The 57,671-nt window shown below is 59.8% G+C and carries 43 protein-coding genes, 2 tRNA genes, 1 other RNA gene and 1 riboswitch (1 of these 47 cut by a window edge); of the genes, 27 read left to right on the top strand and 19 right to left on the bottom strand.

Features of this window, described 5'->3' with window-relative positions; genetic code table 11:
• The 8 genes from HMPREF2527_RS03960 to HMPREF2527_RS03925 form a co-directional block, all read right to left on the bottom strand.
• Positions 1–664, bottom strand: the 5' portion of a protein-coding gene (locus HMPREF2527_RS03960) for an S-layer homology domain-containing protein (protein WP_070506521.1). 218 nt of this gene lie to the left of the window's left edge; the window shows 664 of its 882 coding nt (coding positions 1–664); it begins with the start codon at positions 662–664; its stop codon lies beyond the left edge, outside the window.
• Between the two features lie 455 nt (positions 665–1,119).
• A complete protein-coding gene (locus HMPREF2527_RS03955) occupies positions 1,120–2,952 on the bottom strand; it encodes an S-layer homology domain-containing protein (RefSeq protein ID WP_070506519.1) in 1,833 nt (610 codons plus the stop codon).
• Positions 2,953–3,371: 419 nt separating this feature from the next.
• Entirely contained in the window at positions 3,372–5,495 is a 2,124-nt protein-coding gene (locus tag HMPREF2527_RS03950) for a peptidase (protein WP_070506516.1), read from the bottom strand.
• A 333-nt stretch (positions 5,496–5,828) separates the two neighbouring features.
• A complete protein-coding gene (locus HMPREF2527_RS03945) occupies positions 5,829–7,910 on the bottom strand; it encodes an S-layer homology domain-containing protein (protein ID WP_070506513.1) in 2,082 nt (693 codons plus the stop codon).
• Positions 7,911–8,151: 241 nt separating this feature from the next.
• Positions 8,152–11,394 (bottom strand): siroheme synthase, encoded by a 3,243-nt coding sequence (locus HMPREF2527_RS03940; RefSeq protein WP_070506511.1) that lies wholly within the window; start codon positions 11,392–11,394, stop codon positions 8,152–8,154.
• A 231-nt stretch (positions 11,395–11,625) separates the two neighbouring features.
• On the bottom strand, positions 11,626–13,635 hold the full coding sequence (locus HMPREF2527_RS03935) for an S-layer homology domain-containing protein (protein WP_070506508.1): 2,010 nt from the start codon (positions 13,633–13,635) through the stop codon (positions 11,626–11,628).
• 510 nt (positions 13,636–14,145) lie between these two features.
• On the bottom strand, positions 14,146–15,213 hold the full coding sequence (locus tag HMPREF2527_RS03930; RefSeq protein WP_012903668.1) for an S-layer homology domain-containing protein: 1,068 nt from the start codon (positions 15,211–15,213) through the stop codon (positions 14,146–14,148).
• 375 nt (positions 15,214–15,588) lie between these two features.
• On the bottom strand, positions 15,589–16,380 hold the full coding sequence (locus tag HMPREF2527_RS03925) for a YaaA family protein (protein ID WP_070506506.1): 792 nt from the start codon (positions 16,378–16,380) through the stop codon (positions 15,589–15,591).
• Between the two features lie 171 nt (positions 16,381–16,551).
• Between HMPREF2527_RS03925 and rnpB the strand changes: the two genes are divergently transcribed.
• Positions 16,552–16,957, top strand: an RNA gene (rnpB, locus tag HMPREF2527_RS03920) — RNase P RNA component class A.
• 152 nt (positions 16,958–17,109) lie between these two features.
• On the opposite strand, the gene def is transcribed toward rnpB, so the two are convergent.
• From def to orn, 3 genes are all read right to left on the bottom strand, one after another.
• A complete protein-coding gene (def, locus tag HMPREF2527_RS03915; protein ID WP_044141710.1) occupies positions 17,110–17,682 on the bottom strand; it encodes a peptide deformylase in 573 nt (190 codons plus the stop codon).
• A 230-nt stretch (positions 17,683–17,912) separates the two neighbouring features.
• Positions 17,913–17,985, bottom strand: a tRNA-His gene (locus tag HMPREF2527_RS03910).
• Between the two features lie 106 nt (positions 17,986–18,091).
• Positions 18,092–18,778 (bottom strand): oligoribonuclease, encoded by a 687-nt coding sequence (gene orn / locus HMPREF2527_RS03905; RefSeq protein ID WP_049341386.1) that lies wholly within the window; start codon positions 18,776–18,778, stop codon positions 18,092–18,094.
• A 229-nt stretch (positions 18,779–19,007) separates the two neighbouring features.
• Between orn and mptB the strand changes: the two genes are divergently transcribed.
• Together mptB and HMPREF2527_RS03895 are read left to right on the top strand one after the other, a co-directional pair.
• A complete protein-coding gene (gene mptB, locus HMPREF2527_RS03900) occupies positions 19,008–20,681 on the top strand; it encodes a polyprenol phosphomannose-dependent alpha 1,6 mannosyltransferase MptB (RefSeq protein ID WP_044150507.1) in 1,674 nt (557 codons plus the stop codon).
• Between the two features lie 102 nt (positions 20,682–20,783).
• Positions 20,784–20,859 (top strand) — tRNA-Arg (locus HMPREF2527_RS03895).
• A 95-nt stretch (positions 20,860–20,954) separates the two neighbouring features.
• Here the strand turns inward: HMPREF2527_RS03895 and HMPREF2527_RS03890 are convergent.
• Positions 20,955–21,851 (bottom strand): HNH endonuclease family protein, encoded by an 897-nt coding sequence (locus HMPREF2527_RS03890; protein ID WP_070506503.1) that lies wholly within the window; start codon positions 21,849–21,851, stop codon positions 20,955–20,957.
• A 361-nt stretch (positions 21,852–22,212) separates the two neighbouring features.
• Between HMPREF2527_RS03890 and HMPREF2527_RS03880 the strand changes: the two genes are divergently transcribed.
• From HMPREF2527_RS03880 to HMPREF2527_RS03780, 21 genes are all read left to right on the top strand, one after another.
• Positions 22,213–22,785, top strand: a complete 573-nt coding sequence (locus HMPREF2527_RS03880; RefSeq protein ID WP_070506498.1) for a single-stranded DNA-binding protein — start codon at positions 22,213–22,215, stop codon at positions 22,783–22,785.
• Positions 22,786–23,002: 217 nt separating this feature from the next.
• Positions 23,003–23,350: a 50S ribosomal protein L19 gene (gene rplS / locus HMPREF2527_RS03875; RefSeq protein ID WP_005507488.1), complete on the top strand. Its 348-nt coding sequence runs from the start codon at positions 23,003–23,005 to the stop codon at positions 23,348–23,350.
• 209 nt (positions 23,351–23,559) lie between these two features.
• Entirely contained in the window at positions 23,560–24,546 is a 987-nt protein-coding gene (gene lepB / locus HMPREF2527_RS03870; protein ID WP_070506496.1) for a signal peptidase I, read from the top strand.
• Between the two features lie 15 nt (positions 24,547–24,561).
• Positions 24,562–25,374, top strand: a complete 813-nt coding sequence (locus HMPREF2527_RS03865; RefSeq protein ID WP_070506829.1) for a ribonuclease HII — start codon at positions 24,562–24,564, stop codon at positions 25,372–25,374.
• A gap of 92 nt (positions 25,375–25,466) precedes the next feature.
• On the top strand, positions 25,467–25,793 hold the full coding sequence (locus HMPREF2527_RS03860; RefSeq protein ID WP_049337707.1) for a DUF2469 domain-containing protein: 327 nt from the start codon (positions 25,467–25,469) through the stop codon (positions 25,791–25,793).
• A 304-nt stretch (positions 25,794–26,097) separates the two neighbouring features.
• A complete protein-coding gene (locus HMPREF2527_RS03855) occupies positions 26,098–26,553 on the top strand; it encodes a YraN family protein (RefSeq protein ID WP_012903656.1) in 456 nt (151 codons plus the stop codon).
• Entirely contained in the window at positions 26,553–28,091 is a 1,539-nt protein-coding gene (locus HMPREF2527_RS03850; RefSeq protein ID WP_049337706.1) for a YifB family Mg chelatase-like AAA ATPase, read from the top strand. Before HMPREF2527_RS03855 ends, HMPREF2527_RS03850 begins: the two co-directional genes overlap by 1 nt.
• A 162-nt stretch (positions 28,092–28,253) precedes the next feature.
• The gene (gene dprA / locus HMPREF2527_RS03845; RefSeq protein WP_246824766.1) at positions 28,254–29,963 is read left to right on the top strand and encodes a DNA-processing protein DprA; all 1,710 of its coding nucleotides are present in this window, start codon (positions 28,254–28,256) and stop codon (positions 29,961–29,963) included.
• A 276-nt stretch (positions 29,964–30,239) separates the two neighbouring features.
• Positions 30,240–31,340 (top strand): tyrosine recombinase XerC, encoded by a 1,101-nt coding sequence (locus HMPREF2527_RS03840; RefSeq protein WP_070506490.1) that lies wholly within the window; start codon positions 30,240–30,242, stop codon positions 31,338–31,340.
• 339 nt (positions 31,341–31,679) lie between these two features.
• Positions 31,680–32,579: an ACP S-malonyltransferase gene (locus HMPREF2527_RS03835; RefSeq protein ID WP_005507477.1), complete on the top strand. Its 900-nt coding sequence runs from the start codon at positions 31,680–31,682 to the stop codon at positions 32,577–32,579.
• Positions 32,580–32,694: 115 nt separating this feature from the next.
• Positions 32,695–33,720, top strand: a complete 1,026-nt coding sequence (locus HMPREF2527_RS03830) for a beta-ketoacyl-ACP synthase III (RefSeq protein ID WP_070506488.1) — start codon at positions 32,695–32,697, stop codon at positions 33,718–33,720.
• A gap of 204 nt (positions 33,721–33,924) precedes the next feature.
• Positions 33,925–34,167, top strand: coding sequence for an acyl carrier protein (locus HMPREF2527_RS03825; RefSeq protein WP_005507475.1), 243 nt, complete (start codon positions 33,925–33,927; stop codon positions 34,165–34,167).
• A gap of 241 nt (positions 34,168–34,408) precedes the next feature.
• Complete coding sequence (fabF, locus tag HMPREF2527_RS03820; protein WP_070506485.1) at positions 34,409–35,680, top strand: beta-ketoacyl-ACP synthase II; 1,272 nt, start codon at positions 34,409–34,411, stop codon at positions 35,678–35,680.
• 1,338 nt (positions 35,681–37,018) lie between these two features.
• A riboswitch (FMN riboswitch) is annotated at positions 37,019–37,216 on the top strand.
• 376 nt (positions 37,217–37,592) lie between these two features.
• Positions 37,593–38,324 carry a nicotinamide riboside transporter PnuC gene (pnuC, locus tag HMPREF2527_RS03815; protein WP_070506482.1) on the top strand — a complete coding sequence of 244 codons (732 nt, stop codon included), beginning with the start codon at positions 37,593–37,595 and terminating at the stop codon, positions 38,322–38,324.
• Positions 38,325–39,635, top strand: coding sequence for a bifunctional diaminohydroxyphosphoribosylaminopyrimidine deaminase/5-amino-6-(5-phosphoribosylamino)uracil reductase RibD (ribD, locus tag HMPREF2527_RS03810; protein ID WP_070506479.1), 1,311 nt, complete (start codon positions 38,325–38,327; stop codon positions 39,633–39,635).
• A 250-nt stretch (positions 39,636–39,885) separates the two neighbouring features.
• The gene (gene ribB / locus HMPREF2527_RS03805) at positions 39,886–41,178 is read left to right on the top strand and encodes a 3,4-dihydroxy-2-butanone-4-phosphate synthase (RefSeq protein WP_070506477.1); all 1,293 of its coding nucleotides are present in this window, start codon (positions 39,886–39,888) and stop codon (positions 41,176–41,178) included.
• A gap of 8 nt (positions 41,179–41,186) precedes the next feature.
• Positions 41,187–42,023: a GTP cyclohydrolase II gene (locus HMPREF2527_RS03800; RefSeq protein WP_141744444.1), complete on the top strand. Its 837-nt coding sequence runs from the start codon at positions 41,187–41,189 to the stop codon at positions 42,021–42,023.
• A 55-nt stretch (positions 42,024–42,078) separates the two neighbouring features.
• Entirely contained in the window at positions 42,079–42,555 is a 477-nt protein-coding gene (ribH, locus tag HMPREF2527_RS03795; protein WP_005506244.1) for a 6,7-dimethyl-8-ribityllumazine synthase, read from the top strand.
• A 298-nt stretch (positions 42,556–42,853) separates the two neighbouring features.
• Positions 42,854–44,464, top strand: coding sequence for an anthranilate synthase component I (locus tag HMPREF2527_RS03790; protein WP_070506474.1), 1,611 nt, complete (start codon positions 42,854–42,856; stop codon positions 44,462–44,464).
• Between the two features lie 14 nt (positions 44,465–44,478).
• Positions 44,479–45,294, top strand: a complete 816-nt coding sequence (gene trpC, locus HMPREF2527_RS03785; RefSeq protein ID WP_005507463.1) for an indole-3-glycerol phosphate synthase TrpC — start codon at positions 44,479–44,481, stop codon at positions 45,292–45,294.
• 523 nt (positions 45,295–45,817) lie between these two features.
• A complete protein-coding gene (locus tag HMPREF2527_RS03780) occupies positions 45,818–47,041 on the top strand; it encodes a hypothetical protein (RefSeq protein WP_141744443.1) in 1,224 nt (407 codons plus the stop codon).
• Between the two features lie 82 nt (positions 47,042–47,123).
• Here HMPREF2527_RS03780 and HMPREF2527_RS03775 read toward each other — a convergent pair whose 3' ends face one another.
• Positions 47,124–48,542, bottom strand: a complete 1,419-nt coding sequence (locus HMPREF2527_RS03775) for an MFS transporter (RefSeq protein WP_070506470.1) — start codon at positions 48,540–48,542, stop codon at positions 47,124–47,126.
• A 180-nt stretch (positions 48,543–48,722) separates the two neighbouring features.
• On the opposite strand from HMPREF2527_RS03775, the gene ftsY reads away from it, so the two are divergent.
• Entirely contained in the window at positions 48,723–49,832 is a 1,110-nt protein-coding gene (ftsY, locus tag HMPREF2527_RS03770; RefSeq protein WP_070506468.1) for a signal recognition particle-docking protein FtsY, read from the top strand.
• Between the two features lie 89 nt (positions 49,833–49,921).
• Here ftsY and HMPREF2527_RS03765 read toward each other — a convergent pair whose 3' ends face one another.
• Positions 49,922–50,818, bottom strand: a complete 897-nt coding sequence (locus HMPREF2527_RS03765) for a hypothetical protein (protein WP_070506465.1) — start codon at positions 50,816–50,818, stop codon at positions 49,922–49,924.
• Between the two features lie 209 nt (positions 50,819–51,027).
• A complete protein-coding gene (locus tag HMPREF2527_RS03760; protein ID WP_070506463.1) occupies positions 51,028–51,939 on the bottom strand; it encodes a hypothetical protein in 912 nt (303 codons plus the stop codon).
• Between the two features lie 460 nt (positions 51,940–52,399).
• Between HMPREF2527_RS03760 and HMPREF2527_RS03755 the strand changes: the two genes are divergently transcribed.
• On the top strand, positions 52,400–53,449 hold the full coding sequence (locus HMPREF2527_RS03755) for a glycosyltransferase (RefSeq protein ID WP_070506461.1): 1,050 nt from the start codon (positions 52,400–52,402) through the stop codon (positions 53,447–53,449).
• A gap of 138 nt (positions 53,450–53,587) precedes the next feature.
• Here HMPREF2527_RS03755 and HMPREF2527_RS03750 read toward each other — a convergent pair whose 3' ends face one another.
• Positions 53,588–54,490, bottom strand: a complete 903-nt coding sequence (locus HMPREF2527_RS03750; RefSeq protein WP_070506459.1) for a PIN-like domain-containing protein — start codon at positions 54,488–54,490, stop codon at positions 53,588–53,590.
• Positions 54,491–54,929: 439 nt separating this feature from the next.
• Here HMPREF2527_RS03750 and HMPREF2527_RS03745 point away from each other — a divergent pair, with 439 nt between their 5' ends.
• Positions 54,930–55,541: an ANTAR domain-containing response regulator gene (locus HMPREF2527_RS03745; RefSeq protein ID WP_005509159.1), complete on the top strand. Its 612-nt coding sequence runs from the start codon at positions 54,930–54,932 to the stop codon at positions 55,539–55,541.
• 256 nt (positions 55,542–55,797) lie between these two features.
• On the opposite strand, the gene HMPREF2527_RS03740 is transcribed toward HMPREF2527_RS03745, so the two are convergent.
• From HMPREF2527_RS03740 to HMPREF2527_RS03730, 3 genes are all read right to left on the bottom strand, one after another.
• A complete protein-coding gene (locus HMPREF2527_RS03740; RefSeq protein WP_005506231.1) occupies positions 55,798–56,046 on the bottom strand; it encodes a hypothetical protein in 249 nt (82 codons plus the stop codon).
• Between the two features lie 114 nt (positions 56,047–56,160).
• Entirely contained in the window at positions 56,161–56,667 is a 507-nt protein-coding gene (locus HMPREF2527_RS03735) for a PaaI family thioesterase (protein ID WP_070506457.1), read from the bottom strand.
• Positions 56,668–56,799: 132 nt separating this feature from the next.
• A partial coding sequence (locus tag HMPREF2527_RS03730; protein ID WP_210390363.1) for an IS3 family transposase occupies positions 56,800–57,671 on the bottom strand: 872 nt, incomplete at its 5' end.

Raw genomic sequence — 57,671 nt, 5'->3', positions numbered from 1 at the left:
CCGCAGCAGAAGCATTCGACAGGCGCGCCTCCGCATGGAACTTACCATCAACCCAACCGGACGTAATACGCTCCTGACGCGCCCACAGGTACGCATCATAGTTCGGGTCAGACTCATCAACATCCGCATACGGCGAATGCTCCGGGCGGGTCACCGCCGGCGAACCCGCCAACTTATAGAACATGGTGATCAGTTCGCCACGAGTCACCGGATCCTCAGCACCAAAATGGTCCTCAGAAAGCGGCTCCATCGTCTGAGTGCGAACAGCCCAACGGATACCCGCATAGTACGCAGAATCTTCAGTGGCATCAGCAAAAATAGTGTTCGCATCCGGCGCGGTCACGGACGGACGCAGAATCTTCGGGCCCTGCGTCGAAGAACTCGACACCAGGACAGAAGCAGAAGTCGCCGAAGCGGGCGCCGGCGCAGCAGTATCCGCCGAAGAAAGACGCGCCTCCGACGAATCATAAAAAGAGAAAAGAGGTGAGAACGGCAGATACAAAACACCCGCCAGCGCCACAGCGCCAACAGCCAGCTCAATACGGCGGCGCTTACGCTTCTTCGACTCAGCCTGAGAAGAAGCCTCGGCGGTGCCCTCCGGTGCCAGCAGAGGTGCAGAAGAATTATGGGCAGTATCAGTCGACTGCTTAAAATTCTGGGACATAAATCCTCAATGTGGTTGATGTATCGGTGTGTGATGGGCTCCCTCGCACAACAGGCGCCCAACCGGAAACGGGCGCGCACCAAGGGGGCGCAACAGTCCTAAGCATAAACCACAGCTTGAAGAATATTAATTTACACTCCACGGAACAATTGTGAAAAAGGGGAGTGGAGCACCCCAAAAATCCACCCAATAGCGGGTACTGCATGAGGCGCGCCCCACATGCGGTACAGCCCACACTAGCGTGGCAACCGGCAAAAATACCCCGAAAAACCGCAGGATAGCAGCGGACAACAGCCCCGTTCACACCCCCTACAGATACCCTGCAGACACCTCATAAACACCCCGCAAGAGCACAGAAAAGCCGGGCCAGCGGCGATGAAACCAACGTTTCATCGCCGCCAGCCCGGCATAATCCCTAGACCCTAGAGGCTAGTCCTAGCGAACCTTATAAAGCCCTATCGGACCTTGTAGTTCATCAAGAAACCAGCCAGCTCACCACGGCTCACCAGCGCAGACGGGTGGTACTCAGAACCCGGGAAAACCTGTAGCTTCTGCTGCTTAGCCCAAGTAATCTCACGGTAGAACGCAGAGCCGACCTTCACATCGGTGTACGGCGCCTCAGTCACAGCAACCGGCTTCTTACCGTCAAAACGGTACAGGAACGCCGCAACAGTAGCATTAGACACAGACGCATTCGCGTGGAACTTACCATCAGACCAGCCGAAAGTAATACCCTTCTGACGAGCCCAAATGTACGCAGCGTAGTTCGGGTCATCGCTCTTCACATCCGCGTACGGGCTAGTAGCCGGCAGGGTAACCTTCGGGGAACCAGCCATGCGGTACAGCGCAACAGTTAGATCACCGCGGGTCGCATCATCATTAACGCCGAACCAATCCTTCTCGCGAGAATCAATCAGCTTCTGATCAGCAACCCACAGAACAGCCTTGTGGTTCGCGTGAGCAGCCGGAACATCAGCGAAACGCTCACGAGCCTTCTTGTTCGCAGACTCACCGGTCAGAGTCAGGTAATCAGCCGCGATGCGCTCGCTGTCACCGTCAGCGTAGTTCACGGTCACGAAAATAGCGTAGTGGCCATCAGCATCCAGCTTGGTGCCGTCAACGTTAACGGTCGTCTCAAACGCGCCGGTCGCCACACGGTCAGCGCTCAGAGTGATGCTCTCCAGAGCCTCACCGGTCGGGTTGCCGTCAGCCTCAGCAGCCGAGAACAGCACGTTCACGGTAGCGCCAGCGGGGACCTCGAAATCCTTACCCTTCACACGGATAGTGGTCGAAGAGCTCAGATCCACCTTGTCAGTGCTCAAAGAAACCGAAGGAGACGCCTTCTTAACGTTCTCGCCGTTCACCGGAACAAACGTCTGAGTGCTCAGCGCCTGGCTGTTCGCCTCATCGTTATCTTCCGGAACGTTGAACTCGAAAGTCTGCACAACGTAGGAGCTACCGGACTTCAGGGTGCCCGCCGGGATGTCCAGAACAGTCGAGAAACGGCCGTTGGTGTAACCCATGTACTGGCCGAAGAACGCAGAGTAGGAGGTGAACTTAGCCTCCGACTGAGCCAGCGCGGGGCCGGTCGCCTTGCCGGTCGCCGGATCAACCGCACGAACCGCAACAATCAGCGACTCGCTACCGTTGTACGAAATGTTCTGGAAGCCAGCACCGTTCACAGTGACCTTAGCGTTCTCAGAAGCATTCACCGACGAAGCGCTGTACGACAGGGTAGGGGAATCAACGGTGGGAACATCCGCAACCTTCAGTTCAGTACGAACCTCATCCGCGGGAATCCAGCCGTCTTCAGCGTCATCGCGGTAACCGAGCACAACATCGAAGGACGAGCCATTGGCCTCCAGATAGTTAGCGCCGATAGAAGCGGTCAGGTTCACGGTGCCGTCAGCCGCGAAAGCGGAGGCGGGAACATCCTGAACATAGAAGGGGTAATCACGCGGACGGTGCGGCGAGAAAGCAACGCTTTCACCCTTCGGAACAACGTACAGGCGGAACGACTTGCCCTTAACGAAGTCCTTGGAGAAACCGGAGCCGCTAACCGTCACGTTGCCGCCCTTGAGAATATCAAAAGTGCCGGAGGTAACCTGCAGACGCTGAGCACCCTGAACCTCACCCTGCTCAACAGCCTGGGCTGCTATCGGAGTAGCAGGTGCGGCAAACGCGGGAGAGAGGGGCAAGAGCATGGCGCCCGCCAAAGTGAGGGCGCAGCCGCTCTTAGCCATGTTTTTGGGTAGCGCAAAGCGCATGTGGTTGGGAAGTGAGGACATTGTTATCCAATCAGTTTTTATCGGTGTCACGCATCGAGTGTGGTGCGCATAAACACCGTAGCAAATAGTTAAGACGTGCTGGAACCTGAAAGGTCATCAGTGCGAAAAATGCCTGTGTGTTTTATCGCATGTCTTAAGGTGAAGTATAGCTTTAAAAAGTATGTGCATGACGTGGAAAATATGCCTAAATAGTGTGCTGATAAGCACAAACACCGGTCACTGTACAAAAAAGAAAGCACAAAAAACCCACCGCATTCGAAAAATTCGCACCTATGCAACCTCTGCAGGTTGAGAATATTCACAATGCGGTGGGCAAGGCAACATAAAAGTCACCCACAATAAAAATGGCACATAAACAGAGCCATAAAGTCGCCTATTTGACGAAAGCCAACCAGAATGGCTAACACCACGGAGAGACACTATGTGAGACGGCTACCGCCGTGCGCCATACGGTACAGCATCGTAGCGAGTTCCGTGTGCCCAATAAACGACTGCCCATACGCCTCATAGATAGACTGTTCGCTGATATAACCCCAAATGTGCTGATCAATCGCCCACTGGGACTCCTTACGGAACGAGTAATGCCAGCCAAGAACAGTATTCCACCCGCGCTCAGAAGAACCATCCGGCAGACTACTCTTCTTTGACGCCGAAGAAACAGGACGAGGCTTCGCCGCAGGAACCTTACCCTGCGCCCTCTGATACCTATACAGGAACGCCACCGCCGAAGAATTGTAAACACTCGCCTCCGGGTGGAAATTACCATCAATCCAACCGAACGTAATGCTCTGCTGACGAGCCCACACAATCGCGGCATAGTCCGGGTCGTTGGGCTGAACATCCGGATACGGACTGGTCGCCGGAAGCTCAACCTTCGGGGAACCCGCCAGGCGGTACAACACCACCGTCAGATCACGGCGCGTCAAATTCTCAGAAGAATAGGACTCTGACTTAGGAAGCTGCTGAGCCTTGTACCACCTTTTCGCAGCCTCACGCTCCTCAAACGCATTCACCACCAAACCAAGGTCAGTAGAAACAACCTGCTGCACAGAATCCGCGGCACCACCCTGACCGGGAAGAACCTTCTCCACCACCAGCTTGTAACCGCCCTGATAATTCAGCGCCTCACCGGGAACAGTGAGCGTCGCCTCCGTGTAACCGCTCTGGATGCGGTCAGCCGCAATATCCTGCTCCAGCGCCTTCTGGCCGGTCAGATTGCCAGAAGCATCCGTAGCCTGCAGCGAGAAGCGGTAATGGCCCTCAGCGAGGTTCGGCAGGTTCACGGCACGCACCTGCAACGTGTTCTTCTCCCAATAGGGGCTCACTTGCGGTGAATCAGAACGATATTGGTCCATCTGCTGCGGCTCAACACGCAGAACCGGGGCGGCATCCTTCACCTCGGTGTTCGAGTTGGGCGAGCGCACCGGAATAAACGGGGCAATATCCGTCAAAAGGCTACCGGGTACCTTCTCCTCATCCGGATTCGGGAAGAGGCCGCTGTAGACACCAATCATGTACGACTTGCCCGGTCGCAGAGTACCCGCAGGAATTGTTACATCCGCAGAGAAATAGTTGTTCAGAAAACTCCAACAATAGTATTCACCGCAATCCGTATAACGAACTTTATGGGTGAAAACAGGCTTGCCCACCATCTTTCCCGTTGCAGGGTCAACCTCATACAGCATCAGATACGCCGGGGCACTCCCCGGCTCAACAAGCTGCTTAGAGAGAATATGGTAGCCCTCAATCTTCAGCTGCGTATCAACCCAGGGGTTATCGACCGCCGGCATGCTGTACACGTAAGTAGTATGATCCGGCTCAGGGTCCTGAGTCAGGCTGAGCGGAGTGCGGGCAGTAAGACGGGGGTCCTCATACTCCTCGGCGTTCGGCTCGCGCTCGCCCGCCGGGTAGTAGGTCAACACCACGTCAAGGGCAGGCGAAGGGGCGGCCGGGATGGTCTGCTTCTTGACCTCAAAGGTGAAGGTGAGGCTCCCGTCCGGGTTGTCGCGGACAATACCGTCATCTCGAAGATGATCAACCTTGCCGCGGTACAGAGGATATTGGGTTGCCTCGCCGGTACGGGACCACTCGTAACCGGTACCACGGTTTACGAGGCCGAACTGGAAGAGCTTGTACTTCTTACGGAACTCGGGGGTCAACGGGGAGGTCGTCACGGACACCGTGCCACCCTGAGAAATATTTAGAGTGCCGGTGGTGACCTTCAAATCAATCTTGTCGGCATCGCTGACGCCAGTGGCTGCGGCACCTGTACCTGATGCGGCGGGGGCAGCAGCTACGGGGGTTGCCTGCAACGATGCGGCGGGGGAGGCGGGGCTCGCCGGATCCGCTTGAGCAGGCTCCACCTGTGCGGGTTTCGCCTGCGCCGCATCAGCATGCATAGCAGGGGTGACCGTCAGAGCCGGGGTCATACCCAGCAGCAGGGAGAGGCTGATCGCCTTCTTGCCCCGGGTATTTTGAAGGCGGTTTTTCTGGGCAGGCGTCTTAGCGCCCTGAGTTGTGGTTGGTTGGAAGAAAGAAGACACGGTTATCCCATCTAATGTTCTGCACTGTGCTTTCTATACCGCGGCTTTACACGGTGGTTTCTGCAGGGTGGTTTTCTGCACAGTGGCATTCTGTACGGTGATTGAAGTGAGTGAGGGAAAACGTTGAGTGGAAGGGGAGAAATGAACGGTGAAAATGAACGAAAAGTTGAGTAGAAAAAGGGGTGCACCAGGCGCCTTAGCGAAAGTGCTGGCGGGCTGAAAAGCCGGGCGAATCAGCCCGAAAATTTCAGCCCGCCATCACCGATTGTAAAGCAACACAGTATCAGGCTGCGTGGCCGCGGGAGGCGACTCTCAAATAACTACTTCAGGTAACTACTTGAGACGACTACCGCCGTGCGTCATACGGTAGAGCATGACCGAGAACTCCGAAGAGGAAACAGTATCCGAGCTGAAATCCTCACCGTGGCCTCGATAATATTCTGCGTATCCCCAGATAATCTGCTGGGTAGCCCACAGCGATTCCCTCCAGAACGCAGTATCCATACGCTCATACTCGGGCCAGTGCACCCGCGAACGTGAATCCCGTGTGGGAGACTCCTCCGGTACATTACTGCTATCTGACGTATCGCTCTTCGGTACAGGCGAAGACGGCAAACTGCTCGACTCCGGCGAAGACGCAGGGGTTAGCGCTCGTTGGTACCTGTACAGGAACGCCACCGTCGAGGCAATCGAAAGGTTCACCTCCGGGTGGAACTTACCATCGACCCAACCGAACGTAATACCCTTCTGACGAGCCCACACAATCGCGGCATAGTCCGGATCGTCCGGGGTTACATCCGCGTAAGGACTGGTTGCAGGCAGCTCAACATGAGGTGCGCCCGCAAGACGGTACAGCGCCACCGTGACATCGCGGCGACTCAGAACGGTCTTACTCTCATCCAGAAGAACCTGCTGCTTAACCCACTCAACAGCCGCTTCCCGCTCCGCAGTGTAGCTTACAAAGAGCTCAAGGCCCTCAGAAGTGACCTGCTCGACCGCATCCGCGGCACCGTTCTTGCCGGGGATTACCTTCTCCAAGACAACCCCGTAAGACCCCTCATAATTCAGCGCGCTACCGGGAATATTCAGCTTCTCATCCGTAGAACCATTCAGAAGGTGTTCAGCAGGGATAACCTGTTCCAGAGCCTTCTCGCCGGTTGGCTCGCCAGAATCATCCGTCGCTTGAACCGAGAAACGGTAATGGCCATCGGTAAGCTTCGAAAGATTTGAGACACGCGCGGTGAGGGTATTCATCTCCTGATACGGGTTGACGCGCTTATACGGAATGTACAAATCCGGACGCGCTACAGGCTGGTCAGGGTTCGGCTGGTTATCACTCGGCTGCCCCGACCGCACCGGAAGGAACTGCGCAACACTGGCCAGCAAGCTACCGCTGTACTCCTCCTCACCCGGGTGAGGCAGATTAGAACCGTAGATACCAATCATGTAGAGCCTACCCGGCTTCAACGTACCCGCCGGAATCGTCATCTTCGTGCCGAAATAGTTATTGCGGAAACCCGTACAGTGATGCAAGCAGTTGCCCGTCAACGGAACAACATGGGAGAAAACAGGGCGTCCCATAATCTTTCCCGTAGCCGGGTCTGCCTCATACAGAGTGACGTACGCCTGGCTGTCGTATCCACCTACGATATTCGGGGGAAGAATATGGTAGCCCTCAACCGTCAGAGTCGTATCCTGCCACGGCTTATCAATCGCCGAAATGTTGTAGCGGTACGTCGGCTGCTCAGGCTCAGGGTCGCGCACCGTGGGCAAAGGAATTCGCGCCGTAAGACGATAATCTTCATACGGATAGTCGTGTGGGTCAGGCTTATCGGACGGGTAGTAAGTCAGCACCACATCGAAGAGGGTACCCTCAGGAACCATCATCCACTGCTTCGGAATATCAAGAGTGAACGTGACACTCCCGTCAGGATTATCGTGGGCTTTACCCTCAGCGCGGAGGCCGGCAACCTTGCTGCCGTACTGCGCCTCAGGAAGGGGATTGCCGTAATATGGCTCAAGGTAATTCTCACCGCGCTCCACAATGCCGAACTCATAGAACGTGTACTTCGCGCGGAACTCGGCACTCAGCGGCGCGGTGGTCACAGAGACAGTACCGCCCTCAGAAATATTGAGGGTGCCCGAGGTGAGCTTCATGCCAACCGGGTTATCAGGCTTATTCTCCTCAGCTGCGGGGGAGGCGGGGGTCGCCTGTTCCGGGTCTGCCTGAGCGGGGGTTGCCTGTGCCGGCTGGTCCGGTGCTACCTGGGTCGGTGTTGCCAGAGCCGCCGGGGTGATACCGGCAAGCGGGCTCAAACCCAACAGCAGGGACAGGCTGAGCGCACGGACGCTCGCCGGGTGGCGCGGCGCAGTTGAGCGGCACCGGGCGCCTCGTGGTGTGAAGAATGAAGACATCATTATCCCATCTACAAAAAACTGTACGGTGAGTGAAGCGAGCGAGTAGACGAAGCAAGTGAAGAAGTTGAGCGGATAAAGCGTGAGAAGAAAAACCTCGAACAGGGGAGAAGAAGCCCCGTAAAGCCCGGTGTCGGGCACAAGAACTCGCAGAGGCAGGGAAGAAAAACAGAAGCAACACCGGTGGGCTGAAAAGCCGAACTATGTCGAGCATTCCAGCCCACCGGTTACCACGACCGCGCTACCTGAGGTGGCTGCCGCCGTGCTCCAAACGGTAGAGCATCAACGCCAAATCACCAGCGGAAACGAAAGACCTATCAAAGTCCTCATAAGCGTATTCCCCGTCAATGCGGTAACCCCACATGCGGTGATCAACAGCCCACTGAGCCTCACGCCAGAAAGCGCTACCCTGACGAACCTTATGCTGCCAGCCGCTAGCACTCCGGGGCGCGTCATTATTGCCCGGCAGGCTACTGTTCTTCGGCAGCGAGGCAGAGGTCGGTGCCTTCGGAATGGCCTGACCCATCGCCTTCTGATACCTGTACAGGAACGCCACCGTCGACGGGGCCGAAAGCTTCACCTCCGGGTGGAACTTACCATCAATCCAGCCGAAGGTAATGCCCCTCTGACGAGCCCAAATGTACGCGGCGTAGTCCGGGTCGCTTGTTGCCACATCCGCGTACGGGCTAAAAGCAGGCAGCTCAACCTTCGGGGAACCCGCCAGACGGTACAGCGACACCGTCACATCGTGGCGCGTCATACCGCTATGCCAGGACATCGGCGAAGGATTAGGCAAAATATCACGCTCAGCAAACCACTGCTCAGCCGCCTGCAACTCATCCTCACGCGTCAGCTTCAGAGGAATATCCTCGACAGCAAGCTGCTCCACCGACTCGCCAGCACCATCCTTACCGGGGGTGACCTTCTCCAAGACCAGACGATAAGCGCCCGAATAGCTCAGCTGCTGATCAATCGTCAGATTCAGCTCCACCCTGCCATCCTGGATGCGATCAGCGGGAATCGCCTGCTGGAACACCGTCTGACCGGTCAAACGCCCCTGCTCATCAACATGCTGCACCGAGAGGCGGTACGATCCTTCACCCGGTGCAGAGAGCCCGGTAGTGCGCGCCGTAAACAAGTTCGTCCGCGCGTACGGGTTCAGCCCCACCGACCCAAGGTGCAGCGTGGGCCCCGCAGAGTCCTGCTCGGGAGAATGCACCGGAAGGAACTCCGCAACATCATTCAGCATAGAACCCGGAGAATCTTCCATGCCGGGGTAAGGCAACCCGTTCCCATACATACCAATAAAGTAGAGCTTGCCCGGCTTCAACGTACCCGCAGGAATCTTCAGCTCCGCACTGAAATAGTTATTGCGGAACCACCTGGTGTTAACCCCGTAGTACGTGTAGTCATCCCGCTGAGTGAACACAGGCTCACCCACCATCTTTCCCGTTGCAGGGTCAGCCTCATAGATAGCGATGACCGGCCAATCATTACCAACCATTTCACTAGCCTGGGAGAGGATATGGCGTCCCTCAACCCGCAGCGTCGTATCCTTCCACGGGTTATCGATAGCGGACTGACTGAAGGTGTAGGTTCCACGGGTCGGCTGCGCTTCCTGAACCACATCAATATGGGCGCGGGCATACAAACGGTTCGACCTACTCGAAGGTTCCGGCTCAGTTTCATCCGACGGGTAGTACGTCATCACCACATCGAAGAGCTCACCGTCGGCAGCCTCAACGTACTGCGGGGGAACCTTAAACGTGTAGGTGAGGCTACCGTCCGGGTTCTCCCGCACCTGATGCACCAAATCCTTGAGCATTCCGCCGTACTCGTCGAGAGGCTCATAACTATTGTGCTCCGCATACACGTACACCGACCCGCGCTGCACCAGAGCCAGCTCGTAGAAAGTGTACTTCTTACGGAACTCGGGGCTCAACGGGGAAGTCGTCACCGACACCGTACCGCCCTGAGAAATATTGAGGGTTCCCGAAGTCACCTTCAACTCAACATTCCCCGGGTTCTCCGAATCAACAGCATCAGCGGCAAGAGGCGCCATCGGAAGCTGCGCGCTCACCGTGAACTTATGGCTACCGTACGAATACTGAGAGTCCGAGAACACCACACGCACTTCAGCCATCGAACCGCGAGAAGAAGGCCTATTGTAGGAATCACCATGAGCCTTATACTCAACCTCCACGGTCAGAGTGCCGTCAGCATTGCGGGTTACCAGCTCGTCACGCTTATAGTATTGACCCGCTACATCATTCCTCGCAAAATATCCCTGCTCACCAGAGGTAGCGTTATAAATCGACACAGAGTCAATGTAGTACCCCAGGTCAACCTCGGGTGAAATATTAGAAATAGTCACCTTATAGACGCGGTCCTGACCGGGATCAAAATCCTGCGCAGCAACAGATACCTTCGGCAGGGTATTCCTGAACGAATTATCCTGATACGCCATGCGCGCAGGGTTATTGCCCACCGGAACGAAGGGGAACTTACGCGTCAGCTTATTCCACCCGTGGGTTTCTACACCGGAAACACCCAGGGAATATCCCTTACCGGACTTCAAGACTCCCGCAGGGATAGTGACCTTCTTCTGGAAATAGCCGTTAGGAATCAGGCCCTTGAAAATGCGCTGATTCTCTTCCGTATCCGGTGCCTTCAGCTCACCAAGCGAAGCCACATTATCGTTCGTGACCTTTCCCTGCTCATCATGCTCGGATAGGGTGAACTTCACGGAGCTGACATCCTGAAAACCGGTACCCGTCAGCGTCACCTCAATCGGCTGACCGGAAGCAATCTGCTCCTCAGAAATAGCCGAAACATCATAGGTGATGGAGGGGAGCGCCGCCTTCGGGAGGTTGAACTCCACCGGCAGCGCCGTACGGACGCGATCCTCAGTATTCCACGCATAGGGGTGCGCCTCATCTACGGGGCGGTAGGTGAGAATAACCTCGTACTCCAGGTTTGCCGGCAGGCTATTCGCCGGAACCGTCAGGTCAGCGCTGAAACTGCCGTCAGCAGCCGGTTTCGGGGCGTCAAAGACAAGGCCGCGGTGATCAAGCTTCTGGTAGGGGTTAGCGTAGGTCGAAGAGCCCTTCGGGGCAATCGTGAGGCTACGCAGCTCATGATGCGCCAAGAACTCGGGGCTCAGCCCGGTACCCTCCACGTGCACGGTACCGCCGTGAAGAATGTCGAGGGAGCCGCTGGACACGCGCAGGGTCGGCAGGGAAGCATCCTGCTTAGCACCCTGCACGGGAGTGTTCTGCGCAGGTTCGTTCTGCGCAGGTTTGTTCTGGGCAGGCGCGTTCTGGGCGGGTGTTTCTTGAGGCGCCGCCAGCGCCGCCGGAGTGATACCTGCAAGCGGGCTCAAACCCAGCAACAGGGAAAGGCTGAGCGCGCGGGCGCTCGCCGGGTGGCGCGGGGTATCAGAATGGTGTGGGGCACCTCGTGGGGCGAAGAATGAAGACATCATAATCCCATCTACAAAATTTATACGGTGATTGAAGTGAGTGAGTAGATGAAGTGAGTGAAGAAGTTGAGCGGATAGATTCTGAAAAGCCAGGCTAGGGGAGACCCGTAAAGCCTGGTGTCAGGCAAGAGAGAACGCTGGTGAGAGGGCAACCGAGGCGGCACCGGCGGGCTGAAAAGCCGAACTACGTCGAGCATCCCAGCCCACCGGTTACCCCCTCACCGCGACCGGGCGTTACCTGAGGTGGCTGCCTCCGTGCTCCATACGGTATAGCATCACAGCCACCTGACGGTACGACATCTTGAAGCCCTCAAAGCTCTCATAGAAGTAACCTTGATCAGGCATGTAACCCCAGATACGTCGCTCAATAGCCCAACGAGACTCACGTGAAAAAGCAGTCTCCGGGCTGATCCAGAGCCGCCAATGAGAGCTATACGGGAAATGCGTCTGTTTCTTCGGGGTAGAGTCCGGTAGCGAAGGAGACGTCGGCAAGCTTGGCGACACCTCCCCCTGGGATCGCTGATACCTGTAGAGGAACGCAGCCGTGGAACGGTCCGAAAGCGGCTCATTCGGGTGGAAGCGACCATCAACCCAACCGAACGTAATACCCCGCTGACGAGCCCAAATAATCGCGGTATAGTCAGGGTCATCCGGCGTAATATCCGTGTAAGGGCTGACTGCAGGAAGCTCAACCTGCGGCGCGCCCGCTAACCGATACAGTGCCACCGTCACAGAACGGCGGTTCACTGATTCCCAATCGCGATCAGTGGGGTAGCCTGGCAGAATTTGACGGTTCACAATCCATTTCCTGGCAGCCTCCATTTCCCGTTCCTGACTGATATCCAAGTCCAGGTCTTTGGAAGCAACCTGCTCAACCGAATCGACAGTGTCACCCTGATTTGGGGTTACCTTCTCCACAAAGAGCCTATAGGCCACCTCAAAATTCAGGGCATAGCCGGGAAGAGAAAGCGTCTGCGCCGTACGACCCTTCTGAATGCTCTCGGCAGGAATCACTTTCTCCCAAGACTTCTGCCCGGTCGGACGGCCATGATCATCAATCGGCTGCAAGGAGAAACGGTAGTAGCCCTTGGTCAGCGGCGGCAGACCCAAAACAGTCACCTTCAAAGTATTATTCTCGCGATAAGGGCTCATCTTATCTCCCGAGACGTAGATGCTGGTGGGAGCTGCATCTTGCTCCGGGGTACCTACCGGGATGAAATCTGCCACATCGGTCATCCATGCACCAGGGTATTCCTCGGAACCCGGGCCAGGATAACCACCGCCGTAGAAACCAATCCTGTACAGCCTGCCCGCTTTGAGAGTACCCCCGGGAATCGTGATAGCCGTACTGAAATGGTCGTTCAAGAAACTATCACAGTACTGATTGCACCTGGTGTAATTCAGATTCTGCATAAACACAGGCGAACCAATACCCTGCCCGGTCACCGGATCAACCTCATAGAGGGTCAGGACCGCCGGGCCTTCAGGACCCCAAAAGGTGCTTTTCGAGAGGATATGGAAACCCTCAACCGTCAGGGTTGTATCCTCTTCCGGGTGCTCGATAGAAGATGAACTGAAAAGGTAGGTGGTCTTCGTAGGTTTAGCGTCCTGCACCACATCGGTAGGAGTGCGGACTACCCGGCGATTCGACCACGTCAACGGATCCGGCGCATACTCATTCGACGGGTAATACGTCAGTACCGTATCGAAGAGAGTCCCCTCTTTAGCCTCAACAATATGGGCGGGAACAACGAGCGTGAAAGTGAGGCTGCCATCCGGGTTCTCTCGCACATTACCCTGCTGCTTGAGGTCCTCGACCATCCCACCGTACTGAGTGAGGGGAACATAATTATGATGCCCGACATGGACGTACGTGGAACCACGTTCCACCAACGCGAGCTCGTGGAACGTGTACTTCTGCCTAAACTCGGCGCTCAACGGAGAGGTTGTCACCGACACGATACCGCCCTGAGAAATGTTGAGGGGGCCTGTCGTGACCTTCAAATCAATGTTCTCCAGCTCAGAGGCGGGATCGCCACCCTGCACTTGAGGCATCTGACGGGCCGGTGTTTCTTGAGTAGTTGCCTGCTGCGTGTTCACAGGGGAGGCGGGCGCCGGCTGGGCCGCCACCGGCGTCAAAGCCAACAGCGGAGACACGCCCAACAGCTGAGTCAAACCCAACGCCAGGGAAGCGCCCGCAACTTTTCGGCGTGCGCCACGGGCAGGCTTAAAGAATGAGGACATCATTATCCAATCTGAATTTTCTGCATGAATGAGGGTGAATGAGAAAAGAAGTTGAGAGGATCAATGAGTGACAGTCCACCGCGCTGAGCCTACGCCAAATCCACATCGTGGAGGACCCGTAGCGGCGGCATGCTGAAGTGCAATTTCAGCCTACCAACCCGCGTCTTAGACATTCAATGAAAACACGAGAAAAACATTCCAATAAGAGTTATAAGACAAAAAATTCGAAAATTACGCCCCCGGTTTTATACAAAGCCCGACCCCCAAAAAGACCACACAATAGAGAGACAAAAATGGAAGCATCACCAGCACTAAAAACCGCACCCAGCAGCGCCTGCACCAGAAAACGGGCACACGAAAAAAAGGGGCATACAAAAAGGGGCGGTGAGAGAAAAACTCTCGCCGCCCCTTCTATAGGCCATAGGCCACTATCTTCAGCTGCTGTTCTCAGAGATCAACCCAAGCTAAAACATGTAGGTTAACCGCCCGGTTCACGGCACCTGCCAAATCTTAAGCATCGATATAAGGGCTACTGGGGATGTCAATCATGTCCAGCATTGACAGGACACGAGCCAGCTCCTCGCGGGTAGCAATCTTGGTCGGACGGAAATCCTTGCTCTTATTGTGAAAGCTCGTATCAATATTCACCGACGAGTGCAGCCACACCGACTCGGTGTAGAACGGGGCACCCGGCTTCATGTCCTGCGGGGTAGTGGGACGGAACCACGAAGGACGACGGCCGGGGGTAAGCATAAAGTAACGGTAGAAGAACGCTGCCATCGTAGCGCGGCTAGCCACCGCCTCCGGGTGCATCTTACCGTCAGACCAACCCGAGGTCAGACCATTCTGGTATGCCCAAATGTATGCCGAGTAACGCTCATCCTTCGGGGACACATCCGGGAACGGGGAACGCGCCGGAAGCTTAACCTTCGGCGAGCGGGCGCCTCGGTAGATTGCATCCATCAGATCGCTGCGGGTCACCGCACGCTTAGGGTAGAAGCAACGTTCCTTATCGAGCAGCAAAACCTTTGCCTTACATGACCTGTAGATATCGGGAGCGTACTCGCCATCCATATCAATATCCACAATGAAAGGTGCCCACGCAAACTCAGTGTTAATCGTCGGGCGAACCTCAATAGTACGCAGGATGGTGTACTGCTCACGGCGCGGACGAAGAGACAAGCGAATCCCGTAGTCCGCCTTCGGGCCACCAGTGACCTCGCGAGAAATGACGTGGTGCCTCACGTAGGGGTCATTCTCGATGCGCTTCTTCGGCTCAAGAGCGAAGAAGTAGAACTGCGTGAAGCCCTTCTCCTTGGTGTAGTAGCCAGCCTCAATGTATGGGGTGTACAGGCCAGTATCAAGCACAGCCTGCAGGCCTGTAATCTCGTAGCTGAGGTTGAAGCCGCTAATATCAAACGACGCCTCGGTAATCTTGAACGTCAGCGGGGTGGTCATAACGTCCAAGGTGGCAGCCTGGGCGCTCTGCTCGCCGGCATGGTGCGCACCCAAAGCGCCAGCGACTGTTAGTGCTGCCGCACCCTTAAAAAGGGCGCGACGAGAGGAAAAAGTAGACATATCATTGTCCCATCGATGTGTTTCTGAGTGGTTACTTCTACGCTAGCAAACCAATAACCATTGGTTAAGCCTCTAGTCGTTTGCTATGCGTACGCGGCGTGACGTGTTTCCATGTGTGCTGAGTTGAGAATGTGAATGCTAGTGAGTGATGTACCCGCCACCAATGGCGAGACGTTTAATACTATAAGCACTTCTGTGCACAAAAAGAAGGCGGATAGATAGACACTACCCGTCTTCTGCCCCGCAAAAACCTACCCGCTTAATGTGGGGAAATGTGGTTTTACAGGGGGAAATACAGACTTAAGCCCCTAGAAAAATAGTTAAAAAATTTTCAATATGATGCAAAAAATAGGCGAAAACAAATAGTTGGGCGACCTACTGCTCATGTACCAGCAACGTCAAAACGCCTGCCTTACGCGCCGTCGGCAGGGTGCACTCCACCGACCAGTCCGCGCTGATCGCCTCCAAAAATTCGGCAATACCAGCCGTAGAACCATCAATAGGACGAGCCGCCAAACCCGACTGAATCAGGTAGCGCGCAAACAAGCCACGATAATGCTTCGCCATATGCGAGACGACCTTACGCGACCCATCAGCCGCCACACGCTCCACGCGAACCGCCAGAGTCTGCGACGGGGGAGTCACCCACGACTTCGCGTACGCTGCAGAGCGGCAATCCAGAATCAGCTGGTCCTTCGCGGTTGCCTCCAGTGCGGTACCCAACGCACCCTTCCAGAAGGAGGCGAGCGCACCAATTGAACCCAGCTTCACGCCCATGGACAGGCGGTAGGCGGGAATCGCGTCCTCGGGGCGCAGAATACCCCACAGCGCCGAAGAAATCAGCAGCGACCAGTGCGCGGCATCGCGTTCGGCGGGGGAGAAGCTCGCATAATCCAGTGCCTCGAACAGCACGCCAGTGTAGGTGCGGATCGCGGGCTGCGCCGGTTCGGTCAGCAGGCGCGTATTGCGATCCACTTCTGCTTCGAGGGACGTGCCCACCTTGAGCTCTGCAAGGGCGTCGGGACCCGAGCTGACAGTCGCCAGCTCCTCCAGGACGCTCTCACGCTCAGCGGTCAGTTCGGGGAACGAGAGGTCAGCAAAGCATACGGGCGCGTTGCCTGCGGGGGCGGGGGTTTTACCTTCGGAGGGGGGAAGAAGAATCAGCATCTCTCCAGTGTACCCGTGAGACGCCGGGTAGCTACGAGGCGCAGGGTAGTTGCGAGACGATAGCGCGCCCGCGAGGCCGCTAGTGCGCCTCCGTGTACCCCTAAAGCACCCGCGAGACGAACCCGGAAAATAGCCGCCGCCAGGGGTATGCGTATAATGGGTGAGGTGAAACGGGCCGTCCGGGCAATCGCGAGGCACACGTGCTTCGAGGAAAGTCCGGGCTCCACAGCACAGGATGGTGGATAACATCCACTCGGGGTAACCCGCAGGCCAGTGCCACAGAAAGTAAACCGCCGCGGTTCGCCGCGGTAAGGGTGAAAGGGTGGTGTAAGAGACCACCAGCGGGCGCGGTGACGTGCCCGGCTAGGTAAACCCCATTCGGAGCAAGGTCAAACAGAATACGCCATGGTAGGGTAGTGCGCCCGATCCCCGTCAGCTTCCTTTACGGAGGTGGGGTGCGTATTCGGGTAGGCTGCTTGAGACGTGCGGCAACGTACGTTCTAGATAGATGATTGCCTCGAAACGCCCCTTCGGGCGGCGTTTTAGACAGAACCCGGCTCATAGGATGACCCGTTTCACGCTACCGTTGGCTGATGGAAAACATCATCAGTTGATGGGAAAACGAAGACCGCGAATGCGCTTGAGAGTGCATTCGCGGTCTTCGTTTATGCTCTGTCTAAGAGTCCTCTACTGAAAAGCTGGAGAGGCTCTGATTGGGTGAGTCAGCGATTAGTGGCCGAACGGATCCGGATCCACGCCGGGCATCCACGAGTTACCGTCGACGGTCCAGCCTTCCTTCTTCACGACCTTCTTCATCTTGCCGGTCCACTTCTTGTTCAGACGGTTCACGTACAGCTTGCCGTCCAGGTGGTCAGTTTCGTGCTGCATGCAGCGTGCGAACCAGCCGGTCGCCTCAAAGTGGACGGGGTTGCCGTGCTCGTCAAGACCGTTCACGGTCACCCACTCGGCGCGCTTGAGGGGGAAGCCGTAACCGGGGAAGGACAGGCAGCCCTCTTCCTCCTCGTACGGGTCCGGGTCAGCGGTAGAAATCTTGCCCAGGGTCAGTACCGGGTTGATGATGCAGCCGCGCGGGGGAACGCCGTCCTCATTCTCCATCTTGTAGGTGAAGATGCGCAGGCCCACACCAATCTGCGGTGCCGCCAGGCCCACACCGTTGGATGCGTCCATGGTCTCGTACATGTCAGCCACGAGCTCCTTGAGCTCATCATTAAACTCGGTGACGGGTGCCGCGGGGCGGTGCAGAACGGGGTTGCCGTGAATAACGATGGGGCGAATAGCCACGGAATTATCCTTTGCTTGTGTTGAACGGGAACTGTTGAGTGGGAACTTGCCGGGTGCCCCTGTCGCATGAGGATGCGGGGCATGCCCTGTTTCCGCTCGCTGGTTTAAAGTGCGGGTGTAAAAGCTCTGTTCCGGTAAACCGTGTGCGGGGCAACCGAACAGGGGATAACGCGAACAGAGGGTAAAGCGAAAGGGCCGTTACGGATAACCATAACGACCCTTTCCATCGGGGTGATCGACGGGGGTTGAACCCGCGACCTCCTGGACCACAACCAGGCGCTCTGCCAACTGAGCTACGACCACCATGTGCTTCGCTTGGTTTCCCTTGCGATATGCAACGGATACTACTGTACAGGAGATTCAGAAACCTGCCAAGTTGAAAAGCCGTGATGCTCGTTACATGCTGTGCTTACGCCTCGGACGCCTCTGCCGCCTCAGAAGCGGATGCCTCAGCCTCGCGCTCAGCCGACTCGCGTGCGGCACGCTCCGCCTCCACCTCACGCGCAATCTGCGCCGAAGCAATTGCATCCGGGCCCTGCGGCACAAAAATGGCGCGGCGGTAATACTTCAACTCATCAATCGAATCCTTGATATCGCCCAGCGCGCGGTGGTTACCGGTCTTCGCCGGGGCACTATGACGAGCCGCCGGATACCAGCGCGACGCCAGCTCCTTAATGGTGGACACGTCAATCACGCGGTAGTGAAGGTGCGCCATGACCTCTGGCATGTAACGCTCCAAGAAGCGCTTATCCATGCCCACCGAGTTGCCGCCCAGCTGCGCCTTGCCCGCCACCGGAACATACTTCTTGATGTAACGAAGCACCTGCTCCTGCGCGTAATCCATCGACACACCGTGCTCAATATCGGGCAGCAGACCCGACGCCTCATGCATCGAACGCACAAAATCATTCATGTTCTCCAGCGCACCGGCAGGAGACTCATCACCGGGCTTAATGACGAACTCAACGCCAGAACCCAGAATGTTCAAATCGGCATCCGTGACCAGGACGCCCACCTCGACGAGAGCGTCGTTCTCCACGTCCAGGCCGGTCATCTCGCAGTCAATCCATACAATACGTTCACTAGAAATACTCACCCTCCCACTCTACCCCCAAACGCCGCCGACACGGCGGACAGCACGTCACAAAAGGGTGCAAGACGGCACAGGCGGATGCGCAAACGGCGGTAGCGGGGGGAGAACTGCGCCACTCTGCGCGCCCTTGAGGTGTGTCCACAAGCGCTTTCGTAACAGTGATTCTCACAAGTGCGTCCAAGGGCTCCGGTATGATAAAAGCCAGAACGACGATGCAGACAGAAAGGGAGTTATGCGCGCACCAACAGAGCTAGCACACCGGCTCACCACCCCCGGTGCACACGACGCACCTCTCTCACCCAAACTCTTGGACTACGTCAATAATCACCGTCTGCGCACGGTAATTATTGGCACCATCGGCTCTATCATGGTCACCCTCGGCTCCTACGCCGTCGGCTGGCTCGCCGACAGCTCCAGCTTCTGGCGCTACGACATTATCCGCGCCATCCGATTCGAAGCCGCATGGGTCATCACCGGCATTATTATGCTCGCCCTCGGCGCCATGATTATGTGCCGCGAATGGTTGCGCATCTACCAGAAAATGGGCGACTGGAACGAACCCAACACCATGCGTTGGATGATTGCCGTCATCACCAGCTGGTCCCTGCCGCAGGTCTTCGCCTTCACCATCTACAGCCGCGACATGTTCTCCTACTACGGTCAGGGCATGGTCATGGCGCACGGCCTCAACCCGTACAAGCACGGTGTCTCCGAAATCTCGAACTTCATGCAGAACGGTGCGGACCCCATGTGGGCGGAATCCCCGCCCCCGTACGGACCGGTCTCCCTCAAGCTCGAAGAGTGGATTGTGCGCCTGGCGGGGGAGAACATCGACCTCTCCCTCTTCTACTTCCGCCTGCTCTCCGTGCTCGCGGTCATCGGCATCCTCTTCTACGTAGCAAAACTTGCCAAGGCACACGGCTTCAACCAGGTCCGCGCTCTCTGGCAGATCGGCCCGAACCCTCTGTTCATCGCATCGTTCATCGCCAGCGGCCACAACGACTCGCTCATGACCATGTTCATGCTCGGTGGCCTCTACTACGCTAAGCGCTACCGCGACACCTGGTGGGGTGGCCCGCTCGGTGTGACCTTCGTAGCCCTCGGCGTTGCCGTCAAGCCGCTCGCCCTCGTGGTGCTGCCCTTCGTGGGTCTGCTCTGGGCGGGTAAGAACGCCTCCTGGCCGCGCAAGTTCATCTTCTGGGCACTCTCCGGCGTGCTACTGCTCGCCGAAATGGCGCTCATGGGCTGGGCGACCGGACTGGAATTCGGCTGGATTAAGGCACTGTCCACCACCGGCGGCCAGTACATCTGGTACACCCCCTTCGGTCTGCTCATCGGCGCCGCCTCCCTATTCGTTCAAGGCGACGCATTCGAGGTCATCCGCAAGCTCATCGAAACCGTCGGCAAGGGCATCGGCATGCTTGGCGCCGTGGCAATGGCATTCGTCGGACGCGACCGCAACATCGTGCGCCACGCCGGCCTCGCGATCCTGTTCATGCTCCTGTGCAGCCCCATGATTCAGCCCTGGTACCTGCTCTGGGCAATCCCGATGCTCGCCGCAACCGGTCTGCGCTCGCACTTCCAGCTCATGTGGTACTTCATCACCACGCTGTTCTTCATGGCGTACGGTGTGAGCGACCAGCTGAACGTGTCGCCCTACCTGCGCGATTTCAACCAGGACATGGGCCGACTCATCGCGACCGTCATCTGCCTGGGCTACATCATCTACCTGGTCGCCCTCGACCCGGCAACCCGCCGCCTGGTGTACGTGAGCCTGCACCCCACGCAGATTCGCCGCACCACCATCCGCCTGTGGTGGCAGCTGTTCCCCGGCGCATCAAGCCGCCGTGCACGCCGCCGCGAGGTGAAGAAGGCAGAACGGGAAGCCGCCAAGGTAGGTTCCTAGCGCGAACTCCTAGTTCGCCAGCCTGGCTTAGCTCAGTGGAACAGCCCCGCGTGAGATGCGCTGTGCATGAGAAGCATAAATTCTCATGTACCCTAGAGGAAGGCCTCAGTAGCTCAGAGGATAGAGCAGGAGCCTTCTAATCTCTTGGTCGGGGGTTCGATTCCCTCCTGGGGCGCCACATGCAAAAACCGCCCCGCACCCTAAACTCAGGGTGCGGGGCGGTTTTCTTTATGCTTTTTGCGTGCGTGCCGGGAAGCTACTTCTTGGTCGGGGCTACTTCTTAGTGGGGTTCGTGTCCTTGCAAGAGTTGAGGACGCGCTCCATAACCTTCTTCTCGTCCGCGGTCACCCACAGTTTGTACTTCGCCTTCACGTGCACCTGGCGTGCCACGTAGGTGCAGCGGTAGGCGGTGTTGCTCGGCAGCCAGTCGGCGGCGTCCGCATCGGACTTCTGCTGGTTCGCCGGGCCGTCTGCAGCGAGCAGGTTCTCCGGGTCGTTCGCCAGCTGGCGGCGTTGCTCTGCGGTCAGATCCTGCGCGCCGGTCTGCCATGCGTTCGAAAGAGCCACCACGTGGTCAATCTGCACAGCCGAGGAGGTCTTCTTACCGCGCTTGAACTCGATGGTCTTGCCGGTGTACGGGTCAGCTAGAGTGCCGGTGATGACGGTGCAAGCGTGGGTCCTCACCTTGAAACGAACATTGGTCAGATCGCGGCGCAGAATGTCGTCGCGGGTGTTGCACTTGTTGCCGTCAACGTCATCCCAGGCGGGACCGAACTGATCACGAGAGTAGCCAACCTTCGACGCGCGTTCCTTCACTTGCAGGGACGCCAGCTCGCTCTTCGCGGTCGCCAGATCCGGTGCGAGCGCGGTCGCGGGATCAACCGCCTTGTACGGGTTCTTGACCTCGGCGAGGGTTTCGGTCTGAACGTTGGTCTCTTCATCCTCGGTGGCGGAGGTCGTCTTATCCGAACCGAGCAGCCCGTCCACACCGTTCTTACTCACATAGACCAGACCAATAATCAGCACGATCACGGTGAACAGGGCGAGCAGACCGTAAATGAGGCGCTTCTTCTGCGGGTCCATCGAATCGGGCAGCTTGGGTAGGTTGCGCTGCAGCTGCTGAAGTTCCTGCAGGGAGGGCAGGTTGTTGTTCGCGGGCTTTTTGCTCACGGGTTCTCCAAGGCGGGTAGACGGGATGCGGCTGAGTGCACCGCATCATCAAGGATAGAGCGCGAGGGGCTGAAATAGTTAACTTGAGGGCAAAAATAGCCGCCCCGACGCTGAGATACCTATCACGATGATACCTATCACGATGTCGAATGGGGCATAGCCGTCATATTTCTGCAGGGAATGCGTTGCCCGCAGGCGATTTTTGAAAAAACGGGGTGAAAAGTTCAAAAACTCTATCCACAGGCGGTGCCCAAAACCGCAAAACGCGAGGTTATCCACAGAACCGGTAACCACCGGGTGCAGGAGCGGGTCAGCGCTGGCAAGGTGAAGGAACCCACCCACTAGTTTCTAAGGAGAAACCATGAGCGACACCATCCTGATCCGCGGATTCACCGCCTCCGACCCGGCACTGAGCACCCTGCCCAACGGGGTGCCCGTCGTGAACTTTCGCCTCGCCAGTACCCCGCGCTGGCAGGACGCCACCGGCACCTGGAAAGAAGGCACCACCAACTGGTACACCGTGAAAGCCTACCGCCGCCTCGCCCAGAACATTGCCACCTCCATTGAGAAGGGGCAGCCGCTGGTCGTGAGTGGCCGCCAGCGCATTAGCCGCTGGAACCGCGAAGATGGCACGCAGGGCACTACCGTAGAGGTGGATGCCCTCGGCATCGGTCACGACCTGAACTACGGCACGAGTACCTTTGCCCGCACCGTGGAGAAGCGCACGGTCAACGAAGGCTCCCTGCCGGGTGCGCCTCAGCAGGGTATGCCGGGTGCGCCGTTGCAGGAGGTACCTCAGTACACGCAGCAGTATGCTCCTTCGCCTGCACCCCAGCAGAACGCGGAGGCACCGGGCGTGACCGCTCAGGGTACTCCGGCGCAGAACGGCGCATCCCAGGGCGGGGGAGCACAGAGTGACGAACCCCCCTTCTAAAAGTGCTCCCCGGATGCTTGCATAAACGCGGGTGCATTGGGATAATGGAGCATTGTGTTGACATCGGGCACGCCCCTGCCGCAGGGGGAAGAGCGACCAACGATGTCAACCTTCGGGCACCAATCCTGTCCGAAGCATAAAGTTTTCTGTCCCGCAGTGGGGCAGAGCAATCTGAGTCTATTTGACCTGCGGCAGATGACTCTGGAGATCTACAACTATGCAGACTCTTGACTTCCTCGACAAGAAGTCCCTCCGTGACGACGTCCCCGCATTCGGCCCCGGTGACACCCTGAACGTTCACGTTAAGATCGTTGAAGGTAAGAACCACCGTATCCAGGTCTTCAAGGGCTTCGTCGTTGGCCGCCAGGGTGCAGGCGTTCGCGAGACCTTCACCGTCCGCAAGGTTTCCTTCGGCGTTGGTGTTGAGCGTACCTTCCCCGTTCACTCTCCCTCCATCGAGAAGATCGAGGTTGTGACCCGCGGTGACGTCCGTCGTGCAAAGCTGTACTACATGCGCGACCGCCACGGTAAGGCTGCTCGTATCCGCGAGAAGCGCGAGTTCTAATCTTTATAGATACAGAATTCTGTTGCAAACCGCTCCCCAACCGCATTCCGCGGGAGAGGAGCGGTTTTTGCATATTCTGAGACCCCGCTTTCTGAGAACCTTGCCGCTCTCAGAAAATAAAAGCCCAAGAGCGCAAACACTCTCGATACAATAGCTAGGTACCGTTTCACTCGAGCTAGGTATCTCTCAAACGAAAGGCTCACTCCAGCATGGCAGACGACAAGAACACTGCGAACACCAGCCCCTTCCCTGAGGGATACCAGCCTCAAAGCCGCCGCGAGCGCCGCGAAATGGAAGAATACTTTGCGCGCCTCGCCGCTGAAAAGGCTGCGGCAGAGAAGACGGCTACCGAGCAGAATGCCGCAGCGAAGAATGCCGAGCGCGAAGAAACCACCGATGAGGAGAGCGCCGTAGACGTGGAAACCACCAAGGACTTCTCCGAAATGACCCCCAAGGAACGCCGCAAGGCAAAGCGCGCCGAACAGGCGGAGCTGACCTACTCCCAGGCGCAGGAAGAAGGCCGCCTCGGCGAATGGCTCTGGGTACAGGCACGTGAGGGCGGCACCGTCATCCTCTACGCGCTGGTCATCGCATTCCTGGTCAAGACCTTCCTGCTGCGCGGCTTCTACATTCCCTCCGGCTCCATGGAGCAGACCCTGCAGGTCAACGACCGCGTGTTCATTAACGTGGCGGGCTCCTACTTTAGCGAGCCCAAGCGCGGCGACGTCATCGTCTTCAAGGATTCTCAGGGCTGGATTCCCTCCACCCAGAAGACCAGCAGCCCGCTCAAGGACGCCCTGTCCTTCGCGGGTATTCTGCCGGATACCTCCTCGAACTTCCTGGTCAAGCGCGTTATCGGTACCCCCGGTGACGTGGTCGAAAGCGACGGCAACGGCAAGATCAAGGTCAACGGCGTAGAAATCACCGAACCGTACCTGTACCCCGGCAACCCGCCCTCGGAGATGCCCTTCAAGGTGCCCGTGCCCGCCGGCAAGTACTTCGTGATGGGCGACCACCGCAGCAACTCCGCCGACTCCCGCTACCACATTAGCGACGGCACCGCGTTCATCTCCAAGGACGACGTGCAGGGTAACGTGTTCGTGGTGGCGTGGCCGCTGAACCACTTCGGTCTGCTACAGGATCAGAGCTCGGTGTTCTCCTCGGTTCCCGAGCCGACCTCCACCCCGAGCGAGTAAGCGAGCTTGGGAATGATGGTGAGCGCTCAGAAGAGCGCAACGAAACCCGCTCAAGCTAAGCCCGTGAAAGCAACCCCGCCCGCCGCCGACCTCGAGTACGAGCAGCAGCTCTTCGCCTCCGGCGCCCGCACGGTTGCCGGAATCGACGAGGTGGGCCGCGGCTCCATGGCGGGCCCGGTCACCGTGGGCGTCGCAATCCTCACCCCGGACGCCACCCTCGAAGTGGGCGGGCTGATCGACTCCAAGGCGCTCTCACCGGCACGCCGCGAATCCATGGTTCCCGAAATCCGCCAGTGGTGCGCCGTGGCGGTCGGGCACGTGGAACCGGCAGACATTGACCGGCTCGGCATGACCCTCTCGCTGAGGCTTGCCGCCCAGCGTGCGCTCGCAGAGCTGGCGCGCCGCGGATACCGTGCCGACGCCGCCCTGCTGGACGGTAAGCACGACTGGTTCACCCCTCCGCAGGAAGACCTGTTCAGTGCGCTGGCACCGGACCCGGCGCAGGCACACTACAACGCACTGCTCGCCCAGGCTTGGGAAGGCGCAGGCGACCCCGCGCAGATGCCGGTGACCATGGTCATTAAGGGCGACTACAAGTGCGCCTCCATTGCCGCAGCATCGGTGGTAGCGAAGGTAGAACGTGATGAGCTGATGGTCCAGCTGGATACCCGCTATCCGGGGTACGGTTGGGCAAAGAACAAAGGCTACGGATCCGCCGCTCACCGCGAGGCGATTAGCGTGCAGGGCCCCAGCCTGCAGCATCGACTGTCATGGTCGCTTCCGGCGACCGCCGAGCAGATTGAGGCCGCCGCGGCACAGCGCGGCTAGGGCGCGTGGCACTCCTGAAAACCGCGCCTCGGAAGCTGGCGAAAACCTAACGTGCCACCGCTGAATCAGTACTAACCAGGAAAGGAAGAGCAGTGAGCGCAGAAGACCTCGAAAACTACGAGACCGACGCCCAAATGGCGCTCTACCGCGAATACAAAGACGTCATGTCGCTCTTTAGCTACGCGGTAGAAACCGACCGACGCTTCTACCTGGCAAACCAGGTGGACGTCACCCCGCACGTGCAGGACGGCACCCTCTACTTTGAGGTGAGCATGAGCGACGTGTGGGTGTGGGATGTATTCCGCTCCAACCGCTTTGTGAAGAAGGTGCACGCCTACTCGGTACGTGACGTGAACGTGGAGGAGCGCCTGCCCAACCAGGAGTTCACCGTGCCGGAAATGCCGGACTTTAACACCTAGCTCACGCCTGATTCACCGCATTGCCGGGGGAAGCAGGCGGCTGCTGAGCTACCGGGCGGCAGCGCTGGGTGATGAAACCGCGTGATGAAACTGCGTGATAAACCAGCACGAATATGACGCGGCGAATCGGCACTCGAGCGGTGTTTTTGAAAAATATGCCCCAAAATTTCAAATAAATGGCTGTGGATAACCTCTAATTCCTTCTGAGAACCGAGGTTATCCACAGTTTTTCGTTAACCGCGTTCAGGCACGCGCGCGGCGGGCACAGTAGAAACACTACCGCTATCTACCTGGGGAGAGACCCATGACAACAGCCCGAATAACAGCCCGCGCCGCAACCCGAAGCGCACCCAACAGACCCCTGCTCCGCAGAACCTCGCCCCGCGCCCACAGCGTCGGTAGGTGGGGCGAGGAGCTGACCGCCCGCATCCTGGAGACGAACGGCTACCGGATTCTGGAGAGGAATTGGCGACCGCCCGCTGGACTGGAACACGAACAGATTCGCGGGGAGCTCGACCTGATCGCCATTGACCCCGAGGACGAACTGGTTTTCGTTGAGGTCAAGACCCGCAGCAGCGAAGACTTTGGGCACCCGTTCGCGTCCATTGACCGTGATAAGGCGCGCCGCACGCGCTCGCTGGCGATTCTCTGGTGCAGGCTGCGCGAGAACCTGGATTTTCCACGCTTTCGCATCGACGCAATTGCGGTGACCGGAACTTGCGAAACCTTTACCTTCGAGCATCTGAAGGCGGTGGCGTAATGGGATTCGCACGCACCTATTCCGTGGCGCTCGTGGGCTTGCGCGGGCACATTGTTGACGTTGAGGCTGACATCTCACAGGGCCTGCCCGGCTTCGTGCTGCTGGGTCTGCCTGACACCGCCCTCAACGAGTCGAAAGAGCGTGTGCGCTCCGCAGCGAAGAACACCGGCATCACCCTCACTCAGCACCGGCTTACGGTGAACCTGACCCCGGCGACCCTGCCCAAGCGCGGCTCGGCGTTCGATCTAGCCATTGTGGTTGCGGCGCTGCAGGCGGAGAAGAAACTGCACCCCAGCGGCGATAGCGTCTTCCTGGGTGAGCTGGGCCTGGACGGAACGCTACGCCCCGTGCCGGGCATCCTGCCGGCAGTTAAAGCCGCCGTGGACGCCGGACACCACCGCGTGATTGTGCCCGCCGAAAACGCTGAGGAGGCGGCGCTCATTCCCGGCGCGCAGGTGAGCGGTTTCCGCTGCCTGGCTGAGGTTTTTGCCGCGCTCGGCGCGGAGAGTCAGAAGCTGACCTACCCGCCCGCCCCGCAGACGGAGGCGAGCGCACCGGTAGCGAAACCGACTGAAATTCCCTCCGATATGAGCGATGTTGCCGGTCAGTCACAGGGCCGTTTCGCCCTGGAAATTGCAGCTGCCGGCGGCCACCATATGCTGCTGACAGGCCCGCCCGGCTCGGGTAAAACCATGCTGGCGGAGCGCCTGCCGAGCATCCTGCCGACCCTCGATAATGATGCCGCGATGGAAGTGACCGCTATTCGTTCCCTCTGCTCGGCGGGGGAGCACCTGAGCGAGCTGGTGCGTCAGCCGCCCTTTGAGGCGCCGCATCATAGCGCCTCCGCGCCGGCGATTCTTGGTGGCGGTAGCGGCATTCCCCGCCCGGGCTGTGTGTCTAAAGCGCACCGCGGCGTGCTCTTTCTCGACGAGGCGCCGGAGTTCAAACGCACGGTGCTCGATTCGCTCCGTCAGCCCCTGGAGTCGGGGACCGTGACCTTGGATCGTTCGAGCGCGTCGGCGACCTATCCGGCGCGGTTTCAGCTGATCCTGGCGGCGAACCCGTGCCCCTGCGGCATGAACGTGGGCACCGGTACGGAGTGCACGTGCGCCCCGCGTGAGCGTCGCGCCTATTTTGGGCGGCTGTCCGGCCCGCTGGTGGACCGCATTGACGTGAATGTGACGGTTCCGAAGGTGTCGTCCACGGAGCTTGCGGGCGGTCAGGTGAACGAGAGTTCGGCGCAGATTCGTGAGCGCGTCATGGCGGCGCGACAGGCTCAGCGGGAGCGTCTGGAGCCGTACGGGTTGAAGACGAATGCGGAGATGAACGGCAAGATTTTGCGCGGTCCGTTGCGTCTGGATGCGAAGCTCACCGGCGAACTGAACGCCGCCGTGGACCGCGGAACGCTGACGGCTCGCGGCTACGACCGGGTGCTGCGTATCGCCTGGACTCTCGCCGATTTGGAGGGGGCCGCCTACCCGAGCCGGGAGCACCTGGATGTGGCGCTTTTTCTGCGGCAGCAGGGGCAATTGAAATAATGCGCCAGCTGAAATAGGGCCAGCTGACATAGCGTGCCGGTTTATAGAAGGAATCACTCACGAGAGGAGAAGAACGTCATGAGTGAGAAGAAGCTCAGAAAACGAGCTGAAGAGGCCGAATTGAAAGAAAATGGGCTGAGAGAAACAGCGCCGGACGAGTGTGTGCCAGAAGAGAAAGTAACGGGGGAGAGCGCGCCTGAAGAGAGCGCGGCGGAGGATTTTGTGCAGGAGGAACTGCAGATTCGCCTGCCCGGTCGCACCCTGGATGCGCACGCCCTGGCGCGTGAGAGAGTGGCGCATATCCTGTCGCTGGGGCAGGAGCCTTCGCCGAGCCCGTATAACGCGGCGCGGTTGCCGGGGTTCCTCGCATCCTGCCTGAACCCGGTGTACCTGGAAGAGATGCACCTGAATGAGATGAATCAGCAGGAACAGCAGAGGGAGCGGCTACAGGGTGAGGCGCTACAGGGTGAGCGCCCCGAACCTGTGATGGGCACCGCCTCCAGCGGTTCTGATTCCGCGCCCCTGTTCAATCCCGCCCTCAGCGCGGAGCAGCTTGAGGCGGCGTGCCGCGAGTACATCCGCTGCTGCACCGCCCAGCTGATGCGCTACGCCGAGCCCGCCGATGAGCTCGTGGTCGAATCCCTCACCACCCTGGGAGCGCCGCTGACCCTGCACTACCTGCTGACCGGGCACATCCCCGATGAGCACACCTGGGAGCACGGCGAACCGGATACGCAGCTCAGCGATTTTCTGCACTCGGTGGGTGCACCCGCGGAAGGGGAGTCCGCCCTGTTCTGTAGCGCGAATGGCTACTACACGCCGGGCGAACATCAGATGAGCCGCGATAAGTTCGGCAAGGCGCTCGCGACTCGCCGCCTGCGCTGGAACCGCCGTATGGAACGCACCCTGAACGCGGAGGCGCATATGGCGGCAACCTGCGGGGCGTGGCTGGTCACTCCCGCCGATCCGCTGTGGCCGCCGCAGCTGAACGATTTGGGGCCTGCTCGACCGTACGGGCTGTGGTGCCGAGGCGATTCGCGGCACCTGCTGGATTTGGCCTCTGCCCCGAGCGTGGCGCTGGTCGGTTCGCGCGACCCGAGCATCTACGGTACGGAGGCGACGACCCACCTCGCCGCGGAGCTGGCGCGCCGCGGGTACACGGTGATTTCTGGCGGTGCGATGGGCATTGATATTGCGGCGCATCGGGCGGCGCTGACCCAGCAGGGTAGCGACCTGCCGACCATCGCTTTCATGGCGGGTGGGCTGGACCGGCTCTACCCGGCGCAGAACTCGGACGCGTTGAACATGATTGTTGACCGCGGGCTCATCATGAGCGAGGTGAGCGTGGGCAACACCCCCACGCGTTGGCGTTTTCTGGAGCGTAACCGCCTGATTGCGGCGTTGGCGCGGCACACCATTGTGGTGGAGGCGCGTTGGCGTTCCGGTGCCCTGAACACGGCTCGTCACGCGATGGAGATTGGGCGTACCCTCTGGGCGGTTCCGGGGCAGATTAATTCGCCGAACTCGGTGGGCACGAACCGTCTGCTACGCGATGGACTAGCGCAAACACTCACCCAGGCCGCCGACATCCTCGAGTACGATGCCGCCGCCGGGTTCGAGCTGGGTACCGAGCACGAGAGTGAGTGGGATCAGGCTGCCTCCTCCAGCGCGCTGGATGAGCTGACCGAACGACAGGGCAGGGTCTGGGACGATTTGAGCCCGCGCTCCTACCGCGGCGTGGACGAGATTGCCGCAGCTCTCGGGTTGAGCGCTCGCGACGTGATGGCTGACCTGTTCCACCTGGGTCGTTGTGGTCTGGCGGAGAGTAGCGGAACAAGCTGGAGAAAGGTCCGCCCGGCTGTCGCTGCGTAGAAGAGCCCCCGCTGAACGCCCGTGCTGACCCCCGCTGAGCACCCCGGCTGAACGCCCGTAGTGAACATCCCGGCAGTAGCGGGTTACTGCGGTCGGTCATGACGGGCGGCACGTGGAGAGCGTGGAACCTCTCTACAATTGGGGTAGGCTTGCGCGTACTGGCGTGGAGCCTACCCGCCGCCACGCTATCAGCAGATACGCTGGGGGCAGAAATACAACGTCGAGAAGCATCAACGCCGCCAGGGCCAGGAACCAGAAACCCGAAAGGAGGGACGCATGACCGCCGCCCGCCAGCCCGAAAACCGGGCTGAAAACCAGGCAGAAAACCGGAGTGAGAACCGTGAGGAGTACCGGGATGAGGCTCCCTCCACGACCCTGCCGGTGACCTACACCCGCACGCTTGCGCCGGAGCAAGTAGAGAGCTCTGCTCTACCTGATTCTGCACTGGGTGTTTCCGGTGAGGTGTTCCGCCCCGTCCTGGACCGTTTTGAGCGTTTTTTGCGCTATGAGAAGCACCGTTCCGAAGAGACGATCCGCTCGTATATCTCCGATTTGGAGGGCTTCTTCGGCTACATGGCGCGCCGCGGCGTGCGGCATCTGGACAGCATTGATGCGTCCCTGATTCGTGAGTGGTTGGGTTCGTTGCATCTGCGGCAGGCGGCTCGTTCTACGGTGGCGCGCCGCGGTTCGACCCTGCGCACGTTCTTCACCTGGGCTCAGGAAGAGGAACTGGTGCACGCTAACCCGACCCGCGGTATGCGCGCTCCCAAGCGGGAGAATCACCTGCCGCCGGTGCTGAGCCGTGAGCAGATGAACCAGCTGCTGACTACCCTGCAGGAGCGTCGGGCGCAGGATCCTCGTGATGCGCGTCTGCTGCGCCTGGAAGCTGTGGTTGAGGTTCTGTACGCTTCGGGCATGCGTATTTCTGAGCTGACCGGCCTGGATTTGCAGAGCGTGGACCGGGCGAATAAGACGGTGCGCGTGCTGGGTAAGGGCAATAAGGAGCGCGTGGTGCCGCTGGGCACCCCGGCGCTTAAGGCGTTGAATCGTTGGGTGTCCTATGGTCGTCCGCAGTGGATTCCGGAGGGCGCGCAGGGTGTGACGGCGCTGTTTATTGGCCCTCGGGGTGGGCGTGCGAATGCCCGTCAGATTCGTGAGGACCTGACCCGCCTGTTGCGCACGGTGGAGAATACTCAGGCGTCGGGTGCGCACGTTTTGCGTCATTCGGCGGCGACTCACCTGGTGGATGGTGGCGCCGATATTCGTTCGGTGCAGGAGCTGTTGGGACATTCGTCGTTGGCGACCACGCAGATTTACACGCACGTGTCGATGAAGCGTCTGGCGGAGACGTACGCGCGGGCGCATCCGCGGGCATAGGGCGTTCGCGCCTCTAAAGGGGAGCGCACCGATATGGGGGAGTGTGCTGGGCTGTGTTGGAGTGTGCTTTGAATAGTGCTCTAAATAGTGCGCTGAGCGCCGCCGTTTAATGTCTCTCTATTTGAACCTTGTGCGGCTGAACTGTACGAATGGGGGAAATCGTTCTAAGCTATACACTGTTCAACCTCTGTCTAAGCTCCCAGCGCAGCCCAAAGTTTCTGCACAGTGATGTTTATACAAAGCGGCTGAACAAGGTAGCATAGGTAACAGACTAACCGTGGTCTCCGTCTCTATAATGGCACCGCGTACGAGTACTAAAAACCAGAAAGGTCGCACCGCATGCGCGCACTCGTTTGCCCCGGACAGGGCTCCCAGAAGAAGGGCTTCCTGAGCCCCTGGCTCGAGATTGAAGGTGTGCGTGAGCACCTGGAACGACTCTCCGAAGCGGCAGGCATCGACCTGATTCACTACGGCACCGAAGCCGAAGAAGAAACCATCAAAGACACCGCAATCGCCCAGCCCCTCATCGTGGCTGCAGGCATCGTCACCGGTCGCCTCGCACTGCGCGAACTCGACGGTGAAGAGCTCATCTTCGCGGGCCACTCCGTCGGTGAAATCACCGCAGCAGCCCTCGCGGGCGTACTCAGCGACGAAGACGCAATGCGTTTCGTGCGCGTGCGCGCCAACGGCATGGCGGAGGCGGCAGCCGCCTCCCCGACCGGCATGGCTGCAGTACTCGGCGGCGTTGAAGAAAACGTCCGCGAAGCCATCGACGCAGCAGGCCTCGTCGCAGCAAACTCCAACGGCGGCGGCCAGATCGTAGCCGCAGGCCCCATCCCCGCCATCGAAGCATTCGCCGCGAACCCGCCCGCACGCGCTCGCGTCATCCCCTTGAAGGTTGCTGGCGCATTCCACACCGAGGCAATGGCACCCGCCGTGCCCGCCCTGGAAGAGTTCGCCGCATCCCTGCAGGTCTCCGACCCGACCTCCGCACTGCTGACCAACCGCGACGGTTCCGCCGTGGCATCCGGTGAAGAGTTCGTCAAGACCCTCGTCTCCCAGGTCACCAGCCCCGTCCGCTGGGACCTGTGCATGGCAACCCTGCTCGAGCGTGAGGTCGCCGGCATTATCGAGGTCGCCCCCGCAGGCACCCTGGTCGGCCTGGCAAAGCGCGCGATGCGCGGCGTGCCCGGCACCTCCATCAACACCCCCGAGGACCTCGCCTCGCTGAAGGGTTAAACACCGGGAGAGAGCCCCCGCCCTCCCCGCACTGGGAACCCTTCACACTAGACATGCACTTTAGACCTGCGAGGCACACACCGCCTTGCAAGCATCAGCACTAAGGATTGAATACGTGACTACCCTCAAGCAGTACGAAATCAACCGCTACTCCCGCATCCTCGGTTACGGCGCAGCCCGCGGCGAGGTCATCGTCCCCAACGACGACATCGTTGAGGCAATCGACTCCTCCGACGAGTGGATCAAGCAGCGCACCGGCATCGCAACCCGCCACCGCGCCAGCGAAAACCAGTCGGTAACCGACCTTGCCATCGGCGCCGCCAAGGACGCCCTCGAAGCGTCCGGTGTAACCGGTGAGGACATTGAGACGGTCATCATCTCGACCATCTCGCACCCCTACGCAACCCCCTCCCTGGCAACCCTGGTCGCCGACGCAATCGGCTCCAAGTGCCCCGCATACGACATCTCCGCAGCGTGTGCAGGTTTCTGCTACGGCATCGCCCAGGCAGACGCCCTCGTCCGCGCCGGCACCGCAAAGCATGTGCTGGTCATCGGCGTTGAGAAGCTCTCCGACTTCATCGACAACACCGAACGCACCATCTCCTTCCTGCTCGGCGACGGCGCAGGCGCAGCAGTCGTAGGCGTATCCGACGAACCCGGCATCGCCCCGACCGTATGGGGTTCGGACGGCTCCCGCTGGGGCACCGTCGGCATGACCCACTCCCTGCTGGACATCCGCAACCGCGACTTCGCCGCAAACCCCGTCGAAGAAGGCGAAAAGATCTGGCCCACCCTGCGACAGGACGGCCCCTCCGTCTTCCGCTGGGCAGTATGGGAAATGGCGAAGGTCGCCAAGCAGGCACTCGAAACCGCCGGCATCACCCCCGACGAGCTCGGCGCGCTCATCCCGCACCAGGCAAACGCCCGCATCATTGACCAGATGGTCAAGACCCTCAAGCTTCCCGACACGGTGGCAGTGGCACGCGACATCGTCGATGCCGGTAACACCTCCGCCGCATCGGTCCCCCTCGCCGCGCACCGCCTGCTCAAGGAGAACCCGGAACTCTCCGGCAAGTTCGCCCTGCAGATCGGTTTCGGTGCCGGCCTGGCATTCGCAGCTCAGGTAGTCGTCCTTCCCTAAGGAAAACCACCGGAGCCCGATGCTCACCGCCCCTCACGGCCGGCACAGCGCCGGTTCGCGAGAAAGAAAATAAAGCGGGAAAGCATCCCCACAAACTCCGAGTTGACGCATGCGTACACCACGCAGACACGATAAACTCGGTAATGCACGCGTACCCCCACCCGGCGGGTGCGATGACCATCGAAAAAACAAAGGAGCCCCTGAATGGCTAACAAGGAAGAGATCCTCGCAGGTCTGGCAGAAATCGTTAACGAAGAGACCGGCGTTGAGGTTGAGGACGTTCAGCTGGACAAGTCCTTCACCGAGGACCTGGACATCGACTCCATCTCGATGATGACCATCGTCGTGAACGCTGAGGAGAAGTTCGAGGTGACCATCCCGGACGAAGAGGTCAAGAACCTCAAGACCGTTGGCGACGCAGTCGAGTTCATCGCGAACGCTGCCTAAGCTATAACCAATAACGAGGCGGCGCGGGCTCTCACCGGCCCGCGCCGCATCGCTATTCACCCAACCAACCCAACACACCCCGGGGAACGCGCAGAACGGAATACACAGGGCGCAGCGACAGCACCCTCCACCGTGTGACCCACCGCGTAAAACGCACACCGCAAACCCCGGGCCCAACAGGTTTTTATCCACACACCACCGGATAAACCACCAAATCGACCACCGAAGAGAAAGTGCCACAATGTCTCGAAAAGTGCTGGTGACCGGCCTCGGCGCGACCACCCCCATTGGCGGCGACGTCCCCACCACCTGGGAAAACGCAACCAAGGGCGTATCTGGTGTATCCACCCTCGACCACCCCTGGGTCAAGGAATACGACCTGCCCGTATACATTGCAGGCCAGCTCGCCGTGCCCGCCCTCGAATCCGGCCGCCTCACCAAGGTAGAAGCAAAGCGCCTGGATCCCTCGGGCCAGCTCGCCCTCATCGCCGCACGCGAAGCATGGGAAGACGCAGGATTCTCCGGCCCCGACGCCGACTCCGCAGAAGAAGTCGACCCCGAACGCACCGGCGTAGCCTTCGGTACCGGTATCGGCGGCGTGTGGACCCTTCTCGACGCATGGGACACCCTCCGCGAAAAGGGCCCCCGCCGCGTCCTCCCTATGACCGTTCCCATGCTCATGCCCAACGGCAACGCAGCAGCCGTCTCCATGAACCTCAAGGCACGCGCCGCAGCACAGACCGTCGTCTCCGCATGCGCATCCTCCACCGAAGCCATGCAGCTCGGTGCTGAAATGATCCGCAGCGGCAAGGCAGACGTCGTCATCGTCGGCGGTGCCGAAGCAGCAATCCACCCGCTTCCCATGGCAGCATTCGCCAAGATGCAGGCACTCTCCTCCCGCAACGACGAACCCGAAAAAGCATCCCGCCCCTACGACGTCGACCGCGACGGCTTCGTCATGGGTGAAGGCGCAGCAGCCCTCATCCTCGAATCCGAAGAGCACGCCAAGGCACGCGGCGCACGCGTCTACGCGGAACTGGCAGGCACCGGCGTATCCGCCGACTCCTACCACATCACCGCACCCGACCCCGCAGCACTCGGCGCAACCCGCGCACTCCGCGAAGCCCTCGAAGACGGCAACATCGACCCGAAGACCGTCGTGCACATCAACGCGCACGCCACCAGCACCCCCGCCGGTGACCTGCCCGAAGCAACCGCAATGCACGAAACCTTCGGTGAGCACACCAAGAACATTGCCGTCTCCGCAACCAAGTCCATGACCGGCCACCTGCTCGGCGGCGCGGGCGCACTCGAAGCCGTACTCACCGTACTGGCACTGCACCACCGCACCGCACCCTGCACCATCAACCTGGACAACAAGGACCCCCAGATTGACCTGGACGTGGTGACCGAGGCACGCGAACTGCCCGCCGGCGAAATTGTGGCACTGTCGAACTCCTTCGGTTTCGGCGGCCACAACGCGGTTGTAGCATTCCGCTCCGTAGAGGACTAATCCCTCAGGGCTTCTAGCCTTATATAGATATAACGCTCCCTCAACTACCGCGTGTAGCTGGGGGAGCGTTACGTTTTGGATGCGTTGGGGGAGGTTGTACCGGACAACGCTTGCGGGGGAGTGCGGATTCCGTGGGGTAGTTGTTTGTAGAGTGTGCATACCGGACGCCGCTCGCGGGGTTTGGGTTCCATGGGGTAGTTGTTTGGGGAGAGTGCGTACCGGACGCCGCTCGCGGGGGAGTGCCCCCTCTTCGGCGCCTGGGGGCGCCTTGAGGACGGAGCCCCCGCTTCGCGTGTCCGGTACGCACTCTAGGTCGCCTACCCCTCGGTGGGGTTTATATAGGGGTTGGTCTGTGGTTGGGATTCAGAGGTAACGCGCCAATCCCTTGGGGTAGGGAATATGGGTGGCTTGGTGCGGGGTTTCCTTCTCGGGGTAGTTTGCCTCAGTCTGGGGTGCCCCTGTTTTAGATGTTAAAAACGGGTGGCGTATCCGCTCCGGCACTGCGAATACGCCACCCAAACACACCACACTCCACAAGACAATGCAGAGCGCGCGGGATCAACCATCCCGCAAGGTTCCCGTAACCTCCATCGCGCACCACGGTAGGCGACGACAGAAGAACGGGAGCTTATGACCGTTTGACACGCACAACGCCCCCTCGTACAGGTATACAAAGGCGCACGTCATGCGATCTTCCGGAAGTTTATTCGGAAGAGCTCCCACGCCGGTTCCGTTGAGAAAACAATTCGGTGTGGTTGCCTCCCGATGGTGAAGCACATCAACATCGTGTGCCGCAATACTGCGCAATCCAGTACGCGCAGATGTTGCGTGAAAACCATCCTCAGGAATGCAGTCCGCGGGCCAGTTTTCCAGCTTCAAATGGCAGAAGCTTAAGGGTTTGATGTGAGTGCTCGGATGGTCCGAATCATGTCGCTCTCAACGGAACCGGTTTATCGGTGATGGGAGCTCCTGTAGATAAGAATAACCTTAAATCACCCCTGGAGTAAACCTTAAACCAATAATTTAACCTTATTGTTATAATTCCTTGTCATAAAGGTATTGACGAGTGTTCAATGTGCTCTGAGTAGCCCCCTGGAGGCCCTCATAACTCTTTGGTCTGTTTGGCGCTCTCCACCGTTATGAAACCGTGATAAATCATTCCCGAAAATTGAAGAATCGGGTCCAAAACGGTCCCGCAAGTGGCTGCCGCAAGGGCTTGTTGAGAGGGGCTTGAAAACGCACTGAGAGTACAGTCATAAAACGTCATCTTGTCACGGAAGTTATCCCAGAGAAAACAAATTAAACCCCCGGCGTGCGCTGTGGCATAATCAGTATCAACATCGTGCTCCGGGGTCGGTGAAATTCCGAACCGGCGGTCACAGCCCGCGAACCGCTCTCGCAAGCAGGCAAAAATCGTACGAATCTTCGCATCCGCACAGGATGCAAGACTCCGCTAGAGAAGCCCGCCCGCAAGAGAGGCCGAACCGGTGAAAATCCGGTGCCGACAGTACAGTCTGGATGGAAGGTAGCACGAGCAGAAAAAGGCAGGAGCGCACTCCACCGCACCTCCCGAAAACCGGGATAACGTGTAGGGTGCACCAAAGCAGTTACTTGAGAAAACTGTTGCTCGAGAGCGCAGCGGTTTTCTGCGAGACGGCTTTTTGCAAGACAGGGGAGAGGCATCTTTCGTAGGTGCCGGTACGTTATTCCCCTCGACCGCAGCCGGCTGGTGTCAGCTGCGGTTTTCAGCTACGGTTGGCTGAATCGCCGCTCCCGCCTCACCACGGATACCGGGCACTCCCTAAGAAGCCCGCGCGGTAGCCGCCCTTTTTCTGTTCCTCTCCCCGGAGCCGCCGCAGATGCGCACCCAGCGCATCCGACACACGGTCCAACTCAGAGAGGAAAGAACCAAATGGACATCTTGCGGTGGCTCTTCGACGCACAAATTCACGTGGGGGATCAGTCCCTCCTCGTGCGCGAAGTTCTCGGAAACGCATTCGGCCTGGCATCGGCGCTCGGCGGAATGCGACGCAAAGTATGGGCGTGGCCCGTCGGCATTCTCGGCAACCTGCTGCTCCTCACCGTCTTCCTGGGCGCCCTCGTCGGCAGCCCGCACCCCGTCACCATGCTCGGCCAGGCAGGCCGCCAGATCATGTTTATTGCCGTGTCCATCTGGGGCTGGCATCGTTGGCGTGCAACCCGCGCCGCCGGTGGTGACGCCTCCGAAGGTGCCGCGGTGATCCCCAAGTGGGCTACCAACACCGAACGCGCAGGCCTGGTTGTCGCCATGGTCGCAGGCACCCTGCTACTCACCCCCATCTTCCGCGCCCTCGGCTCCTACGAACCCGTCTGGTCCGACGCCTGGATCTTCACCGGCTCGCTGCTCGCCACCTACGGCATGGCGCGCGGCTGGGTTGAATTCTGGCTCATCTGGGTTGCCGTCGACCTGGTCGGCGTGCCGCTGCTGTGGAGTGCAGGCTACTACGCGACCTCCTTCATGTACGTGTTCTACGGGTGCTTCACCCTGGTTGGTTTCTTCGTCTGGTGGCGCACCCGCAACCTGGAGGCGCAGAAGACTCGGGTACAGACCCAGTTCCCCGACGTGACCGTTGAAGTAACCGACGTGCAGAAGGGCCGTGCATAAATGCCGCAGAACCCCTCGCAGCAGGTGCTGGCGAGCGCGCACCTGCCCGTAACCGTCACCCCGAGCGTATCTTCGCCGCGCAACGATGTGGACTATTCTGCCGCGGAGTACGGCCACCTCGCCGGGCTGCCCGCCGCACGCACCCTCCAGCTGCCCAGCCCCGAGCAGGAGCTCAGCCACGCAGAAGCCATGACCCTGGCACTGCAGGCGGCACGCCAGGGTATTCGCGGCGCGAATCCCCTCGTCGGCGCCGTCATCACTGACGCGCACGGGCACCTGCTGCACGTGGGCTACCACCGAGGCGCAGGCACCCCGCACGCCGAAGCAGACGCCCTCGCCGCCGCCCGAGCCGCGGGAACCGACCTCACCGGCGCCCGCATGTACGTGAGCCTTGAGCCCTGCAACCACACCGGACGCACCGGCCCCTGCTCCCACGCCGTCGCCGAGGCGGGCATCAGCGAACTCTACTACGCCTACAGCGACGACACCGAAAACGCAGCCGGAGGCGCCGCCTACCTGCGCTCCCAGGGCGTCACCGTGCACGCCATGGAGGAGTTCGCGAACGCATCCTACCAGCTGAATGAGCGCTGGTTCATTGCCGCCGCCGAACGCCGCCCCTTCATTACCGCAAAGAGCGCCTCCACCCTGGACGGGTTCATTGCGGCTGCTGATGGCACGAGCAAGTGGATTACCGGCCCCGCCGCGCGCGTTGACGGGCACCTGATTCGTCACCGCGCCGACGCCGTCATGATTGGCACCCGCACCACCCTCATGGACGACCCGACCCTGGACGCGCGCGACGCCAACGGGGAACGCTTCGAGAAGCAGCCGCTGCGCGTGGTCATGGGCAAAACCGAGATTACCGAGAACTACCGCGTGCGCGGCCTCAACCCGCCCGAAGGCGTGGAGGCGGACCCGCAGAACTTCCTACAGGTCTTCACCCACGACCCGCGTGAACTGCTCGACGAACTGTACGCCCGCGGGGTGCGGCACCTCATGATTGAGGGCGGCCCCGGCATGGTCGGCCTCTTCGCCGGTGAAGACCTCATCGACGAGATGGTCTGGTACCGCGCCCCCATGATCATGGGGCAGGGTAAGAGCGCCGTGTACCGTCTGCTCGTGGACACCCTCGCTCAGGCGCCGCGCCTGCAACTGGACGACCTGGGTATGTTCCCGGCGGTGCGCGTGCTCGGCAACGACACCGCAACGCACCTGGTGCCGGCACCTCGCGGAACGGTGCAGGACCCTGGGCAGCGGTGTACCCTGCCGAAGCTGGACGCCTGCCACGCGCCCGAACCGAGATTAGATTAGCCGAGGCTGGACTAGTCGCGGCTGGACTAGCATCCGCCTGGGTTGAGCGCGGGCGGGGGAGTCGTACCTCAAGAACCCCCGCCTGTGCCCGGCTAATTCATGCCGGCTGGTTCGTATGCTGGCACAAAAGCTCCCCGTCACGGGGAATATTCGAAAAATACGTATAGTTATACCGACGAACAAACCATCGCCGCCCGTCGCCCTCAACGACGACGCCCCGGCGGACACGGCGAGAAAAGGAAAAGCACACATGTTTACCGGAATCATTGGCGCCCTCGGCACCGTAGAATCCATCACCCCCATCGAAGGTAGCGACGCAGCCTACCTGACCCTCAACGCCGGTGACATCGTCGCCGACCTCGAACACGGTGGCTCCCTCGCCGTCAACGGTGTATGCCTCACCGCTATCGACCTCGACCAGCTGCAGCCCGGCCAGTTCCGCGCCTACGCGATGGGTGAGACTCTGCGCCGCACCAACCTCGGCAACCTGAACCCCGGCGACACCGTCAACCTGGAGCGCTGCCTGCCCGCCGGTGGCCGCCTCGACGGTCACGTCGTGCAGGGCCACGTGGATGCGGTGGGCACCCTCGCATCCATCACCGCGCACGAGGCGTGGAGCACCCTGCGTTTCAACCTGCCCACCGAACTGGCACCCCTGCTCGCTGAGAAGGGCTCCATCGCTGTTTCTGGCGTGTCCCTGACCGTCACCGCCGTTTCAGAGCCCGGCGAAACTCCCGCATGGTTCGAGGTCGGCCTGATTCCCGAAACTCTGAAGGCAACCAACCTCGGCGCCCTCAAGGTTGGCGACAGCGTGAACCTTGAGACCGATGCGCTCGCTAAGTACGTGCAGCGTCTGACCGCGTTCGCAGGCGTGCCCCAGGCTGACTCTGCACACTCCGGTGAGCAGGTTGCGCCGCGTCGCGCCGACGCCGCAAGCGTCCTCGACAGCGTGCAGACCGCAGTGGACGCTATCGCAGCAGGTCGCGCCGTGGTCGTCGTCGACGACGAAGACCGCGAAAACGAAGGCGACATCATTTTCGCTGCCGAGCACGCAACCCCCGAGCTGATGGGCTTCATGATCCGCTACACCTCCGGCGTGGTCTGCGCACCCCTGAGCAACAAGCGTGCCGACGAGATGAACCTGCCGCCCATGGTCACCAACAACGAGGACCCCAAGGGCACCGCCTACACCGTCTCCTGCGATGCGGCATCCGGCGTGAGCACCGGCATCTCCGCGGCAGATCGCGCACGCACCGTGCAGATCCTCGCGGACGCTGCCTCCACCCCGGCGGATATCACCCGCCCCGGCCACATCTTCCCGCTGCGCGCCGTTGACGGCGGCGTGGCGGAGCGCCCCGGCCACACCGAAGCCGCAGTGGAACTCTCCCTCGCGGCGGGCCTGTCCGGTGTGGGCGTTATCGCCGAGGTCGTGCACGACGACGGCTCCATGATGCGTTTCGACGCACTGCGCGCCTTCGCCACCGAGCACAACCTGCCCATGATCTCTATCGAAGACCTCATCAAGTACGTAGCTAAGGCGTAGGAGAACGCATGAGCGAAACCCCTAACACCCAAGCAACGCCAGGCACTCCCGCAGAGCTGAGCACCCCCGCGGCTGTCACCTTGGCAGAGCCGGGCACCCCCTCAGCGGACACCTTGGTCGAGTCGGTTGAGGCGCAGGTTGAAGAGCTCAGCGCCGAATCCCTGCGCATCGCCTCCCAGCTCGCTGAAGGCTACCGAGTCAGCCCCCTCGACATGGTGCCCAACCCCAGCCCGCTGCTGGTAGAAAGCACCGAAGAGGTCGCCGTACCCACCCCGCAGGGTGTGTTCGGCCTGCGCGCCTGGCGATTTGCAGACGGCGCCGAGCATCTCAGTGCCCGTGCCCTCGACCGTGACGGCACCCCCGTACCCGCCGAGGACGGGGGAGCGCCCGCGGTGCGCATCCACTCCGAATGCGCCACCGGCGACATTTTCGGTTCCTTCCGATGCGATTGCGGCCCCCAGCTGGAGAACGGCCTGCGCATCATTGGCCGCACCGGCGGGTACCTCATCTACGTGCGCAACCACGAAGGACGCGGCATCGGCCTGGTCAACAAGCTCCGCGCCTACGCGCTGCAGGATGCCGGGCTCGACACCCTCGACGCGAACCTGGCGCTCGGCCTGGATGGCGACATGCGCGACTACTCGCAGGCGGCACTGATCCTGCAGGAACTCGGTGTGAACGAGCTGAGGCTCGTGACCAATAACCCCGCCAAGCAGGAGGCGCTCGAAAGCCTCGGCCTGCAGGTCACCGAACTTATCCCGGACGAAATTCCCGCCCGAGTCGAGAACGCACACTACCTGCAGACTAAGCGTGAGCGTATGCGTCACGTGCTCAAAAGCGCGTAGCGGCACCCCTGCAAACTAAACTTTTCACAAACCCAAAACCTACAAGGAGAACACAATGAGCGGCGTAGGCGCAGCAGACACCACCCTCAACCCCGAAGACTACAAGGGCTTCAAGCTCGCAATCGTAGCGGCAAGCTGGCACACCCAGGTCATGGACGGCCTCATCGACGGTGCACAGCGTGCAGCACGCGATGCAGGCATCGAGCCGACCCTCGTGCGCGTTCCCGGCACCTTCGAGCTGCCCGTCGCAGCAACCCGCCTCGCTGAGAAGTTCGACGCAATCGTCGCGCTCGGCGTGGTTATCCGTGGCGGCACCCCCCACTTCGACTACGTCTGCCAGGGCGCAACCAACGGCCTGACCGACGTGTCCGTGCTGACCGGCCGCCCCATCGGCTTCGGCGTGCTCACCTGCGATAACGAGCAGCAGGCACTCGACCGTGCAGGCCTGGAAGGCTCCAACGAAGACAAGGGCTACGAGGCGACCGCGGCGGCACTGCAGACCGCAGCAACCCTCAAGCAGTTCAGCAACTAACACGGCTGAACGGTACGCGGCTCAGTTTCACGAAGAGAACGTTCTGATCTTCACCGTGGAACTGGGCCGTAGTACCGGTTAAACTGAAACAACCCGCGCACCGGGCTTACCGGGATTTATCAGGCATTATCGGGCGTCTATGGATCTGGCAAGTATGCGCCAGAGAGATACACACCGGAACATATGTCCCGGTACCCCATGTACCGGTAAAACCCCATGTACCGGTAAAAACCCCGCGCAGCAGCTAAGGGACACAGCGCACCGACGCGCTCCCAAACCAACACCAAGGAGTACAGCAATGCAGGATTTGGGCACCATCACCCCCAGCCTCGAAGAATTCCGCGCCCGCGCAGCCGGCACCCGCGTCATTCCCGTACACATCAAAATCCTCGCCGACTCACTCACCCCCATCGGCATCTACCGATCCCTCGTACTCCAAAACGACCAGGGCGAACCCGTCGATGCAGCCCACGGCACCTTCCTGCTCGAATCCGCCAAAATCTCCGCAGAAGGCGAATCCGCAGCCTGGGACCGCTACTCCTTCATCGGCGCGTCCTCCCGCTCCACCCTCACCACCGTTGACGGCGCAGTCCACTGGCAGGGCCGCACCCCCGCCGGCGCACCCGTCGACGGCGACCCCGTAGAAGCCATCGCAAAGACCCTGCAGATGCTCTACACCGAACCCGACCCGACCCTGCCGCCGCTCACCTCCGGCCTGGTTGGCTACCTCGGCTGGGACGTCGTGCGCCACTGGGAGCACCTGCCGTTCCCGCCCGCCGATGACGTGAACCTGCCCGAATTCGCGCTCAACATGGTCTCCGACATGGCAATTCACGACAACAAGGACGGCACCGTCCTGCTCGTCGCCAACGCCATCAACTTCAACGGCACCAGCGAAAACGTTGACGGCGCCTACGAGGATGCCGTCGCGCGCCTGCACAGCATGCTCCGCCGCCTACAGCGCGGCGCCACCGCAACCACCTCCACTCTCTCCGGCGTGGCAGACGTTGACCGTAAGGTCCGCGAAGACGTCACCCTCACCTGGAGCGAACAGGGCTTCAAGGACGCCATCGACCGCTCCAAGAAGAACATCATCGACGGCGACGTCTTCCAGATCGTGCTCTCACGCCGATTCGAAGCCGAAACCAACGCCAAGGCACTCGACGTGTACCGTGTACTGCGCCAGTCCAACCCCTCGCCGTACATGTACCTCTTCAACTTTGAAGACAGCAACGGCACCCCCTTCCACATCGTCGGCTCCTCCCCGGAGGCGCTCGTCACCCTCAAGGACGGCATCGCCAGCACCCACCCCATCGCCGGTTCCCGCCCGCGCGGCGCAACCCGCGAAGAAGACCTCGCACTCGCCGAGGAACTGCTCGCCGACCAGAAGGAACGCTCCGAACACCTCATGCTCGTCGACCTGGCACGCAACGACCTCTCACGCATCGCCAAGCCCGGCACCGTGTCCGTCGACCAGTTCATGATCATTGAGCGATTCAGCCACATCATGCACATTTCCTCCGCCGTCAGCGCCGAACTCGACCCGCAGTTCAGCGCCTACGACGTGCTGCGCGTCGCCTTCCCGGCAGGCACCCTCTCCGGTGCCCCCAAGCCGCGCGCCATGCAGCTCATCGACGAATACGAACCCACCCGCCGCGGCGTCTACGGCGGCGTATGTGGCTACTTCGACTTCGCCGGCAACATGGACATGGCAATCGCCATCCGCACCGCCGTACTCAAGGAAGGCACCGCCTACGTACAGGCAGGTGCGGGCCTCGTCATGGACTCCAACCCGGACTCCGAAACCCTCGAAACCGTCAACAAGTCCGCCGCCCCGCTGCGCGCCGTGCTGACCGCCTCCGGCCTGGCACCGCTGGACGCAGACGCAGCCGTCAACTCCACCAAGTAACCCAAGGAGACACCATGAGCACCGTTCTCGACGAGATCATCGTCGGCGTCCGCGAAGACCTCGCCGCCCGTGTACAGCAGGTTCCCCTCGAAGAAATGAAGAAGCGCGCCCTCGCAGCCGCACCCGCCCGCGACGCGCTCGCCTCCCTACGCGGTGAAGTACCCGGCGGCGGCAACGGCACGACGGCACGCATTATCTCCGAGGTGAAGCGTTCCTCACCCTCCAAGGGTGCGCTCGGCGAAATCCCCGACCCCGCCGCGCTCGCCGCACGCTATGAGGCGGGTGGCGCCGCAGCGATCTCCGTGCTCACCGAACAGCGCCGCTTCAACGGCTCCCTCGCCGACCTCGACGCAGTCCGCGCCGCCGTGAACATCCCCGTGCTCCGCAAGGACTTCACTGTCGACGAATACCAGATCTGGGAGGCACGCGCACACGGCGCCGACCTGGTGCTACTGATTGTGGCGGCCCTCGACGAGCAGACCCTGCGCGAGTTCCTCGAACTCACCGAATCGCTCGGCATGAACGCCCTCGTCGAAACCCACACCCCCGAAGAAATCGAGGTCGCCCAGCGCATCGGCGCGAAAATCGTCGGCATTAACGTGCGTAACCTCAAGACCCTCGAAGTCAACAACGAGCACTACGCATCCCTCGCAGCGCACCTGCCCAACTCCGTCATTAAGGTTGCTGAGTCCGGTGTCGCCAGCATCGAGGACGTGCGTGCCTACGCCGGCGCCGGTGCCGATGCCGTACTCATCGGTGAAGCACTGGTACGCTCCGGCGACCCCGAAGGTACCGTGCGTGAATTCTCCAAGGTGCCTGTGACCCGATAAAGGTTTTCTCTGGTTGTGAAGCCGGTGTCTGCTCCCTCGCAGGCACCGGCTTTTCTGTGGTCTTTTAACAAGCCACCAGGTGCCCTGTGACGTAAATCTATGAGTAGATTACAGGTGGAGAGTTTGTTATACGTGCCTGGTGGGTTAGTGGCTGATATTCTATGGGGGACATTTCACTAAAGTGCAGTGCATACCCCCCCCGGTCCGTGACCCATGACATACTCTAAAAAGTCTGGGAGTAGCGCCGAAACACACCAACTATTTCACTCATTCATACATACGGAACACCATGGCTGAACATCATGGACGGGTCGTGCCGTCCTTCAACTTACGTAACTTTTTTTATGGCTTCCTCACCGGTCCTGTACCGACTCTAGAAGCACTCCGAACCTCCACAAAGAGTGGAAGCGGAGACTCTCCCTCCTCTGGAGCCGACGCCAACCGACCTGAGCTACTGCCCGCTCGCCGAACATGGATTCCAGCCCTTATCATCTGGGCTGTCGCATGTATCCTCCACCTGGGTATGTTCTCTATCGCTCTTGAACAGCACAGGACCCACCCGCTCATTGACTTCGGTCAGCACAATGACCTCCTTGGGTTCCTGAACAGGTGGGACGCCCTGTTCTACGAACGCATTTATACCGAATGGTATCCTCAGAACCTGCCGCTCCGCGCTGACGGGTCTGTGGATTACAATGCTTGGGCTTTCATGCCGTTGCAATCCCTTATTGCCGGTGGAATCGCCAATACGTTCGGTATTGAGTATCGCGTCGCAACACTTGCACTGACCCTCGCAGCGGGCTTCGCTTTGGCTTACGTACTGTATCGCCTATTCATCGGCTGCCTGAACTGGCGTGACCGCGGCGTCTTCGACACTCGTGCGTTCGTAGGGGATGAATCCCGCAATCGCTTGGCGCTATGGGCTGTTGCCGTGTATGCATTCAGCATGGCCAGCCCCGTGTTCATTACCGGTTATGCTGAGGCACTGTCTATCCTGCTCATTGCTTTGAGCGTGTGGTGTGTGCTCCGGGGACGGTATGTATTGCTTCTGCCTGTGGCGCTTCTAGCGGCTCTTTCCCGCCCTGTGGGCGTGCCCCTCGGAGCCTTTGTTGGTTTGTGGTGGCTGTGGTGTACGGTGAACGACTACCGTCGCCGTCGTATCGAGGATGCATCGCACTCTGCGCTATCGGATGCGTGGGCTGCCTTCCGCGGACGCTTTGGACAGCTCCTCAGCGCTCTGCTCGTCTGTTCCTTCGCGTTCGTACACCCCCTGCATGCCGCCCTATACACGGGTCGTATAGACGCCTACTTCGCAACAGAACTGGGCTGGTCTAAGCGTAAACCCAGTGAAGGACACCAATACATTATCCAGTGGATCAACCAGCATTATCACTACTTCGGCGGAATGATTCCTAAGATTGTTGTGGCAATCTTATTTGTGGTAGCAATGATGGGCTTCTACTACTGGATTTCCCGCAAATTCAGCCGCACCCTCATCCACCCCGCCCTCTGGCTGTGGACCGCTTGCTACATGGGATACCTCTTCGTCTTCTGGCTCCCGATTTCTTCTACGAATCGTATTCTGTTGCCACTGTTCCCTCTGGCGTTGCTGGTAGCGGCATATTTGCCGAAGAGCCGATGGTACCGCCCCTCGCTAGTGGCATTTGGGATTCTGATTTCTATTCCTTGGGTCCTACTACTCTGGGGAGACCCCGCGATGATAGGCAATATTGTGCTCGTCCCCTAAATATCAAATGGTAAAAAGCCGGTGTCCGGTTCCTGTCACGCAACAGGAACCGGACACCGGCTTTTTACCTATTAGAGAGCTTTTAGCGGCCCGTATAGTCCGCGTCCGCAATATCCTTCGGCCAGCGCGCCTTCCGGAACGGCGCCCACGTAAACGCCGCCGCCACCAGCAACAAACCACTCATAATGAACGCCGGAACAAAGCCCCACGCATCCGCAATCAAACCAGCCACCAGCGGGCCCAAAATCATACCGAAATCGCTACACATCTGATACACCGCCAACACCTGGCCGCCACTGCGGCGAGTACCAATCACATCAGACACCGCAGCCTGAATCGACGGGCCCATAAACGCCGCACCAATACCCAGACACGCCGTCAACGACACAAACACCCACGCCACCGGCGCGAAACCCATAAACGTCACCGCAGAACCCGCCAACAGCAGACCCGAAAACGCCATCACACGGCGACCAAAACGATCCGAAAAACGACCCGAGAACGTCTGCGTCAACGCATTACCAAACGAGTTCGTCGCCATCGCCAACGAAGCCAACAGGGTACCCGCCACCGAATTCGACATGTCGCCGCCCGTCGCCAAATACGCCGCCGCCAACGGAATAATCGACGACTGCACACCAAACACCGACCAGCCAATCGCCCAATTCGACACCAGCGCAGAACGGTAATTCGAGAACTTCAACGCGTCACGAACCGTCATCGCCGGCAGGTCGCTCTTACCCGCAGCGCCGCCGGATGCAGCAGGCTTAGCCGCCTTGCCGGATGCGCCAGCCTGAGTGTCAGCAGGGGAAGGCGCCGCCGACGGCAGCACCCCGGTACCCTTACCCTCAGCCAGCGCCGCCGCCTCCATAATCGCGTCACGCTCCGCCTCCAGCGCCGCCTGCGACGGCATCAAAAACCACACAATCAGGCCCGCCGCCAGCAACGAAAAACCATACACAATGAACGGTGCACGCATACCAAAGGGCGCCAGGGCGCTCGCAATCACCGGGCCCAGCAGGTTACCCAGCAGGAACGCCGTTGCATAATAGCCCGAAATACGGCCACGCATATGCGCCGGGGACAAGCGCACCAGCAGACCCATCGCAGAGACCGTGAACATGACCGAGCCGATACCCGCCACCGCACGCGAACCCAGCAGAACCCAATAATCCCAGGCAAACGCAATCATGAACGACGTCACCGACACAATCAGCATGCCAATCGTGTACACCGGACGCTCACCCCACCGGGTAATCATCTGACCCGCCGACGGCGCAAAAATCAGGCGCGTAATCGCCAACGCAGAAACCACCATCGTCGCCATCGTGACCGTCGCATTAAAGTTCTGGGCATAGTTCGGCAGCACCGGCGCCACCAAACCAAAACCCACCGCAATCATGAACGAGGCAGCAATCAGAACCTTCAAGCCGGTCGGCACACGGTTCGGGTCAATCGTGCGCGGGTCAAAAACAGGCGGTGTTTTGGCAGGGTTCCTCATGTTCATCCTCGAAATCGTGCGGTGCCGTGCGGCAGCTGCGGGCCCCACCCGCAACTGTCAACCATGTGTTCGGCTAAAAAACTTAACAGTGTCCAGTCTACTCCGCCGACAGCCGGGCATGCGCGTCACCTCGACCAGCCAAACCGCCCAAACCGGTAAGCTAGTAGTGTGAATGAAACGATGATGATGATTTGCGCGATTGTGCTGGGTGTACTGGTTATCGCCGGTATACTTTTCGCCGTTCTGCGCCGACCCAAGAAGACCGCGGACCTGCAGTCTTTGCGCCAGGAGGCGGCTAAGGCCTCCGGCGGTTCGGCGGAAGAACCCGAAAGCTCGGCACCTCGCGCTATTGAACTTGATATGCCCGACCCGTCTGCGGGTCGCCTGGTGCGCCTGCGCGCCCGCCTGGCTCGTTCGAACAACATGCTCGGCAAGGGCCTGCTGGCTCTACTCTCCCGCGACCGCATCGACCAGGACGTCTGGGATGAGGTTGAGGAAACTCTGCTGCTCGCCGACCTCGGTTCCGAGCCGACCACCCGCCTGGTGGAGGCGCTGCAGCAGCGTGTGCGCGTTGAGGGTACGAGCAACCCCGCCGCCGTGAAGAAGATGCTCCGCGAAGAGCTCGTGAAGATTGTTCGCCCCGACATGGACCGCGAACTGAAGACCGCCGGCAGCGACGGCAACCCCGGCGTGGTGCTGGTCGTTGGCGTGAACGGCGTTGGTAAGACCACCACGGTCGGTAAGATTGCCCGCGTGATGGTTGCTGACGGTCAGACCCTGCTCCTGGGTGCCGCGGATACGTTCCGTGCCGCTGCGTCTGAGCAGCTGACCACCTGGGGTGACCGCGTGGGCGTGAAGACCGTGCGTTCCGAGAAGGAAGGCGCCGACCCCGCATCCGTCGCGTTTGACGCCGTGAAGGCTGGCAAGGAGCAGGGCGTCGACACCGTGCTCGTGGACACCGCGGGCCGCCTGCAGAACAAGTCCGGTCTGATGGATCAGCTCGGCAAGATTAAGCGCGTTATCGAGAAGGAAGCGCCGGTCACCGAGGTTCTGCTCGTGATTGACGCGACCACCGGCCAGAACGGTATGGTTCAGGCGAAGGTCTTCGGCGATATCGTGGACGTCACCGGTATCGTGCTGACCAAGCTCGACGGCACCGCAAAGGGCGGCATCGTGGTCGCTATCCAGGAGGAGCTCGGCGTTCCCGTCAAGCTCATCGGTCTGGGTGAAGGCCCGGATGACCTGGCACCGTTCGACCCGGAAGCATTCGTGGACGCGCTGCTGGACTAGCTTCCTTTTCCCTCTGCGCCGAGAAGCCACATGTGTTTCGAGAAGCCACCAAAGACGTGGCTTTTCGAAACACATGTGGCTTTTCGCGGTTAAGTTTGGGGCACTCCAGCAGCACGCAGCACCTGCAAGGCCCGCCTCGGACGGTAAATAGCATCCTTAGCAGAAACACGGACGACAGCATACCCCGCGTGGAGTAGCCGATCCTGTCGATTCTTCTCCCGAACCAGGTCCTCTTTGGCGTTGTATTTGATGTTTCCATCTACCTCCAGAATGACGGGCCTGCCGTGGAGGCTAGTGGCATGTAGCAGAAAGTCCACTCGATAGGCATGACCTTCGCAGATGATGGTTTCTTGCTGCTTGTATCGGATTCCCTGGTCATCGAGAAGTAACCGCATGCAGGTTTCAGCAACGGATTCTGAGTGTGGGCTGAGTTCATGTCCGACGAGGCGGGCGGTTCGGCACCCGCGGCCAGATGCAGATGAGAGCTCTTTCTTGAGCTCCCCGTAGGTGAGCATATCCGGTTCCCGCGCGAAGCGCTGAAGGGCGCTTTCGGCCAGAACGAGCCCTTCGCGAAAGGGGAGCGTTTTCACGCAGGTGGTGATAGCTGTTAGTGGTGTGACGGTGGGGATCCCTTCGGGCGTGTACACGATGGGGCTGTCCGCGGTGAGTGTGTCTTGGATGCGCTGGATGTTTTCTCTGCGGCCGCCTCCGGTTCCTCGTACTTGAACGTGACGTGGTGGGCTGAGGGAGGAGATACCCCAGGCGATGGCGGCGCTTTGAGCGGCGAGGATGTTGGCGGGGTATTCGTTGAGGTGGGCGAGGATGCACACGTAGTGCTGGTCGTTGGGGTGTAGGTTGTTCCAGGTTTGGGTGGGGAGAAGGTGCCCTTTTGAGATGCGGGTGAGTTCGCCGCGGTTGAGGGCGTGGCTCAGGGTGATTCGTGTGTGGGTGGCTGAGGTGATGAGTTCGGTGCGGGTGCTTATCATCGTTGATAGTTCTTCTCTAGTAATCATGCTTTAATTGCATCAAATGAGAGTATTTGTGTTCAAGTGTTACGTTGAGTTATTACGCCGAAAAGCCACATGTGTTTCGAAAAGCCACGTTTTTGGTGGCTTTTCGAAACACATGTGGCTTCTCGACGAGAGGGGTGTGGATAAGTTGAGTGAATACGGCTCGGTACCTTACCTACCGGATGCTACTTGTTGAACTGTGAAACAATCAGCTCAGCAAGCGCGGGCTGGCATGCTACCAGGCTCACAACAGCAAGGAAGAAGCTCATGCTTGCCTCCTGAACAGAAGGGCGAATGAGATTGCCGCGATAGAGTGCGTTCAGAGCCTTAACCGAGTACTTGAAGCACTGGAGCAAAGCCGCAGCCATGAAGACGACAGTAAGCAGGTTGAGCATGATCAGGGTGAAGCCTGCAGCACCGTATGACGCAGTAACTGCCTCAATGAAACGCATAGCCATACCACCCTGAGGGTGAGACTCGTAGTGTCCGCTGATGGTGGTGTAGATGGTCGCCATGTTGTACTTACCCGCCCCGATAAGAGTGAACCAAGTGCCACCAACAATCGCCAGCAGGGAAGCAGGGTAGAGCACATTCAGAATGGCGTGTGCAGAGGAGCTAGTGCTCTTGGCATTAAGCAGCTTTACCTGCCAACCGATGAGTGCGAGACAGGTAACCCAGTAGGCTACGAGGGTCCAGCTGATAGTGGGCCAGCTGATGAGGAACGCGCCCATGATAAGGAGGCCGCCACCAAAAGCAATCGCGATATTGCCCCAGGTATCGTCATCGCTTTCCTGACCCTTCTTGGAAGGTGCATGGTTGTGCGTGTGCTGGCTGTTGTCGATGGTGGTGCGGTTACCGTCGCCGCTAATGGCTGCGGAGCCGTTGCCTACCTGCTGGTGGGTGTTGTGCACGCGATTGCCATTACCGTTGATGGTGCCGACGCTGAGCTTCTGCGTGGTGCCCCCGGTGCTGGTGCCTGCCTCAGCCTTCTTGGCTTCTGCGCGGGCTGCCCGGGTCTTGAACAAGGCGGTGAAGAGCCCCGCGATTGCGGTGAGCAGGGGGATGACGATCGGTGCGAGCTTGTTGATAAACTCCATGAGTTTTTCTCCTATTGGGAGGAATCTGCCCCGGCCCGTGCGGGCCTGCACCGGGGCAGATGGGTTGGTGGCCGTGCAGTGACCTTGTATCTCCACGATAGGGTTAGGGTTTAGGGCTGCTGAGATTTTTTGGTTTACCCCGGGGTAAGCGAAAATTTGTCGGGCTGGGTGCGGGGTTGGGGGAATATATTCTTTGAATTCCTGCGGGCGGACGCTTACTAGCTGCCTCCAGAAGCCACATGTGTTTCGAAAAGCCACCAAACATGTTGCTTTTCGAAACACATGTGGCTTTTCGCGGTTAATGGGTGGTGAATGACGACGGGCAGCACACGATGCGGGGCTCTGGGATATTCTGAATTTAGAAGATGCGTAGAAAGAAGGCGCCCCGACCCCTCAGACGGCACCCCGCATCGCACACCATACAACCCAATTCACCCCGAACCTCAGTGAAGGAGCTACCATGGCAGCCACCCACCTCCCCGGAACTCTTCCCGACCCCAACTACCAGCCCACCTACCGTTCCAACGGCGCGGGCGACGACCTCGCCGCACTCGTTGCACCGTACAGCCTTTCGCGCGCCCAGCTCGCTGAGGCTACCGGCATTGCCGACGAGGCTACCGTGAGCAGCTGGGTTGCGCAGTGTTGCCCCGACCTCGCTACGGATGCGCCCGCGCCCCTCGAACCCGTGCTGCGCTACCTGGACGACACCTACCTTCCTGACCCCGCAAACTGGCCCGGCGACAACCCCTACGACGAGTTTGTCCTCGAGAACATTGCCGCACACACGCTCGCCCGCGTTGTTGCTGACACCTTCGGTGCTGACCGTTCGGGCAACTACCGTGAGCTTCTCGCGCTCATTGCGACCCTCGTGCTGATTGCCCGCTACTGGGATGCCCCCGAAGATGCTTTCCTGACCCTGCTCAACACCGAGCCCACCGCGGAAGCGGAAGAGTACCTGCAGGAGGCTATCGCGAACGCCCCCGAGTCCCTGCACCCCCTCCTGACCGAGCTTCTGCTACCCGCCCTGCGTGAGGCGCGCGGCACCTTCACCGCCGACGAAGCGCAGCTGCTCACCGGCTACGCGCTCGCCGCCGGATACTACGCGGGTGAGCACCCCTACGAGACCCTGAACAGCATCCACGTTGCGTTCGCCGCGGATGACCGCACCCTGCCCGATGCTGAGCTGATGAGCCGTGTTGAGGACGTCCTCAAGACTAACTTTTCCGCTGCTCGCGCGGAATCCGGCGCTGCTGACAAGAACCATGAGCCGCACCAGTTCACCCTGCCCGGCAACCAGGAAGGCTACGAAACCGCCGCGCACCTGATCGCAGCCCTGCCCCAGGCGCACGACGTTATCTCTTTCAGCACCCCTGAGGGTGATGACGCGGAGGCGCCCGCCGCCGACTGCCGCGCCGCCTTCACCCTATACCTGTGCTACCTGATGCTCGGTGATGACGAGTCCTTGGAGGAGCGCGCCGCTGAGCTGTACCGCACCAGCCGTGAGAACTAGCTAGACGCTGAAAAGCCACATGTGTTTCGAAAAGCCACGTTATTAGTGGCTTCTCGAAACACATGTGGCTTCTCGGGGTTAATGGTGGTGGGTGTGGTGTGGTGGGATTATTCTCAACGGTGACTGTGCACGGCGAATTTACACAGCTACGGGCTGTTCCGCGCGAATCGCGCTGTAGGTCGCGTCGCTGACGGTCACGCCGTACTGATTGGAGGTGAGGCGCAGGATCTCCTCGACGGTGTAGATGCGGAATACGCCGCCTCCGGTTGCCTTAGCGTATTCACGCAGCAGCTGACGGTTCGCGAGCTGGTGTACGGGTTCGCCGCCCGATGCGGCGCGTACCTGCTGACCGTTGCGTAGCCAGGTGTCGCGCACACCACCGGTGACGAAGACGCAGTCGGTGCCCTTCACGCGGGTGGTGGCTTCGGTAACGCACTGGTTCCAGAGCGCGAAGTCGGCGTCAAAGCTGGCATTAGCGAGCAGCGGGTGTCCCTGCTCGAGCGCTTCACGGCACTGCTGTTCGTGGCGTTCGGGGCTGGGTGCTGCGCCTACGTGTCCGGTGAAGATGCGGTTCAGTCGCGGCAGGATCGTGTCATCTTCGCGGCGTGCCATGTTGATGGATCCGGTGTCGGTGGTGGGTTCGAGGATCCGCATGATCTGTGCGATGGAGTGGTCCAGCTGGTGCGTGACGGAACGCAGCGCACTCCAGGGGGAGTTGCGTTCTTCGGGCAGGGTTTCTTTGAAGGATGCGAGCGCTGAGCGGACGCGGTCTGCAGCGGCGGGTACGGGGGAGGCGCCGTCGAGTGCTGCCCAGAATTCTTTGAGTGCCTGGTGGGGGAGGAAGGCGTGTCCGCGTAGCTGTGAGTAGGCGCGGAGGATTTCGTCGCTAATGTGGGTTGGGTAGTTGTAGAGGCTTGCAAGCGCGGTGGAGTCGAAGGCGATGAGAATTCCGGGGTGAATGGAAGTCAGCGGGGCGCGATCGAGTTCCTTGTACTCGACGAAGTCTGAGTACAGGGTGCGTGCTTGACGGGTGATTGACATGAATCCCCTCCGGGTATCGAGTATGGTCGGTCAAATGCGAGTGCCGGAGAAGTCGAGGAGAATAATCCATTCCAGTGTATCGGCCTTCTTTGGCAGGTGATGGAGTTTCGGTATAAATATTTTGTTTATTACGTTTGTATCTAACCCGACGACGCGTTATTGCATGTCAGAGTCATTTTCGGGTCTATGTTTTAGGTGTGAATTTCGCCGCGTGACCTCTGCGTTGTGCGGGTTTTTCTTTGTGGTCATGAGCAGTATAGAACAAAAACATGCATTAAGATGCAAAATCTGCGTGGTGGCTCAAAAATGACGAAAGAAAACTCCTCCCACCTGCACATAGGATGCATATAACACACCCGGGACAAGGCGAGAAAGTAGATGAACATTTATTCCCTCCTGTAGACTTTAAGTGATTCAAATTTGATAAAGGAGAAGAGTAATGTCAGAGCTGACCACTCAAAATCAGGCGGAGGAGCAGGGCCCGGCCCGCACTGTCGTCGTAGCAGAAGACGAGGCACTGATTCGCCTCGACATCGTTGAAATTCTGAAGGACCAGGGTTTCGATGTTGTTGCAGAAACCGATAACGGCAAGACCGCCGTCGAGCTAGCGCAGAAGCACCGCCCCGACCTCGTCCTCATGGACGTGAAGATGCCGATCATGGACGGCATCACCGCAGCTGAAGAAATCGCGAAGGAGCAGATTGCTCCCGTCGTTCTGCTGACCGCTTTCAGCCAGAAGGAACTCGTTGACCGTGCCGTTGAGGCAGGCGCTATGGCGTACGTCGTCAAGCCGTTCTCCCCGAACGACCTGGTTCCCGCAATCGAGGTGGCAATCAGCCGCTACGAGCAGATTCGCGCTCTCGAGAAGGAAGTTGGTACCATCCGCGACCAGTTCGAGACCCGCAAGCTGGTTGACCGCGCAAAGTCGCTGCTCATCACCAAGATGAACCTGACTGAGCCGGAAGCCTTCCGATGGATTCAGAAGACCTCCATGGACCGTCGCCTGTCCATGCGCGAAGTCTCCGACACCATCATCAAGCAGCTCTCCTAAATACGAGACGTACACAGTACAGATCGGTACAGGTACGAACGCACGCTACGGCGAAGACTAGGAATCGCCGCTGAGCACACACGGCTGGTGCATTGATGAACCAGCGCCTTATTCATGACACACAAACGCCCCACCCCTCACGATGAAGCTGAGGGACGGGGCGTTCGTGTTTAACGGTTCTCGTGTTTAACAGTTCCCGGGTGTGCGTTGTAAACCGGTCGCTTAGCGCGGGCGGGAACCCAATGCTACACGGAACTTAACGCAGGTAGCGGTTCAAATCGTCTTCGTCATTGTTCGGGCCGCTGATGGGGCGGTCCGTGGGGGAGCCAGCCCAGAGCATGCCGCCGGTACCGAGCATTACGCCCAGCCACCAGAAGCTGCCGGGGTTGTTGATGGCGGTCACCAGGCACACCAGCATCACGCCGATTGCGATGGGCAGGACAATGCGCTTGGCGCGCACAATCTTCGGGTAACGCTTGAAATAGGGGGTGCGCTCGCGGGCCATGGTGCTCCTTCTTGGTCGTACCTTCTGGTGGGGTGTTGGCGGGGTGCCGTGTACCCCGTGCTTCTACGATTTTAGGCTACTTGCTGAAGTTGTAGGACGTTAGGCGGTGGGAGTTTATGCAGTGGGGCGGGGAATCAGCATGTTGGTGATGCGTGCGGTGCAGGTGGTGCGGCCGCGCTCATCCACAATGTCGATGGAGTGGATGCACAGGGTGCGTCCGAGCTTGATGGCGGTGCAGGTTGCGGTAACCACGCCGGAGACTGCCGGGCGCACGTGGGTTGCGTTGATGTCCACGCCGACTGCTACGAGGTTTTCGCCGCCGTGCACGCCCGCGGAGAGCGATCCGAGGGTCTCTGCAAGGACCACGTTGGCGCCGCCGTGCAGCAGGCCGATGGGCTGGGTGTTACCGGCGACGGGCATGGTCGCGACGGTGCGTTCTGCGGTGAGTTCCTGGAACTTAATGCCCATGGCGGGGATGAGCTCGCCCAGGCCGCGGGGGAAGTAGGGGTGCAGGTGTTCGGGGATGCCGCTTTCGGTCAGCTGTGCCTTGATTTCTTCTGCGGTGAGGGTGGTGGGTGCTGCCGCGCGGACGGGTGCGTGGTGTGTGTTGTTTTCAGTCATGACTTCCAGTGTACTCCTCGGTTTTTGTTGCTTTAGGCGGGATAGCTTTTCGCGAGTGCTTCCGGGTACGGGTCAGCCCCGCCTCCTGAACTGAACTGCGCCCCGAAACTTGGACGCATTAAATACTAGCCGTTACGCGGCTTCCCTCAGGGCCTGAACCCGGTACTCTACCGGGGTCAGGCCCTTAAGCTTTACCTGACGCCTTACCGTATTCCAATGCGTAATATAGGCGTCAAGGTCGGCTTTGAAACTCTCAAAGGTCTGCCAGTCCTGGCCACGAAAAAACTCGTCCTTCAGGTGTCCGAAAACTTGCTCGGTGGCGCCATTGTCGATGCAGTTGCCTTTGCGTGACATGCTCTGGATAAAACCATTATCAGCGAGCGTACTGATGTAGGTCTCGTGCTGATACTGCCACCCCATATCCGAGTGCAAAATCGGCTTAGCTCCCTCGGGTTTGGCCTCCATGAGTGCCTGAAGCATCTCTTGTTGCTGGACGAGGTTAGGGCACATCGAGATGGAGTGAGCGACAATCTCTTTACTGGCAAAGTCATAAACCGGAGCAAGATACGCCTTACCAAAGGAAAGCTTAAACTCGGTAACATCGGTACCCAACTTCTGCCAAGGACCATCGGCCGTGAAGTCGCGACCGATGATATTGGCGAAACTTTGCCCCACCTCCCCCTTGTAGGAGTTGTACCTGTGGTAGGCCCTCTCACGGCGTATACCGCAGCGCAGCCCCATCTGGCGCATCATCTTCAAGACTGTCTTATCGGCGATGCGTTCCCCTTCCTCAGCGCGCAGGCACATAGCTACCTGCCTGTGACCGCACCCGTTGGGGGTTCGTGAAAAGATCTGTGCGACCTTGGGACGTAGCTGCACTCTGGTTGGCTGTTGGGGGTGAGCCAGTGCGTAGTAGTAGCTCGACCTGGCAAGGCCAGCAGCTTCGAGGAGATCACGCACCGCGTGTCCCTGCCCTGAAAGCTCAGCGACCACTAGGGCTTTGT

Source organism: Rothia sp. HMSC071B01, from assembly GCF_001808945.1.
Taxonomy (GTDB): domain Bacteria; phylum Actinomycetota; class Actinomycetes; order Actinomycetales; family Micrococcaceae; genus Rothia.
The sequence above is the reverse complement of the archived record's forward strand: the minus strand, read 5'-3'. Positions and strand labels throughout refer to the sequence as shown.

Bases quoted from the DNA above. Each gene is read 5' to 3' on its own strand.
- HMPREF2527_RS03955 (WP_070506519.1), bottom strand. From the start codon at position 2,952: ATGTCCTCACTTCCCAACCACATGCGCTTTGCGCTACCCAAAAACATG.
- HMPREF2527_RS03945 (WP_070506513.1), bottom strand. From the start codon at position 7,910: ATGTCTTCATTCTTCACACCACGAGGCGCCCGGTGCCGCTCAACTGCG.
- HMPREF2527_RS03940 (WP_070506511.1), bottom strand. From the start codon at position 11,394: ATGATGTCTTCATTCTTCGCCCCACGAGGTGCCCCACACCATTCTGAT.
- HMPREF2527_RS03935 (WP_070506508.1), bottom strand. From the start codon at position 13,635: ATGTCCTCATTCTTTAAGCCTGCCCGTGGCGCACGCCGAAAAGTTGCG.
- HMPREF2527_RS03930 (WP_012903668.1), bottom strand. From the start codon at position 15,213: ATGTCTACTTTTTCCTCTCGTCGCGCCCTTTTTAAGGGTGCGGCAGCA.
- HMPREF2527_RS03925 (WP_070506506.1), bottom strand. From the start codon at position 16,380: ATGCTGATTCTTCTTCCCCCCTCCGAAGGTAAAACCCCCGCCCCCGCA.
- mptB (WP_044150507.1), top strand. From the start codon at position 19,008: ATGCGCGCACCAACAGAGCTAGCACACCGGCTCACCACCCCCGGTGCA.
- HMPREF2527_RS03880 (WP_070506498.1), top strand. From the start codon at position 22,213: ATGAGCGACACCATCCTGATCCGCGGATTCACCGCCTCCGACCCGGCA.
- rplS (WP_005507488.1), top strand. From the start codon at position 23,003: ATGCAGACTCTTGACTTCCTCGACAAGAAGTCCCTCCGTGACGACGTC.
- lepB (WP_070506496.1), top strand. From the start codon at position 23,560: ATGGCAGACGACAAGAACACTGCGAACACCAGCCCCTTCCCTGAGGGA.
- HMPREF2527_RS03865 (WP_070506829.1), top strand. From the start codon at position 24,562: ATGGTGAGCGCTCAGAAGAGCGCAACGAAACCCGCTCAAGCTAAGCCC.
- HMPREF2527_RS03855 (WP_012903656.1), top strand. From the start codon at position 26,098: ATGACAACAGCCCGAATAACAGCCCGCGCCGCAACCCGAAGCGCACCC.
- HMPREF2527_RS03850 (WP_049337706.1), top strand. From the start codon at position 26,553: ATGGGATTCGCACGCACCTATTCCGTGGCGCTCGTGGGCTTGCGCGGG.
- HMPREF2527_RS03840 (WP_070506490.1), top strand. From the start codon at position 30,240: ATGACCGCCGCCCGCCAGCCCGAAAACCGGGCTGAAAACCAGGCAGAA.
- HMPREF2527_RS03835 (WP_005507477.1), top strand. From the start codon at position 31,680: ATGCGCGCACTCGTTTGCCCCGGACAGGGCTCCCAGAAGAAGGGCTTC.
- HMPREF2527_RS03825 (WP_005507475.1), top strand. From the start codon at position 33,925: ATGGCTAACAAGGAAGAGATCCTCGCAGGTCTGGCAGAAATCGTTAAC.
- fabF (WP_070506485.1), top strand. From the start codon at position 34,409: ATGTCTCGAAAAGTGCTGGTGACCGGCCTCGGCGCGACCACCCCCATT.
- pnuC (WP_070506482.1), top strand. From the start codon at position 37,593: ATGGACATCTTGCGGTGGCTCTTCGACGCACAAATTCACGTGGGGGAT.
- ribD (WP_070506479.1), top strand. From the start codon at position 38,325: ATGCCGCAGAACCCCTCGCAGCAGGTGCTGGCGAGCGCGCACCTGCCC.
- ribB (WP_070506477.1), top strand. From the start codon at position 39,886: ATGTTTACCGGAATCATTGGCGCCCTCGGCACCGTAGAATCCATCACC.
- HMPREF2527_RS03800 (WP_141744444.1), top strand. From the start codon at position 41,187: ATGAGCGAAACCCCTAACACCCAAGCAACGCCAGGCACTCCCGCAGAG.
- ribH (WP_005506244.1), top strand. From the start codon at position 42,079: ATGAGCGGCGTAGGCGCAGCAGACACCACCCTCAACCCCGAAGACTAC.
- HMPREF2527_RS03790 (WP_070506474.1), top strand. From the start codon at position 42,854: ATGCAGGATTTGGGCACCATCACCCCCAGCCTCGAAGAATTCCGCGCC.
- trpC (WP_005507463.1), top strand. From the start codon at position 44,479: ATGAGCACCGTTCTCGACGAGATCATCGTCGGCGTCCGCGAAGACCTC.
- HMPREF2527_RS03780 (WP_141744443.1), top strand. From the start codon at position 45,818: ATGTTCTCTATCGCTCTTGAACAGCACAGGACCCACCCGCTCATTGAC.
- HMPREF2527_RS03775 (WP_070506470.1), bottom strand. From the start codon at position 48,542: ATGAGGAACCCTGCCAAAACACCGCCTGTTTTTGACCCGCGCACGATT.
- ftsY (WP_070506468.1), top strand. From the start codon at position 48,723: ATGATGATGATTTGCGCGATTGTGCTGGGTGTACTGGTTATCGCCGGT.
- HMPREF2527_RS03765 (WP_070506465.1), bottom strand. From the start codon at position 50,818: ATGATAAGCACCCGCACCGAACTCATCACCTCAGCCACCCACACACGA.
- HMPREF2527_RS03760 (WP_070506463.1), bottom strand. From the start codon at position 51,939: ATGGAGTTTATCAACAAGCTCGCACCGATCGTCATCCCCCTGCTCACC.
- HMPREF2527_RS03755 (WP_070506461.1), top strand. From the start codon at position 52,400: ATGGCAGCCACCCACCTCCCCGGAACTCTTCCCGACCCCAACTACCAG.
- HMPREF2527_RS03750 (WP_070506459.1), bottom strand. From the start codon at position 54,490: ATGTCAATCACCCGTCAAGCACGCACCCTGTACTCAGACTTCGTCGAG.
- HMPREF2527_RS03745 (WP_005509159.1), top strand. From the start codon at position 54,930: ATGTCAGAGCTGACCACTCAAAATCAGGCGGAGGAGCAGGGCCCGGCC.
- HMPREF2527_RS03740 (WP_005506231.1), bottom strand. From the start codon at position 56,046: ATGGCCCGCGAGCGCACCCCCTATTTCAAGCGTTACCCGAAGATTGTG.
- HMPREF2527_RS03735 (WP_070506457.1), bottom strand. From the start codon at position 56,667: ATGACTGAAAACAACACACACCACGCACCCGTCCGCGCGGCAGCACCC.